At 63.1% G+C, this 55,260-nt stretch carries 54 protein-coding genes and 1 tRNA gene (2 of these 55 only partly in view); 31 read left to right on the top strand and 24 right to left on the bottom strand.

Annotated features, from left to right (window positions below; genetic code table 11):
- A protein-coding gene (locus tag FHW69_RS02580) for a response regulator transcription factor (protein WP_183421446.1) crosses the window boundary here: on the top strand, nt 1–440 show its 3' portion. The gene continues 253 nt to the left of window position 1, outside the view; the window shows 440 of its 693 coding nt (coding positions 254–693); its start codon lies beyond the left edge, outside the window; the stop codon is at nt 438–440.
- Nucleotides 441–526: 86 nt separating this feature from the next.
- Nucleotides 527–1,909 (top strand): ATP-binding protein, encoded by a 1,383-nt coding sequence (locus FHW69_RS02575; RefSeq protein ID WP_255494488.1) that lies wholly within the window; start codon nt 527–529, stop codon nt 1,907–1,909.
- 1 nt (nt 1,910) lies between these two features.
- On the opposite strand, the gene FHW69_RS02570 is transcribed toward FHW69_RS02575, so the two are convergent.
- Both FHW69_RS02570 and FHW69_RS02565 read right to left on the bottom strand, forming a co-directional pair.
- Nucleotides 1,911–2,666 carry a M90 family metallopeptidase gene (locus FHW69_RS02570; protein WP_343203951.1) on the bottom strand — a complete coding sequence of 252 codons (756 nt, stop codon included), beginning with the start codon at nt 2,664–2,666 and terminating at the stop codon, nt 1,911–1,913.
- A gap of 72 nt (nt 2,667–2,738) precedes the next feature.
- Nucleotides 2,739–3,104 carry a hypothetical protein gene (locus FHW69_RS02565; RefSeq protein ID WP_183421444.1) on the bottom strand — a complete coding sequence of 122 codons (366 nt, stop codon included), beginning with the start codon at nt 3,102–3,104 and terminating at the stop codon, nt 2,739–2,741.
- A 271-nt stretch (nt 3,105–3,375) separates the two neighbouring features.
- Here FHW69_RS02565 and FHW69_RS02560 point away from each other — a divergent pair, with 271 nt between their 5' ends.
- The 4 genes from FHW69_RS02560 to FHW69_RS02545 all read left to right on the top strand — a co-directional run bounded on the left by FHW69_RS02560 (nt 3,376) and on the right by FHW69_RS02545 (nt 6,048).
- Nucleotides 3,376–4,359 carry a biotin--[acetyl-CoA-carboxylase] ligase gene (locus FHW69_RS02560; RefSeq protein ID WP_183421443.1) on the top strand — a complete coding sequence of 328 codons (984 nt, stop codon included), beginning with the start codon at nt 3,376–3,378 and terminating at the stop codon, nt 4,357–4,359.
- A complete protein-coding gene (locus FHW69_RS02555) occupies nt 4,356–5,114 on the top strand; it encodes a type III pantothenate kinase (protein ID WP_183421442.1) in 759 nt (252 codons plus the stop codon). The genes FHW69_RS02560 and FHW69_RS02555 overlap by 4 nt, the downstream gene beginning before the upstream one ends.
- A gap of 52 nt (nt 5,115–5,166) precedes the next feature.
- Nucleotides 5,167–5,937, top strand: a complete 771-nt coding sequence (locus tag FHW69_RS02550; protein ID WP_183421441.1) for an SPOR domain-containing protein — start codon at nt 5,167–5,169, stop codon at nt 5,935–5,937.
- Between the two features lie 35 nt (nt 5,938–5,972).
- A tRNA-Thr gene (locus FHW69_RS02545) sits at nt 5,973–6,048 on the top strand.
- Between the two features lie 219 nt (nt 6,049–6,267).
- Here the strand turns inward: FHW69_RS02545 and FHW69_RS02540 are convergent.
- Nucleotides 6,268–7,257, bottom strand: a complete 990-nt coding sequence (locus FHW69_RS02540; protein ID WP_221195353.1) for a DUF1028 domain-containing protein — start codon at nt 7,255–7,257, stop codon at nt 6,268–6,270.
- Between the two features lie 183 nt (nt 7,258–7,440).
- Here FHW69_RS02540 and FHW69_RS02535 point away from each other — a divergent pair, with 183 nt between their 5' ends.
- The 5 genes from FHW69_RS02535 to FHW69_RS02515 all read left to right on the top strand — a co-directional run bounded on the left by FHW69_RS02535 (nt 7,441) and on the right by FHW69_RS02515 (nt 11,033).
- Nucleotides 7,441–7,842, top strand: a complete 402-nt coding sequence (locus FHW69_RS02535) for a DUF2809 domain-containing protein (protein ID WP_183421440.1) — start codon at nt 7,441–7,443, stop codon at nt 7,840–7,842.
- A gap of 58 nt (nt 7,843–7,900) precedes the next feature.
- Nucleotides 7,901–8,293: a rhodanese-like domain-containing protein gene (locus tag FHW69_RS02530; protein WP_183421439.1), complete on the top strand. Its 393-nt coding sequence runs from the start codon at nt 7,901–7,903 to the stop codon at nt 8,291–8,293.
- An 8-nt stretch (nt 8,294–8,301) separates the two neighbouring features.
- The gene (rocF, locus tag FHW69_RS02525; protein ID WP_183421438.1) at nt 8,302–9,222 is read left to right on the top strand and encodes an arginase; all 921 of its coding nucleotides are present in this window, start codon (nt 8,302–8,304) and stop codon (nt 9,220–9,222) included.
- 105 nt (nt 9,223–9,327) lie between these two features.
- Entirely contained in the window at nt 9,328–10,701 is a 1,374-nt protein-coding gene (locus FHW69_RS02520; RefSeq protein ID WP_183421437.1) for a tryptophan--tRNA ligase, read from the top strand.
- A 2-nt stretch (nt 10,702–10,703) separates the two neighbouring features.
- Complete coding sequence (locus FHW69_RS02515) at nt 10,704–11,033, top strand: hypothetical protein (protein ID WP_183421436.1); 330 nt, start codon at nt 10,704–10,706, stop codon at nt 11,031–11,033.
- Between the two features lie 44 nt (nt 11,034–11,077).
- Here the strand turns inward: FHW69_RS02515 and FHW69_RS02510 are convergent, their stop codons facing one another.
- The 5 genes from FHW69_RS02510 to pdhA form a co-directional block, all read right to left on the bottom strand.
- Nucleotides 11,078–11,539 carry a DUF1456 family protein gene (locus FHW69_RS02510; protein WP_183421435.1) on the bottom strand — a complete coding sequence of 154 codons (462 nt, stop codon included), beginning with the start codon at nt 11,537–11,539 and terminating at the stop codon, nt 11,078–11,080.
- A gap of 117 nt (nt 11,540–11,656) precedes the next feature.
- Nucleotides 11,657–12,271 carry a glutathione S-transferase gene (locus FHW69_RS02505; protein WP_183421434.1) on the bottom strand — a complete coding sequence of 205 codons (615 nt, stop codon included), beginning with the start codon at nt 12,269–12,271 and terminating at the stop codon, nt 11,657–11,659.
- A gap of 105 nt (nt 12,272–12,376) precedes the next feature.
- Nucleotides 12,377–13,762 (bottom strand): dihydrolipoamide acetyltransferase family protein, encoded by a 1,386-nt coding sequence (locus tag FHW69_RS02500; RefSeq protein WP_183421433.1) that lies wholly within the window; start codon nt 13,760–13,762, stop codon nt 12,377–12,379.
- Nucleotides 13,763–13,784: 22 nt separating this feature from the next.
- Nucleotides 13,785–14,765 (bottom strand): alpha-ketoacid dehydrogenase subunit beta, encoded by a 981-nt coding sequence (locus FHW69_RS02495; protein ID WP_183421432.1) that lies wholly within the window; start codon nt 14,763–14,765, stop codon nt 13,785–13,787.
- Between the two features lie 12 nt (nt 14,766–14,777).
- Nucleotides 14,778–15,857: a pyruvate dehydrogenase (acetyl-transferring) E1 component subunit alpha gene (gene pdhA / locus FHW69_RS02490; RefSeq protein ID WP_183421431.1), complete on the bottom strand. Its 1,080-nt coding sequence runs from the start codon at nt 15,855–15,857 to the stop codon at nt 14,778–14,780.
- Nucleotides 15,858–16,098: 241 nt separating this feature from the next.
- Here pdhA and FHW69_RS02485 point away from each other — a divergent pair, with 241 nt between their 5' ends.
- Nucleotides 16,099–16,947, top strand: a complete 849-nt coding sequence (locus tag FHW69_RS02485) for a tryptophan 2,3-dioxygenase family protein (RefSeq protein ID WP_183421430.1) — start codon at nt 16,099–16,101, stop codon at nt 16,945–16,947.
- A gap of 115 nt (nt 16,948–17,062) precedes the next feature.
- On the top strand, nt 17,063–18,574 hold the full coding sequence (locus tag FHW69_RS02480) for a peptide MFS transporter (RefSeq protein ID WP_183421429.1): 1,512 nt from the start codon (nt 17,063–17,065) through the stop codon (nt 18,572–18,574).
- A gap of 63 nt (nt 18,575–18,637) precedes the next feature.
- On the opposite strand, the gene FHW69_RS02475 is transcribed toward FHW69_RS02480, so the two are convergent.
- Complete coding sequence (locus FHW69_RS02475) at nt 18,638–19,087, bottom strand: MarR family transcriptional regulator (protein ID WP_183421428.1); 450 nt, start codon at nt 19,085–19,087, stop codon at nt 18,638–18,640.
- A gap of 87 nt (nt 19,088–19,174) precedes the next feature.
- Between FHW69_RS02475 and hppD the strand changes: the two genes are divergently transcribed.
- Genes hppD through FHW69_RS02460 form a run of 3 tightly spaced genes read left to right on the top strand, consistent with a single transcriptional unit; the run spans nt 19,175 to nt 22,556 of the window.
- Complete coding sequence (hppD, locus tag FHW69_RS02470; RefSeq protein WP_183421427.1) at nt 19,175–20,263, top strand: 4-hydroxyphenylpyruvate dioxygenase; 1,089 nt, start codon at nt 19,175–19,177, stop codon at nt 20,261–20,263.
- A 20-nt stretch (nt 20,264–20,283) separates the two neighbouring features.
- A complete protein-coding gene (gene hmgA / locus FHW69_RS02465; RefSeq protein ID WP_183421426.1) occupies nt 20,284–21,579 on the top strand; it encodes a homogentisate 1,2-dioxygenase in 1,296 nt (431 codons plus the stop codon).
- A complete protein-coding gene (locus tag FHW69_RS02460; RefSeq protein WP_183421425.1) occupies nt 21,576–22,556 on the top strand; it encodes a fumarylacetoacetate hydrolase family protein in 981 nt (326 codons plus the stop codon). The genes hmgA and FHW69_RS02460 overlap by 4 nt, the downstream gene beginning before the upstream one ends.
- A gap of 73 nt (nt 22,557–22,629) precedes the next feature.
- On the opposite strand, the gene gap is transcribed toward FHW69_RS02460, so the two are convergent.
- Complete coding sequence (gap, locus tag FHW69_RS02455; protein ID WP_183421424.1) at nt 22,630–23,646, bottom strand: type I glyceraldehyde-3-phosphate dehydrogenase; 1,017 nt, start codon at nt 23,644–23,646, stop codon at nt 22,630–22,632.
- A gap of 155 nt (nt 23,647–23,801) precedes the next feature.
- Here gap and FHW69_RS02450 point away from each other — a divergent pair, with 155 nt between their 5' ends.
- The 4 genes from FHW69_RS02450 (at nt 23,802) to FHW69_RS02435 (ending at nt 27,916) form a co-directional block, all read left to right on the top strand.
- Nucleotides 23,802–24,629, top strand: coding sequence for a S1/P1 nuclease (locus FHW69_RS02450; RefSeq protein WP_255494487.1), 828 nt, complete (start codon nt 23,802–23,804; stop codon nt 24,627–24,629).
- Between the two features lie 74 nt (nt 24,630–24,703).
- The gene (gene pyk / locus FHW69_RS02445; RefSeq protein WP_183421423.1) at nt 24,704–26,173 is read left to right on the top strand and encodes a pyruvate kinase; all 1,470 of its coding nucleotides are present in this window, start codon (nt 24,704–24,706) and stop codon (nt 26,171–26,173) included.
- Between the two features lie 153 nt (nt 26,174–26,326).
- Nucleotides 26,327–26,773 (top strand): energy transducer TonB, encoded by a 447-nt coding sequence (locus FHW69_RS02440; RefSeq protein ID WP_183421422.1) that lies wholly within the window; start codon nt 26,327–26,329, stop codon nt 26,771–26,773.
- A gap of 138 nt (nt 26,774–26,911) precedes the next feature.
- Complete coding sequence (locus FHW69_RS02435) at nt 26,912–27,916, top strand: class I fructose-bisphosphate aldolase (protein ID WP_183421421.1); 1,005 nt, start codon at nt 26,912–26,914, stop codon at nt 27,914–27,916.
- A gap of 125 nt (nt 27,917–28,041) precedes the next feature.
- Here FHW69_RS02435 and FHW69_RS02430 read toward each other — a convergent pair whose 3' ends face one another.
- Both FHW69_RS02430 and FHW69_RS02425 read right to left on the bottom strand, forming a co-directional pair.
- Nucleotides 28,042–28,638 carry a porin family protein gene (locus FHW69_RS02430; RefSeq protein WP_183421420.1) on the bottom strand — a complete coding sequence of 199 codons (597 nt, stop codon included), beginning with the start codon at nt 28,636–28,638 and terminating at the stop codon, nt 28,042–28,044.
- 202 nt (nt 28,639–28,840) lie between these two features.
- Nucleotides 28,841–29,569 (bottom strand): outer membrane beta-barrel protein, encoded by a 729-nt coding sequence (locus FHW69_RS02425; RefSeq protein WP_221195352.1) that lies wholly within the window; start codon nt 29,567–29,569, stop codon nt 28,841–28,843.
- Nucleotides 29,570–29,811: 242 nt separating this feature from the next.
- On the opposite strand from FHW69_RS02425, the gene tkt reads away from it, so the two are divergent.
- On the top strand, nt 29,812–31,824 hold the full coding sequence (gene tkt / locus FHW69_RS02420) for a transketolase (RefSeq protein ID WP_183421419.1): 2,013 nt from the start codon (nt 29,812–29,814) through the stop codon (nt 31,822–31,824).
- A 57-nt stretch (nt 31,825–31,881) separates the two neighbouring features.
- On the opposite strand, the gene FHW69_RS02415 is transcribed toward tkt, so the two are convergent.
- The 3 genes from FHW69_RS02415 to FHW69_RS02405 all read right to left on the bottom strand — a co-directional run bounded on the left by FHW69_RS02415 (nt 31,882) and on the right by FHW69_RS02405 (nt 34,994).
- Nucleotides 31,882–33,045 (bottom strand): hypothetical protein, encoded by a 1,164-nt coding sequence (locus FHW69_RS02415; RefSeq protein WP_183421418.1) that lies wholly within the window; start codon nt 33,043–33,045, stop codon nt 31,882–31,884.
- A gap of 135 nt (nt 33,046–33,180) precedes the next feature.
- A complete protein-coding gene (locus tag FHW69_RS02410) occupies nt 33,181–33,822 on the bottom strand; it encodes an HAD hydrolase-like protein (RefSeq protein ID WP_183421417.1) in 642 nt (213 codons plus the stop codon).
- A complete protein-coding gene (locus tag FHW69_RS02405; protein ID WP_183421416.1) occupies nt 33,819–34,994 on the bottom strand; it encodes a phosphoglycerate kinase in 1,176 nt (391 codons plus the stop codon). Before FHW69_RS02405 ends, FHW69_RS02410 begins: the two co-directional genes overlap by 4 nt.
- A gap of 121 nt (nt 34,995–35,115) precedes the next feature.
- On the opposite strand from FHW69_RS02405, the gene maiA reads away from it, so the two are divergent.
- A complete protein-coding gene (maiA, locus tag FHW69_RS02400; protein WP_183421415.1) occupies nt 35,116–35,775 on the top strand; it encodes a maleylacetoacetate isomerase in 660 nt (219 codons plus the stop codon).
- Nucleotides 35,776–35,817: 42 nt separating this feature from the next.
- On the opposite strand, the gene FHW69_RS02395 is transcribed toward maiA, so the two are convergent.
- Nucleotides 35,818–36,927 (bottom strand): PilT/PilU family type 4a pilus ATPase, encoded by a 1,110-nt coding sequence (locus FHW69_RS02395; RefSeq protein WP_183421414.1) that lies wholly within the window; start codon nt 36,925–36,927, stop codon nt 35,818–35,820.
- Between the two features lie 109 nt (nt 36,928–37,036).
- On the opposite strand from FHW69_RS02395, the gene FHW69_RS02390 reads away from it, so the two are divergent.
- The 5 genes from FHW69_RS02390 to glmS all read left to right on the top strand — a co-directional run bounded on the left by FHW69_RS02390 (nt 37,037) and on the right by glmS (nt 42,239).
- Nucleotides 37,037–37,567: a DUF4398 domain-containing protein gene (locus FHW69_RS02390; RefSeq protein ID WP_183421413.1), complete on the top strand. Its 531-nt coding sequence runs from the start codon at nt 37,037–37,039 to the stop codon at nt 37,565–37,567.
- Nucleotides 37,567–38,196: a hypothetical protein gene (locus FHW69_RS02385; RefSeq protein ID WP_183421412.1), complete on the top strand. Its 630-nt coding sequence runs from the start codon at nt 37,567–37,569 to the stop codon at nt 38,194–38,196. Before FHW69_RS02390 ends, FHW69_RS02385 begins: the two co-directional genes overlap by 1 nt.
- Nucleotides 38,197–38,487: 291 nt before the next feature.
- Nucleotides 38,488–38,835 (top strand): YdcH family protein, encoded by a 348-nt coding sequence (locus tag FHW69_RS19180; protein WP_343203950.1) that lies wholly within the window; start codon nt 38,488–38,490, stop codon nt 38,833–38,835.
- Nucleotides 38,836–39,022: 187 nt separating this feature from the next.
- Nucleotides 39,023–40,393 (top strand): pyridoxal-phosphate dependent enzyme, encoded by a 1,371-nt coding sequence (locus tag FHW69_RS02375; RefSeq protein ID WP_183421411.1) that lies wholly within the window; start codon nt 39,023–39,025, stop codon nt 40,391–40,393.
- A 16-nt stretch (nt 40,394–40,409) separates the two neighbouring features.
- Nucleotides 40,410–42,239, top strand: coding sequence for a glutamine--fructose-6-phosphate transaminase (isomerizing) (glmS, locus tag FHW69_RS02370; protein WP_183421410.1), 1,830 nt, complete (start codon nt 40,410–40,412; stop codon nt 42,237–42,239).
- 64 nt (nt 42,240–42,303) lie between these two features.
- Here glmS and FHW69_RS02365 read toward each other — a convergent pair whose 3' ends face one another.
- The 8 genes from FHW69_RS02365 to rfbB form a co-directional block, all read right to left on the bottom strand.
- Nucleotides 42,304–43,542 carry a histidine-type phosphatase gene (locus FHW69_RS02365; RefSeq protein ID WP_183421409.1) on the bottom strand — a complete coding sequence of 413 codons (1,239 nt, stop codon included), beginning with the start codon at nt 43,540–43,542 and terminating at the stop codon, nt 42,304–42,306.
- A gap of 11 nt (nt 43,543–43,553) precedes the next feature.
- Complete coding sequence (locus FHW69_RS02360; RefSeq protein ID WP_183421408.1) at nt 43,554–46,040, bottom strand: TonB-dependent receptor; 2,487 nt, start codon at nt 46,038–46,040, stop codon at nt 43,554–43,556.
- A gap of 72 nt (nt 46,041–46,112) precedes the next feature.
- Complete coding sequence (locus FHW69_RS02355) at nt 46,113–47,255, bottom strand: FecR domain-containing protein (protein ID WP_183421407.1); 1,143 nt, start codon at nt 47,253–47,255, stop codon at nt 46,113–46,115.
- Nucleotides 47,248–47,766 (bottom strand): sigma-70 family RNA polymerase sigma factor, encoded by a 519-nt coding sequence (locus FHW69_RS02350; protein ID WP_183421406.1) that lies wholly within the window; start codon nt 47,764–47,766, stop codon nt 47,248–47,250. Before FHW69_RS02350 ends, FHW69_RS02355 begins: the two co-directional genes overlap by 8 nt.
- A gap of 71 nt (nt 47,767–47,837) precedes the next feature.
- Nucleotides 47,838–48,752 (bottom strand): dTDP-4-dehydrorhamnose reductase, encoded by a 915-nt coding sequence (gene rfbD, locus FHW69_RS02345; protein ID WP_183421405.1) that lies wholly within the window; start codon nt 48,750–48,752, stop codon nt 47,838–47,840.
- Nucleotides 48,749–49,306, bottom strand: a complete 558-nt coding sequence (gene rfbC, locus FHW69_RS02340) for a dTDP-4-dehydrorhamnose 3,5-epimerase (RefSeq protein ID WP_183421404.1) — start codon at nt 49,304–49,306, stop codon at nt 48,749–48,751. Before rfbC ends, rfbD begins: the two co-directional genes overlap by 4 nt.
- The gene (gene rfbA / locus FHW69_RS02335) at nt 49,303–50,190 is read right to left on the bottom strand and encodes a glucose-1-phosphate thymidylyltransferase RfbA (protein ID WP_183421403.1); all 888 of its coding nucleotides are present in this window, start codon (nt 50,188–50,190) and stop codon (nt 49,303–49,305) included. Before rfbA ends, rfbC begins: the two co-directional genes overlap by 4 nt.
- Entirely contained in the window at nt 50,187–51,233 is a 1,047-nt protein-coding gene (gene rfbB / locus FHW69_RS02330; RefSeq protein ID WP_183421402.1) for a dTDP-glucose 4,6-dehydratase, read from the bottom strand. Before rfbB ends, rfbA begins: the two co-directional genes overlap by 4 nt.
- Nucleotides 51,234–51,457: 224 nt before the next feature.
- Between rfbB and FHW69_RS02325 the strand changes: the two genes are divergently transcribed.
- From FHW69_RS02325 to FHW69_RS02310, 4 genes are all read left to right on the top strand, one after another.
- The gene (locus FHW69_RS02325; protein WP_183421401.1) at nt 51,458–52,627 is read left to right on the top strand and encodes a PLP-dependent aspartate aminotransferase family protein; all 1,170 of its coding nucleotides are present in this window, start codon (nt 51,458–51,460) and stop codon (nt 52,625–52,627) included.
- A 131-nt stretch (nt 52,628–52,758) separates the two neighbouring features.
- Nucleotides 52,759–53,553: an ABC transporter permease gene (locus FHW69_RS02320; protein ID WP_183421400.1), complete on the top strand. Its 795-nt coding sequence runs from the start codon at nt 52,759–52,761 to the stop codon at nt 53,551–53,553.
- Nucleotides 53,550–54,776, top strand: a complete 1,227-nt coding sequence (locus FHW69_RS02315; RefSeq protein WP_183421399.1) for an ABC transporter ATP-binding protein — start codon at nt 53,550–53,552, stop codon at nt 54,774–54,776. The genes FHW69_RS02320 and FHW69_RS02315 overlap by 4 nt, the downstream gene beginning before the upstream one ends.
- Nucleotides 54,773–55,260, top strand: the 5' end (the start) of a protein-coding gene (locus FHW69_RS02310; RefSeq protein ID WP_183421398.1) for an FkbM family methyltransferase. 937 nt of this gene lie beyond the right edge of the window; the window shows 488 of its 1,425 coding nt (coding positions 1–488); it begins with the start codon at nt 54,773–54,775; the stop codon falls past the right edge of the window. Before FHW69_RS02315 ends, FHW69_RS02310 begins: the two co-directional genes overlap by 4 nt.

The raw sequence follows: 55,260 nt of genomic DNA, 5'->3' as shown, positions 1-55,260 counted from the left end.
AGGACAAGGTGGAAGGCCTCAAGCACGGTGCCGACGATTACCTGGTGAAGCCTTTCCACGTGGAAGAGCTGCTGGCGCGCATCAACGCGCTGGTACGCCGAGCCAGTGGCTGGTCCAAGCCGGTGCTTGCCTGTGGTCCCATCAAGCTGGACACCACGGCGCAGACGGTCACGGTGGAAGGTCGCCAGGTTGACCTCACCAGCTACGAGTACAAGGTGCTGGAATACCTGATGTTGCACGCGGGCGAACTGGTCTCCAAGGCCGACCTCACCGAGCACATCTATCAGCAGGACTTCGACCGCGATTCCAACGTGCTGGAGGTCTTCATCGGCCGCCTGCGCCGCAAGCTGGACCCGGAAAGCGCGCTCAAGCCCATCGAAACCGTGCGCGGTCGCGGTTACCGCTTTGCTATCCCGCGCAACGAGGCGGAAGAGGATTGATTCCTCCCGGCGCACACCGGCGTCAGCTGTGACGCCGGTCGCTGGTGTGCCGGCACAAAGCAATGCAAGCTAGCCCAAGCATGGACATGCCTACTCTTCCCAAGCGCCCCCGGCCGCTCTCTCTCGCGGCGCGCGCGGCGCTGGCCACGGGCTTTGCGCTGGCCGCCTTTCTGGGCCTGACGGGTCTTGCCCAGAACAAGGCGAACTACGCCAGTGAGTTGAGCGCCATGCACGACAGGCTGCACAACTACGTTATCGCCTACATCACGGGCACCGACATCACCCGTGCCGGCAAGGTCACCACACCAGACAGCCAGCCCAACCCGGACTTCTCGCGTCCGGGCTCGGGCCTCTACGCGATCATCGTGGGCAACGACGGGTTTCGCTGGGAGTCTGCGTCGGCGCTGGGGCGCGATTTTGATTTCGTGCGCATGCTGGAACCGGGCCAGACCTCGTTTGAGCCGGTGGAAACCCGCAGCGGGCGTCTTTACGTTTTCAGTTACGGTGTGTCGCTGGACAGCACCGAGAAGCGCTCTGTCCCGCTGACGTTCGCGGTTGCACAGACCGAAGACCAGTTCGAGAGGCAGGTGGCCACGTACCGGCGCACACAGTTTCTGTGGCTGGCGATGCTGGGCATGATGCTCATGCTGTTGCAGCTGTTCCTGCTGCGCTGGAGCCTGCTGCCGTTGCGTCGGGTTTCCAGCGATCTGGCGCATATCGAACGTGGCAGCCGCGATCACCTGGATGGGCCGTACCCGGTGGAACTCACTGTACTGACCCGTCGCCTCAATGCGTTCATCGACAGCGAGCGCGAGCAGCGCACGCGTTATCGAGACACGCTGGCCGATCTGGCGCACAGCTTGAAAACGCCGCTGGCGGTCATTCGTTCGCAACTCGAATCGTCGCCAGACGGCGCACAGTTGCGCGAAGACCTGGTGGACCAGGTGCGCCGCATGGATGAGCTGGTGGCCTATCAGTTGTCGCGTGCGGCGACGTCGGGACGCCAGACCTTTGCGTCGGCCGTTGCGCTTGCCGGCCACGCGGAGGACCTGGTGCAGAGCCTTGAGAAGGTCTATGCCGCGAAGAATGTGCTGTGCGAGTTTGAAATTGACGAAGGCGCCGCTTTCCCCGGCGAGCAGGGCGACTTGCTGGAGCTGATGGGCAACCTGGTGGAGAACGCCTTCAAGTGGGCCCAGCACCGCGTATTGCTCACCGCGCGAACGGTAGGGAAGGGCAATGGCCGTAGCGGCCTGCTGCTCATCGTGGAAGACGATGGCCCCGGCATTGCCGACGACAAGGTTCAGCGCGTGCTGCAACGTGGCGTACGCGGCGACGAACGCGTGCAGGGCCACGGTATCGGCCTGTCCATCGTGCAGGACATCGTCAAGGCTTATCAGGGCGAGATGCAGGTTGACCGCTCTGAAGAGCTGGGTGGTGCCCGCTTCACCGTGCGCATTCCGCCCGGCTGATTCAGGGCTTGTCGTAGTACAGCGAAAGCAGCCGCGCCACGGCCGGTTCGGCTTCGGCCAGTCGCTCCGGGTTCGAGAAATGCAGCTCGCTGGTCACCGCGAAGTATTCTTCCGGTGCTTCGGCGGCATACGGATCAATGTGCGTGTGATGGCCGCGCTGCACGTCGCGCGACAGCCGGTCGAATCCGCGCTGCATGGTTTCGATCCACTCGCGTCGGCGAATGGTCGGCGGTAACGGGGGCACGCCACTGGCGTGACCGGCCAGCATGTCCAGCTTGTGCGCCATCTCGTGCACGATGACGTTATAGCCATCGTGCGGCGCTTCGAGATCCAGCGCCACGTCGTTCAACGACAGCACCAGCGGACCACGTTCCCATGCCTCGCCGATGAGCGTGTCATCGTGCTCGTGCACCACGCCCGCGCGGTCGTGATGATTGCGCCGCACGCTGAATTGCCCGGGATACACGATGACATTGGTCCAGCCGTCCAGCGCCCTGGCGCTCTTGTTCAGAACGGTAAGGCACGCCTGCATCGCAATCACCAGCCGCCAGTAGTCATCGAGTTCAGCACCCGCTACCGGATGGAAGCGTTTGCGATGCAGGAACAGCGTGGCCAGTTCTCGCAGTTTCGCCTGCCTGGCTGGCGGGAGTTCGCGCGCCAGTGGCACGCGCGACAACGCGTGACGCCAGAGGGCGTCATCAATCGGTACGGGCGGTTTCTGAAAGCGCTGGAAGAAACGACGGAGACGTTCGATCACGCGAGGGAAGTCGAGATGCGCTTGCGCGCGATCATCCCGGTATCGGGCCGCGGCCGATCAAACCCAAGTGGGTCAGAGCATCGCGCCCGGAAGCAGGGACTGCCAGCTGGGGTTCTGCGAACGTGCCGTGGGTGCTGGTGCGCTGTCGCGCCCGTTGTCATCGCCATCAACGCCCGACGGTACAGAAGGGTTGCCGATGCGCTGGTTGGCGCTGGCGCGGCTGGACATCACGTCGCCGCTGTCGCGGCCGCGTCCACCCTGATTGCCACGGGTGTTGCCACCGTCGAAACGGTCGGACCCGTTGCCTTCAAAATGGGACGCCGCAGCGCTCCCGCTCAGCGAGAGCAGGTTGCCTGTCAGGTCGACGCCTTGTGCCGCAACGGTGCCCGTGGCACCGACGACGCACAGCAGCGCGAACACTTGGGTTCTGGCGTTCATCGGGAATACCCCTAAATAGTCCCGGGGGGACAACCGATCCTCCCAGAAACTTTCGGCCCTCGCCAGTGCCAGGAGCTGCGAAATGCGCATTTCGCATATTAATGTCGAAAGATCATGTGCTTAGGTGGTGCCCAAAGCCATATTCGGGGTTGCCGGGGGCGTATGGCTGGCATGGTTTATGGGCGCAGGCGGTCGCACTGGCCTAAAATCGGCCGATGCGCCTCATCCAAACCTACCTGATTGCCTGTCCCCACGCGGTTGGCCGTACCTGATGCTGGCCCGCGATCTTCTTGAAGCCCTCGCCGGGGGCGAGGCCGTGTCTGGCGCCGCGCTGGCGCGACAGGCTGGCGTGACCCGCGCTGCGGTATGGAAGCAGATCGAGTCGCTTCGTCTCAAAGGCGTGCCGGTGGAAGCGCGAGTGGGCGGCGGCTACCGTTTGCCATGGCGTACGGAGCTGCTGGAGGCCGCAAGCATCCGTGCCCAGCTTCCGCCGGAACTTGCGCACGATCTTGGGCTGCTGGAAGTGCATTGGGACATTGATTCCACTTCCAGCGAATTGCAGCGCCGCCAGCACACGCTGGACGACAACAGCATCGTCATCGGCGAGATGCAGTCGGCGGGACGGGGCAGGCGTGGTCGCCCGTGGTTGTCGCCGCCGGGCATGAATCTTTATCTGTCGATGCTTAAGCGCTTCGACAATGGTTTTGCTGCAATGAGTGGCCTGTCCCTGGCCGTGGGTGTCATCCTGATGCGCACGCTGGACGACCTGGGTGTGCGCACGGCGGGCCTCAAGTGGCCCAACGATGTGCTTGCAGGAAACGCCAAGCTCGCGGGCATTCTGGTGGAATTGAGCGGTGAATACCTTGGGCCGTGTTCGGCCATCATCGGCATCGGCGTCAACATCCGCCTGCCTGACTCACTGCACGAACTTGCCGAACAGCCCATTACCGATCTGGCCGCCTTGCGTGGTGGTGAACCACCCGGTCGCAACCTCGTGGCGGCCACGCTGATCCGCCATCTGGTGGATGGCCTGCGTGCATTCGAGCGCCACGGCTTCGCCGGTTTCGTTGACGACTACGCGCAGTACGACCTTCTGAAAGGCGAGCCGCTGCGCATCTTTGGTGCACAGAACGAGTTCACTGGCACAGGCGATGGCGTGGATGCGCGCGGTGCACTTCGTGTCATTCGTGATGACGGACAGGCCGTGGCCATTGATAGCGCGGACGTTTCCGTGCGCAAACAGGGACGGCCATGATCCTCCTGCTCGACCTCGGAAATACCCGCCTGAAATTTGCGCTGCTGGAAGGTGACACCTTCGTGCAGCGGGGCGCGCTGGCCTGGGATGCGGACATCGCACGCGAGCTTGCTGAGGTCTGGCATGCCTGGCCCACGCCTTCCCGTGTGGTCGGCGCATCGGTCGTAGATGCGGAGCGCGAAGCGCTGTTGTCCGATGCCGCACGCGATGCTTTTGCGTTGCCCGTGCAATGGGTACGTTCGCCGATGCAGGCTTGCGGTGTCACCAGTGCTTATGCCGAGCCGCAGCGGCTTGGTGTGGACCGCTTCCTCGCGATGGTGGATGCCAAAGCGAGTGGCCGTGTGCCCTGTGTGCTTGCGAGTATCGGCACGGCACTGACGCTGGATGCGCTGACGGCAGACGGGCAGCATCTGGGTGGATGGATTGCGCCAGGTCCGCTGCTGATGCAGCAATCCGTATTGGGTGCCACCGTGCAGGTGCGACCCTCGCAGCCTGGCCTGGTGCGTGATCTTGCCGACAACACGGCCGACGCGCTGGTCTCCGGTTGCTGGCAGGCAGCGGCCGCGCTGATTGATCGTTTTGTATCGCGTACTACCGAAGCGTTGGGTGGCTCGCCGACCGTGACGCTGGGTGGGGGAGATGCCGACGTGCTGGCGCCGCTGCTGGATCATGAGGTTACCCTCGTACCCGACACCGTGCTTCGCGGTCTGGCTGTGTGGGCAGCCACGCATTCCACGGGCGGCGATTCGCTCTAGAATTCACGCCGTTCGCGGGCCGTCGGCCCGACGTCGTCTGCAAAGGCCTTCGATGCTTCCTCGCCTGCTGTTTGTTTTGCTGATCGCGCTGAACATCGCTGTCGCCGCCTGGCTGTGGCTGGGCGACAGCGGCGTGCACGCGGTCGACCCCACGGACAAGGGTGTGCCGAAACTGCGCCTGCTCGCAGAAGTGCCGACGACAGCGCCGACGCCCGCAGAGGCTGTGTCGGTACGGGCGCCAGTGGCTCCGGTGGTGGTTCCCCCGCCTGCAAAACCTCCTGCGCCTGCACCTGTGGTTCCTGCCAAAGAGCCCCCGACGCCCGCCAGGCCTGCTTCGGTAGCAGACGCCAGCGAGAGCCCCAAGCGCACCTACCGCTGCCTCGCGCTGGGTCCGTTCGCCACCCAGGCCGACATGCACGCGGCGCGTACGGCGCTGGCGCCCCGTGCGGCCCGCATGCGTTCGCGGCAGGAACAGACCAGCCAGTCACGCGGCTGGCGCGTGTTTCTGCCGGCGTACTCCACGCGCGACCAGGCGCTGGCCATGGCGCGCAAGCTGGAAGCCCGTGGCGTGAAAGACTATTTCGTGGTCACCGCAGGGGACCAGCAGAACACCGTGGCGCTTGGTCTTTTCCATGACCCGGCCAACGCCCGCAAGCGCCGCGACGAAGTCGCCGCCCAGGGCTTTCCGGCCCTGATGGCCGAACGCACCGAAACCACGCCCGTCTGGTGGCTGGACATGGTCGTGCCCGAAGACGCGCCGTTCGACTGGAAGCGCACCGTCCGCACCCCCGGCGTGTCCTCCCGCAACACGGGCTGTTTCTGAGGCCGGCTGCATCCTGCTAGAATCGCCGCCCTGATGCCGGCATAGCTCAGTTGGTAGAGCAACCGCCTTGTAAGCGGTAGGTCCCCAGTTCGAATCCGGGTGCCGGCACCACGTGATGATCCAGCGACACCCAGACAGGCCGGGGTACCTTGCAATGGCAAGGGTTCCGGCCTTTTTTGTGTCCTGCCCGGGCGACAGGTGGCAGGGTGCCTGATCGGGTTTTCCCGGCTGCTCCGTATGCCAGGTCGATGGAAACCTCGTAATGCGCGAGGAGAACCACGTGCATCCGTGGTTGTGGCGGATTTAGTCGTTTGAATGACGCGGGATGGATCAGGGTTTTCTCCACGACTCAAACAGCGCGTCCCCGTGGAGGGGTGCGTAAAGGTCGTCTTTCAGCTCGATCTGGCCCCATACGGGGCTAAGGGATACGAAGACGGCGAGATAGTCGCGTGCGCGATCCTTGTCGCCCATGGTCATGGCCAGGCGCGCGGCGCGTCGCCAGATGCGGTCCCATCCGTGACTCAGGTGCAGGGCCTGTGCAACAGAGGCGCGGGCAAGATCGTTCGTACCTTTTTGGGCCTGATGTTCCGCGCGGATCATGGCGTCCAGCGCGTAGTGCTGGTCCAGGAGCTGCCGGAGATCCCTGACGGGCTCGGTGGCGGCATCGACGCGCAGGTCGATGTCTTGCCAGGCGCCGTCCGTGGTTCGCACCAGCAGTGCGGCCGACCGTTTTCCTATGGTCTGCCCGCCCGCGTCCTGACCGGCTTCCAGGCTCGCCATCAGGCGCTCTGCCAGTGTTCCGGTGGACGACAGGAAGGTCTGCTTCATGGCGGCGACGACCTGCTCTCCTGCCAGTCCGTTGCCTTGAATGGCATAGCCATCACCATGCAGGGCACCCGCCCAGGTGGAACTGAGCGCCTCTGTGCCCGAATACGTGGCTGACCGCCCCCTCGCATCGACGATGCCGACCTGTCGTTCCGCAATCGTGGAGCCATCGAAGTTGCCATCCCCGTCGAGGAGCAGCTGAAGGGTCGCGTCGGGCGACTTGCCCGACGACAGCAGCGCCAGCCCTTTGGGGCCATAGGTGGGATTGGTCTCAAATTGCGACACGAGCGCCCCCACGCGTGCCTGGGCATAGGGAACGCTGGCGCCGACGGCCAGATTGTTTGTCGCGACGGCCACTCCGCAATTGCCGTTGCGATCGCAGGCCACGATGGAGAACGTCGCGAATGCCATGGAAGGAATGATGGCCAGCAAGACGAGGCCGCAAAGTTGCAACACGCGGATGAGGGCGTTTCTGGCTGGACGTCTGTTGGGCATGGGTGTCCCCTTCGCGAGTGCCTCGCCGTGGCGGCTGTCGGCTGGCAGGTTCGATGCGTGAACCGCGCAAAGGGTTGCGGGCGGGGAGCGCCGTTTGCCTGGTGTCCCGGGTGCGTCGCCGTCGCGCCTCCCGTCTGCCCCAAAGTTCGTCCAGACTGCCCGGATACTTTCAAGCGGCTTTCCATGAGACATCCACGCCATCGCCTCGTCTGCGCAGCAGCCGTCCTCCTGACCATCGCTGCCGGTCTGGCTTCGCGCCGCTTTCCGGACGCGCTTCCTGCCGTGCTTGGCAAATATCCCGGCGACGCGCTGTGGGCGCTGATGGTGTATTTCGGATACGGCATGCTTTTCCCGTGCGCATCCGCGCTGCGTATCGCGGGTCTTGCGATGGCCACGTCCGTGGCCATCGAATGCCTGAAGCTGTGGCAGGAGCCGTGGATGGTCGCCGTGCGTCATTCCACGCTGGGCCATCTGGTGTTCGGGCACGCGTTCTCGTGGCAGAACCTTCTGGCATACGCCATCGGTGTCGGCATGGGGCTGCTGATCGAAGTGTGTGTTGCGGCCCGCCTTGCCGTGAAGGCATGACGGCATCCTCTTGCGCACTGCAACGTGGCTGTCCGACGCCCCGATGTACACTCGGGAAATGATTCGTCCACGTCATGTCCCCCTCATCCTCGCGTTGATCGTGCCTTTCGGGGCGTTTGCGCAGGATGTATCGCGTGCCGAACTGGCCGAACGGCAAAGTCATCATGAAGCCCCCTTGCTGCTGGATGTGCGCACGCCTGCGGAGTATCGGGACGGGCACATCGCCGGTGCCCTGAACGTACCTGTGGACGAAGTGGCCGCGCGACATGGCGTGCTTGGCATACCGCGGGATCGCGAACTGGTGGTGTACTGCAAGTCGGGCAAGCGCGCCGCGCGAGCGCGCGACACGCTTCAATCACTCGGATACACCCGTGTCCGCCTGCTGGAAGGCAGTGCGGATGCATGGCGCGCCGATGGCCGTCCCCTGGTCGTTGAACGTCCCTCACCCTGAGAACATCTATGAGTCCTGTAACCCGTTCGGTCGCCATCGTTGGCGCACCTACCGACATCGGCGCCGGTCATCGCGGCAGTTCCATGGGCCCTGAGGCCCTGCGCGTGGCGAACCTGGGCGCGCGTCTGGCAAAGCGCGGCATGCATGTGGTCGATCGCGGCAATCTTTCCGGCCCGCTGAATCCCTGGCTGCCGCCCACGGATGGCTACCGGCACCTGGAGGAAGTGGTCGCGTGGAACACCTCCGTATACGAGGCGGTTTACGCGGAACTGTGCGAAGGAAACCTGCCCATCATGCTTGGCGGCGATCATTGCCTTGCCATCGGTTCCATCGCTGCCGTGGCGCGGCATTGCCGCGAGAAGGGCACGAAGCTCAGGGTCATCTGGCTGGATGCCCACGCGGACTTCAACACAAGCCAGATCACTCCCTCAGGCAACATCCATGGCATGCCGGTGGCCTGTCTGTGCGGTTACGGTCCCGATGCCCTGACCTCGCTGGGGGGCACCACGCCGGCGACGTCGCCGGAGGTGTTCCGGCAGATTGGCATCCGTTCGGTAGACGAGGGCGAGAAGCGTCTGGTCCACGATGTGGGCGTGGATATCTACGACATGCGCTATATCGACGAAATCGGAATGAAAGCCGCGATGGAAGAAGCGCTGGCCGATATCGACGACAACACCCACGTGCATGTCAGCTTCGATGTCGATTTTCTGGACCCGTCGATTGCTCCCGGCGTCGGCACCACCGTGCGCGGTGGCCCGAACTACCGCGAAGCGCAGCTGTGCATGGAAATGATCGCGGACACCGGCCGCGTGGGCTCACTGGACATCGTCGAGCTGAATCCTGCATTCGACAAAAAGAACCAGACCGCCCGCCTGGCGGTGGATCTGGTGGAGTCGCTGTTCGGCAAATCGACCCTGATGCGCTGAACCGGCAACCAGGCGCGACCGTGACTTCCTGCCGCAGGGCAGATGCGGCGCGGTCGCGCCGGGCGAGCTAGACTGGAAGGGTTACCCGCCAGTCCAAGACCCGTCATGCAAACTCGTGTACTCACCGGCATTACCACCACCGGCACCCCGCACCTGGGCAACTACGTGGGCGCGATCCGCCCCGCGATCGAAGCCAGCCGCGACCCGACGGTCGATGCCTTTTACTTCATGGCCGACTACCACGCGCTGATCAAGAGCGACGATCCGGCGCGCATCGAGGCCTCGCGCCTGCAGATTGCGGCGACCTGGCTGGCGGGTGGCCTGGACCCGAATCACGCCACGTTCTACCGGCAGTCGGACATCCTGGAAGTGCCCGAGTTGATGTGGCTGCTGACCTGTGTGTCTTCCAAGGGCATGCTCAACCGTGCGCACGCATACAAGGCAGCGGTCGACAAGAACACGGAAGCGGGCGAAGACGCCGATGCGGGCGTGACCGCCGGCCTGTACATGTATCCGGTGCTGATGGCCGCAGACATCCTCGCGTTCAACGCGAACAAGGTACCGGTGGGCCGCGATCAGATTCAGCACATCGAAATGGCGCGCGACATCGCGCAGCGTTTCAATCATATCTATGGCCGCGAATTCTTCGTGCTGCCCGAAGCGCACATCGAAGAACAGGTGGCAACGCTGCCGGGCCTGGATGGCCGCAAGATGTCCAAGAGCTACGACAACACGGTGCCGCTGTTCGAGGGTGGGGCCAGGCGTTTGCGCGAAACGATCATGCGCATCGTCACGGACTCGCGTCTGCCCGGCGAGCCGAAGGACACCGACGATTCAGCGCTGTTCACCATCTTCAAGGCGTTTGCCACGCCCGCCGAGTCGGCCGCGTTCGCCGAGGCGCTGAAGGGTGGCCTTGGCTGGGGCGAAGCGAAGCAGGTCCTGTTCGAGCGCGTGGAAGCTGACGTTGCGCCGATGCGCGAACGTTACGACGCGCTGATGGCGCGTCCTGATGACATCGAAGACATCCTGCTGGCCGGTGCCGTGAAGGCTCGCGCCATCGCTGCGCCGCTGGTTTCCACACTGCGTGATGCCGTTGGTCTGCGCAGCGCGAAGCACCGTCCGGTGGTGCAGGCTCAGCCCAGGGTGGCTGCAACGGCGGCGTCGAAGGCACGTTCGCCGCGTTTTGCCAGCTTCCGCGAAGTCGATGGAAGCTTCCGCTTCCGTCTGTTTGCAGTGGATGGCGAAGAGCTGCTGTTGTCAGCGAATTTCGCTGATCCGAAGGCGGCAGGTGCCGTGCGTCAGCGCCTGGGGTCGATGGGTGGCGCGGCCGCTGTCGTGGAGTCGCAGGGCGATCACCTGGCGCTGTTGCTGGATGGCCAGGTGGTGGCTACCAGTCCTGCCCATCCGGATGAAGTGCTGCGTGCAGCGGCCGTGGTGCGCCTGCGCGAAGCGCTGGATGCGCTGGCGGCAGCCGAATAACCATGCGCTTCCTCGCCCTTCTTCTGCTGGCGCCCTGGCTGCTGATTCTGGCCTGGGCGTACTGGTCGTATCCGAAATCGTTGATCGTCAACGGCACCCGTCGCGCGTTCGACGTGCTGGCGCTGCTGGCCGCTGCCTTGTTGTCCGTGCAGTTGACGGTGCTGGCGTTCGATTCGGTGGAGATCAGGCAGGTGGGGCAGTTTGGCCCGGAGAGTGGCGGCATCTGGAAGCAGGTGATCCCGGCACTTTATGCGTACGGCGGCTTCGTGGCCGTACTGGCTGCGGCGTTGTTGATCCGCCATCTTGTATGGCGTCGCCGCAAGCCTGAATAACGACCTCTGGGGAGCGAGCTTGCTCGCTCCCACCGGCAGGCCGATCAGCCGCGCAGGCGCAGCGTCAGGCCCTTGAGGAAGTTGCGCAGGAACTGATCGCCGCAGAGGCGGAAGTTGGCGTGCTTGGGCTGGCGGAAGAGGGCATTCATTTCCTGCTTGGACACCGGGAAGCCGGCGGCCTGCATGATCTCGTGCAGATCGACGTCCTTCAGTTCAAACGCCACGCGCAGCTTCTTCAGCACAACGTTGTTGTTGATGCGCTTTTCCACAGGACGCGGAGGCTGGCTCTCGTCGCGGCCGCGGCGCTGGATGATAAGGCCATCCAGGAAGTGCGCCATCGTTTCGTCGGAGCAGGGCTTGAAACCTTCCTCGTCTTCTTTGCGCAGCCACGCATTCACGTCGGCAACCTCGACCGTCTTGCCGGTGAGGCCGATGATCTGGACCACGTGCTGGTCGGCAAGGTCGAGCATGTAGCGAATGCTACGGAGGGTGTCGTTGTTGAGCATGGTCGATCCGGGGAAGGGCGTAAGGGATGTCCACTGCGCGCGCGGCGGTGTCATGCCGCGCGGGTGGCCAGCCGCTCATGATACGCCGCGCCCGCCTCTGGCGCTGCGATGCCGGGATTACTCGGCCGGGGTGCTCTCGAATTCCGGTAGCGCCTCGGCCCGTGCGGAGAATGCCGCGAGGCGCGGATAGCGCTCGGCGTGCAGGTATTCGGACAGATAGTCCTTTGAAAAGCGCCAGGCGGTGACGGTGGTGATGTCCGCCAGCATCGGACGCTGGCCGAAAAGCCAGCCAGGCGCGTCGCCGAGTTCGTTTTCCAGTGCGGCGTAAACACCGTGCAACTGGCCTTCGGCGCGGTCCAGCCAGGGCTGATGACGCTTGTCGTCAGGGCGCTTGTTGAGTTCGTAGTAGATCTGGACGGCTTTCTCGGCCGCGATCTGAGCCAGGCCCACGATGCGAAGTGACCGGGCCACCTCCCCGATATCGGCAGGCGTGAGGCGGCGCTCGGGCAGCGCCAGGCGTTCCAGGTAGTCGAGGATCAGGCTGGAATCCATCAGCACCACGCCGTCGTCGGTCACGAAGCTCGGTGCTTTCACCGCCGGGTTGATGGCGGCAAACGCGTCGTAGTCGCGGAAGACCGAAAGCGCTTCATGCGTGAAAGGCAGTCCCATGAACTTGCAACTGACCGCTACGCGACGGACGAAGGGGGAGTCGAGCATGCCGATCAGACGCATGGGAACCTCTTGGGATGAGATGAACGAGCGGGCTTGCCCGCGATGGCAACAAAAAAGCCCCGGTCGCGCAAGCGCCGGGGCGTTTGGTTTCGCTTCGCGCAACGCTTAGTTCGGCAGGCCCAGATCGTCGATCATGGCCTTGAGGAAGCGTGCTGCTTCACCGCCGGTGGCTGCGCGGTGATCGAAGGTGAGCGACAGCGGCATGCGGCGGTGCACTTCGATGCCACCCATCACGGCGACCACGTCGTGGCTGAGCTTGCCTGCGCCGATGATGGCGACGGTCGGCGGTACGACAACCGGCGTCGCGTAGCGACCAGCAAACATGCCGAAGTTCGACAGGCTGATGGTGTAGCCGGACAGTTCCGAGGCCGGAATGCTGCGATCTTCCACCTGCGAGCGCAGACGCTTGATCGCGGCACGCACACCGGCGCCATCCAGCACGTCGGCATTGCGCAGGGCGGGCACGAACAGGCCGTCGTCGGTATCCACGGCGATGCCGATGTCCACGTGCGGGTGCAGCGTGCGGGTCAGGTTCTTGCCGTCAAACCACGCATTGAGAGCCGGTACGGTCTTGCAGGCGGCAACGATGGCGCGGATCAGGCGGGCCGTGATGTCCTGCTTGCCGATCCAGGCGTGCAGGTCAGCGTCGTCGACGATGGTGGTGGGCACGACGTTGGCATGAGCCTCGGCCATGACGCGCGCCATGTTGCGACGGACGCCCTTCAGCTGCTCCGGCTGGCCCATGGCCTGCGAACCCGGAGGCGACGTGCGCACCGGCTTGCCGGCGAGCGAGACGGGCGTGCGCGTCGGGGCGGGGCCCGGTTCCGGCAGCGTGGGTGCAAGGTGCTGGGCGGCAGCGGAGCGCACCGGGGCAGAGCCCGCGGCGGCCGAGCCGTTGGCAGCGGCGTCCTTCACATCCTTCAGCGTGATCACGCCGCCTGCGCCCGAGGGCGACACGCGGGTGATGTCGATCTTCAGCTTCTTCGCCAGTGCACGAACGGCCGGCACGGCCTTCACGCCACCGATGGTGCTGACCTGTTCGGTGTGCACGTGGTTGCCGCTGACCATGGCGCCAACCACGGTACCTTCGTCTTCGCGGTCGGGCTTGGTGCCGTTGGATTCGATTTCGCCGCCGTCGTCCGACGCGATGACCTTGCTGGCGTCGTCCGGAGCCTGGCTGCCGACGCTCTTCTTCGGGCCATGGTGATGGCCCGTGGATTCGGCTTCAGCGCGCTGCTTTGCGTTGGGGTCGATCTCGATGTCGACGACTTCCGAACCGGTGTCGATGATGTCGCCGGCAGCGCCGTACAGCTTCGTGACCTTGCCCGAGTACGGGGAGGGCACGTCGACGACGGCCTTGGCGGTTTCCATCGACACCAGCGGTGCGTCGAGCTTGATCGTGTCGCCTACCTTGACGTGCCACTCGACGATGGTTGCGTCGGGCAGGCCTTCGCCGAGGTCGGGCAGGTGAAAGGTTTTAATGTCGGCCATGGTGGTCGGTTCCGTAAGAAGGTTAGCTGGCGGCGAGCGTGCGCTGGGCGGCTTCGACAATGCGTTCGACGCTGGGCAGGTACTTCATTTCCAGGCGGAACAGCGGAATGTGGGTGTCGAAACCCGTGACCCGCTCAACCGGAGCGAGCAGGCTGTACAGGCATTCCTCGGCCAGGCGCGCGGCGATTTCCGCACCGTAGCCTGCGGTCTTCGGAGCTTCGTGCACGATCACGCAGCGGCCCGTCTTGGTGACGGACTCGGCGATGGTGTCGAAGTCCAGCGGCGTGAGCGTGGCCACGTCGATGACTTCCGCGCTGATGCCCTTCTGGGCCAGCTCGTCGGCAGCTTCGAGGCATTCCTTGACCTGGGCGCCCCAGGTCACCAGCGTGACGTCGGTGCCATCGCGCAGCACGAAGCAGACGTCCAGCGGCAGTGCTTCGCCGTCATCGGGCACTTCTTCCTTGTACTGGCGGTAGATGCGCTTCGGCTCGAAGAACATGACCGGGTCCGGATCACGGATCGCAGCCAGCAGCAGGCCGTAAGCACGTGCCGGCGACGACGGCATGACGACGCGCAGGCCCGGGATGTTGGTGAACAGATGCTCGTTGGCTTCGGAGTGATGCTCCGGAGCACGGATGCCACCGCCCCACGGAGCACGCCACACGGCGGGCACCGTCATGCGGCCGCGCGTGCGGTTGCGCAGGCGCGCAGCGTGGCAGGCGATCTGTTCCATCATCGGGTAGATGAAGCCTTCAAACTGGGCTTCCGCGACCGGCTTCATGCCCTGCACCGCCAGGCCGACGGTGACGCCTGCGATGGTGGTTTCGTCCAGCGGCGTGTCCAGCACGCGCAGTTCGCCAAACTTTTCCTGCAGACCCTGGGTGGCGCGGAACACGCCGCCGTTGACGCCAACGTCTTCGCCGAGCACCACGACGCTTTCGTCGTGGGTCATTTCATAGGCGAGAGCCTGGGTCACGGCTTCGATAAGAGTGATTTGTGCCATGGGAGTAGTTCCTTACGACTGGCGATCAAGGGAAGCGACGAAGTCGCGCTGCGCCTCAAGGTCGGCGGGGAGTTCGGCATAGAGGTAGTCGAACATCGCCGTGGCCGGCTGGGTCTTGGTTTCGAGGTAAGCGTTGACCTCGTTGTCCATCCAGTCGTCGCACTCGGCCTTCCAGGCTTCTTCCTTCGCGTCGTCCCACTTGCCTTTCGCTTCCAGCCACTTGCGCAGGCGAGGAACCGGATCGCGATCCCAGGCGTCTTTCACTTCCTGCTCGCCACGGTAGCGGCGGGCATCGTCGGCCGTGGTGTGGTCGCCGAGTCGGTAGGTCACCGCTTCGATCACCGTGCCACCGTTGCCGCTGCGTGCACGTTCCAGGGCGTCTTCCATCGCCTTGCGAACCGCGATGATGTCGTTGCCGTCCACCTGGATGCAGAACAGGCCAGCGGCCAGGCCCTTCTGGGCCAGCGTGCCGGAACCGGACTGGATGCGGCGGGGCACCGAGATGGCCCACTGGTTGTTCACGATCACGGCGACCAGCGGCAGCTGCTGAGCGCCGGCAATGTTGATGGCGCCGTAGAAGTCGCCCTTGGACGAACCGCCGTCACCGATGGTGCAGACAGCCACGCGCGGTTCGTTGCGGATCTTGAATGCCAGCGCAGAACCGGCGGCATGCAGGCACTGCGTGGCGATGGGCACGCACCAGGCGAAGTCGTGGCGCGGGGCGTCGGCAAAATCGTTGCCGCGCTCGTCGCCGCCCCAGTACATGTAGACCTCACGCGGCTTCACGCCGCGATACAGCTGTGCGCCGTATTCGCGGTAGCTGACAGCCAGCGAGTCTTCACGGCGCATGGCGCTGCCGATGCCCACGTGAGCGGCTTCGTGGCCCAGGCACGAAGCGTAGGTACCCAGCTTGCCGGTGCGCTGGAGCGCGATCGACTTGGCGTCGAACACGCGGGTGGACACCATGAGCTTGTAGAGCTCGACCATGTGGTCGAGGTCCTTGGCGAACTCGGGCAATTCCTTGCCTGTTTCCTTGCCGTCCTGGTCAAGGTACTGCAGGTATTCGATTTCAAACTTCGCGGCGATGGACACGACTCGCTCCCGGATTGAGAAAGTTGGTGGCGCTTACAGGGAGGCGGCAGCCCATCCAGCGGGACGTGCACACACTTCATACCTTTGCGGGGCGCACTAGATATCAGGGGTATTATGACGCGGCAAGGGACGGCGCAGCATACGGGGCCGTCTGGCGGGGGTGGTTAAAGCGTTGTGGAGACCCCACAGAAACCTCCGAATCATCCTAAGATGGCGGGCTTAACAGGGGTATGGCGGCTTCATGACCGATCGGCAGCGCAAGCTCGAACCAGGCATTCAGACGGACCTTGAAGGACGCCTCACCTATGGGTCGTACCTGCGCCTGGACCTGGTGCTCGGCGCCCAGCAACCGCTTTCCGACCCGCCCCAGCATGACGAAATGCTGTTCATCGTCCAGCATCAGACCTCCGAGCTATGGCTGAAGTTGCTGATTCACGAGCTGAAGGGCGCCATGGCCCATCTGCGCGCGGACGATATCGACCTCACCCTGAAAATGCTGGCGCGGGTAAAGCACATCCAGCGGCAGCTCTACGAGCAGTGGGGCGTGCTGGCCACGCTCACGCCCACCGAATACCTCGCTTTCCGTGAGGTGCTGGGCCCGTCGTCCGGGTTCCAGTCGCTCCAGTACCGGATGGTCGAGTTCATGCTGGGCAACAAGCTGGGCGACATGCTGCGGGTGTTCGAGCACGATCCGGTGGCACATGCCGCGCTGGTCGAGGTCTACGAGGCGCCTGGCCTGTACGACGAATTCCTGCGTTATCTCGCACGCAAGGGTCACGCCGTACCGGCCGCCCTGCTGGAGCGCGATGTCACCCAGCCCTATCGAAGCGATCCGGATCTTTATCCGGCGCTTCGCGGCATCTACGAAAACGCCCAGGCGCACTGGCCGGAGTACCACTTGTGCGAGCAACTGGTGGATGTGGAAGAAAGCTTCCAGCTCTGGCGATTCCGTCACATGAAGACGGTGGAGCGCATCATCGGGTATCGCCCCGGCACCGGCGGCTCTTCCGGCGTGGCCTTTTTGCGCCGCGCGCTGGAGCAGACCTTTTTCCCCGAATTGCTTGAAGTGCGTACGGTTCTGGGGACCTGACATGCCGCAATTTGTTGCGTCCGCATTTGACTGGCCGCATCCCGGCGGGTAAACGTGCACGTCGCTTTCACGTCCAGCGGACGGACGCACCCATCATTTTTCCCAAGGGAAGCCCATGACGCCAGTTGCAACCGACGCCACCCGTCCCGTACCCGAATTCCCGCAAACGCTGGGTCACCCCCGTCCGTTGTGGATGCTGTTCATGACCGAGTTCTGGGAGCGCTTCGCGTTCTACGGCATGCGCTGGGCGCTGACGCTGTACATCGTGGCGCAGTTCTTCAACCACGATCAGGCCGGCCAGGGCTACGCCAGCCGCACGTATGGCGCGTATCTGGCGCTGGTCTACGCTTCGGCGATCTTCGGCGGCTATGTGGCCGACCGCATTCTCGGCTACCAGCGCTCGATCCTTCTGGGCGCGGCCGTGATGGGCTCTGGACTGTTCATGGTGATGGTGCCCAACCAGCAGGTTTTCCTTGCCGGTCTTGCCACCGTCATCGTTGGTAACGGGCTGTTCAAGCCGAACATTTCGTCGCTGGTGGGACAAATCTACAAGCAGGGCGATGCTCGCCGCGACCGTGGGTTCACCATCTTCTACATGGGCATCAACGGCGGTGGCCTGCTGGCGCCTCTGGTAACCGGCTGGCTGGCATCCGTGCTCAGCGACACGCCGATGGAGCAGAACTACAAAGTCGTGTTCGCCGCTTCCGGCGTGGGCATGATCATCAGCCTGATCTGGTTCTTCATCGGCAAGAGCCAGCTGAAAGGCATTGGCGTGCCGCCGCCGGAGCGCAACGGCACCCGGAGCATGCTGATGGTGATCGTGGGCATCCTGGTCGCCATTCCGCTGGTTTACCTGCTGATGGCGCAGGCTGGCGCCATCGTGATCGCGTGGCTGCTGGGCGTGCTGTTCATCGGCGTGGGCGTGATGCTGGTGGTGGAAGCGCTTCGCCATGGCCGCGTGCAGATTCAGCGCGTGATCGCGATGCTGCTGCTGTTTGCCTTCAACGTAACGTTCTGGATGTTCTTCGAGCAGGCGGGCAGTTCGTTCAACTTCCTGGCTGAAAACATCGTTGACCGGAACATGTTCAACGGCGCATTCATCTTCCCGACCGGCTGGTTCCAGTCGGTGAACTCCGCCGCCATCATTGCACTGGCGCCGTTCGTGGCCTGGGCATGGGCCTGGTCGGCTGGCATCGGCAAGGAGCCGTCCATCCCGCGCAAGTTCGGTCTTGGCCTGCTCTTCAACGCACTGGCGTTCCTGGTGCTGATGTATGCCCTGTCCAGCACCGTGGACGGCACGGGCCATATCCCGTTCTGGCCGCTGGCGCTGTGCTACGTGATGCAGACCGTGGGTGAGCTGTGCCTGTCGCCCATCGGCCTTTCGATGGTGACCAAGCTCGCACCCAGCAAGGTCGTGGGGCTGGCGATGGGTGGCTGGTTCCTTTCCACCGCCATCGGCAACAACCTGTCGGGCCTGCTGGCCGGCCACATCAGCGGCGAGAACGGCATGACCGTGGCCTCGGCATTGAGCGGCTTCACCTTCAGCTTCTGGCTGCTGATGGGCGCTGGCGTGTTGTTGTTCCTGATTGCGCCGCTGATCAACCGGTTGATGCACGGCGTCAAATGACGGGTGCGCCGGGGTGTGATGGCCCCGGCGTCCTGCCTCGACAGATTTGCAAACGATGGCGCCTCAGGGCGCCATCAGTTTGTCCAGAATCCGCGCCAGCCACGCTTTTTCTTCGTCGTTGAGCTTTTCCAGGAGCTCGCGTTCGTGCTCCCGGGCCAGCGGCGCCACTTCGTCGTGGATCGCCCAGCCGGCAGCGCTCAGTTGCAGCACCGAACGACGCTTGTCGCCATCGTGGGTGGCCCGGTCCACACGGCCGGCATCCACCAGCCGGGCCAGCGCGCGGCTGACGGCCACCTTGTCCATCGCCGTGCGCTCGGCGACTTCCCGGGCAGACAGCCCCTCGAACCGACCCAGAACGGCCATCACGCGCCATTCGGTCATACTCAGCTCGTACCGTTGCTGGTAATCGGCGGCGATGGCCTGACTGACCGTGTTGGACAGGATCGACAGGCGGTAGGGCAGAAAGTGTTCCAGCTCCAGCGGCGCATGCGCCACGGTCGGTCTGGCGGACATGTTGCGCCGCTCCTTGCAAATGGTTTCAACTGAAACTATAAGTTCTCGATACCCAGCGCAAGCTGCCTTGCATGCCAGGAGATCCCCATGAGCGCCCAGCCTAACATCGGTATGGAAGTGACAACCTTCGAGAACCCGCAGGGTGTCGATGGTTTTGAATTTGTCGAGTTCGCGGCACCCGATGCCGCACTGCTGCACGACCTCTTCCCGCGCCTCGGTTTCACCGCGGTGGCAAAGCACCGCACGAAGAACATCACGCTGTACCGTCAGGGCGCGTGCAACTTCCTGGTCAACGAAGAGCCGGGCTCGTTCGCTGCGGACTTCGCTGCCCAGCACGGCCCCTGCGCCTGCGGCTTCGCCATCCGTTTCAATCGTCCGGCCACCGACGTGCTTGCCACGGCGCTGGGCAACGGCGCATCCAAAGTCACTCACAAGCCTGAAACGCTGGCGCTCCAGGTGCCGGTCATCGAAGGCATTGGCGGTGCGGCGCTTTATCTGATCGACACCTATGGCCCGAAGGGCGAGGTGTACGAGTCGGAATTTGAATGGCTGCCCGGCGTGGACCGTCATCCGAAGGGTTTCGGTCTGACCTTCATCGACCACCTGACCCATAACCTGCACTTCGGCAACATGACGAAGTGGTCGGATTACTACGAGCGCCTCTTCAACTTCCGCGAAATCCGCTACTTCGACATCAAGGGTGCGAAGACGGGCCTGGTATCCAAGGCGATGACCGCGCCGGACGGCATGGTGCGCATTCCGTTGAACGAGTCGTCGGACGAGAAATCGCAGATCAACGAATACCTCAACGAGTACAAGGGTGAGGGCATTCAGCACATCGCCATGTTCACGGACAACGTGTACGAGACCGTGGAAGCGATGCGTGCGCAGCACGTGGAGTTCCTCGACACGCCCGATACGTACTTTGAAGTGATCGACATGCGCATGCCGGGCCACGGCGAAGACGTGCCGCGCCTGCAGAAGAACAAGATCCTGATCGACGCCGACGACGAGACCAAGAAGAAGTTGCTGTTGCAGATTTTCACGCAGAACAACATCGGCCCCATCTTCTTCGAGATCATCCAGCGCAAGGGCAACGAAGGTTTCGGCAACGGCAACTTCACCGCGCTGTTCGAGTCGATCGAGCGCGACCAGATCCGCCGCGGCGTTCTGTAATCACATTAAGGCCAGCTGCCATGACGACGTCGGGATACCAGTCGGGCTTTGGCAACCAGTTCGCCACCGAAGCGGTGGCGGGCGCGTTGCCCGTGGGACAAAACTCGCCGCAGCGCGCCGCGCACGGCCTTTACGCCGAGCAGCTTTCCGGTTCGGCGTTCACGGCACCACGTCATCGCAACCTGCGTACGTGGCTGTATCGCATCCGGCCGGCGGCGCAGCATTCGCCGTTTGCCGAAGTGGCAACGAAGCACTTCCACAACCGTTTCGATGAAGCGCCCGCCACGCCGAACCAGCTTCGCTGGGACCCGTTGCCGATGCCCACCGACGCCGTCGATTTCATTGATGGTCTGGTGACGATGGCCGGCAATGGCGGTCCTGCCGAGCAGGCTGGCGTGGGCATTCACCTGTATGCCGCCAACCGTTCGATGGAAGGCCGTTTCTTCTACAACGCCGATGGCGAAATGCTCATCGTGCCGCAGCAGGGTGCTCTGCACATCTTCACCGAGCTGGGCGTTCTTGACGTTGCGCCGCTGGAGATTGCCGTCATTCCCCGCGGCATCCGTTTCCGTGTCGAACTTACCGATGGCACCGCGCGCGGGTACGTTGCCGAGAACTTCGGTGCACCGATGCATCTGCCGGACCTCGGTCCCATCGGTGCCAATGGCCTGGCGCATCCGCGTGATTTCCTTGCGCCGGTTGCCGCCTTCGAAGAAGTGGATGGGCAGTTCGAGCTGCTGGCCAAGTTCCAGGGTGGACTGTGGTCGGCACGTATCGACCATTCGCCGCTGGATGTGGTTGCATGGCACGGCAACTACACGCCGTACAAATACGACCTGCGCCTGTTCAACACCATCGGTTCGATTGCGGTGGATCATCCCGACCCGTCGATCTTCACCGTACTGACCTCGGTCAGTGACACGCCCGGTACCGCGAATCTGGACTTCGTGATCTTCCCGCCGCGCTGGCTGGTGGCAGAGCACACGTTCCGTCCGCCGTATTTCCATCGCAATGTGGCCAGCGAGTTCATGGGCCTGATTGATGGCGCTTACGACGCGAAAGCCGGTGGCTTCGTGCCCGGTGGCTCCAGTCTGCATAATTGCATGAGCGGGCACGGTCCCGATGCGGCCAGTTTCGAGAAGGCCAGTGCGGCCGACACATCGAAGCCGGACCACATCACCGGTACCATGGCCTTCATGTTCGAGACGCGCAAAGTCATTCGCCCCACGCAGCAGGCGTTGTCCTCGCCGCAGTTGCAGGGCAATTACTACGAATGCTGGCGCGATCTTAAAAAGCACTACAAAGGGAACGCATGAAACTCGGTTCATTGAAGGAAGGCGGCCGCGACGGCACGCTGGTGGTGGTCAGCCGCGATCTGACCCAGGCCGTGAAGGCCACGGGTATCGCCGCCACCTTGCAGGCTGCGCTGGACGACTGGCATGTAGCCGCACCGCGACTCAATGCGCTGTCCGAGCAATTGAATGCTGGTGAAGCGGCGGGTGCGTTTGCGCTGGATGTCGCCGCGCTGGCGGCGCCGCTGCCGCGTGCCTATGAGTTCGTGGATGGCAGCGCGTATCTGCCGCACGTGGAACGCGTGCGCAAGGCGCGCGGCGCGGAAGTGCCCGAGTCGTTCTACACCGATCCCCTGATGTACCAGGCGACCAGTGCGGGTTTTCTGGGTCCGCGCGATCCGGTCATGGTGCCGAGCGAAGATTTCGGCATCGACCTCGAAGCTGAAGTGCTGGTAGTGACCGACGACGTGCCGATGGGCGTCACGCCCGCGCAGGCCGCCGAGCACATTCAGCTGGTGGGCCTGGTCAATGACGTGTCGCTGCGCGGCCTCATTCCGGGCGAGCTGGCGAAGGGCTTTGGTTTCGTGCAGTCCAAGCCGCGCTCGGCGCTGTCGCCGGTGCTGGTGACGCCCGATGAGCTGGGTGATGCGTGGCAGTCGGAGAAACTGCACCGCCCGATGCTGACGTGGATCAACGGCGAATGGTTCGGCGAAGCGGAATGCGGCGTCGACATGCAGTTCGATTTCGCGCAGCTGGTTGCCCACGTGGCGAAAACCCGCCCGCTGACCGCCGGCACGCTGGTGGGTTCGGGCACCATCGCCAATCAGGACGTGAGCAAGGGTGCATCGTGCCTTGCCGAGCAGCGCACGGTGGAAACGCTGCGCGATGGCAAGGCCAGCACGCCGTTCCTCTCGTTTGGCGACACGGTACGCATTGAAGTGAAGGACGCGCAGGGCGCGTCGATCTTCGGCGCCATCGAGCAGGTCATCGCCAAGGCCTGACGGCCCCTGGCAAGTGCATAAACGAAAAAGGTCCGCAAAAATGCGGACCTTTTTTTCTGCCTGACGCTGCGAATTACTTCGCGGCCATCAGTGCCTTGGTGATGTCGAGCATGCGGTTGGAGAAACCCCACTCGTTGTCGTACCAGGACAGAACCTTCACCAGCGTGCCGCCCATGACGCGGGTCTGTGTCGAGTCGTAGATCGACGAGTGCGGGTTGTGGTTGAAGTCGATGGAGACCAGCGGCTTCGTGTTCACGTCCAGGATGCCCTTCATCGCGCCGTTGGCGGCTTCGGTGAGGGCAGCGTCGATTTCTTCCTTCGTCGTGGCGCGAGCCGCGGTGAAAACCAGATCGACGACAGACACGTTGATCGTCGGCACGCGCATGGCGAAGCCGTCGAGCTTGCCATTGAGTTCCGGCAGCACGAGGCCAACCGCGGCGGCAGCGCCGGTCTTGGTCGGGATCTGGCTGTGCGTGGCGCTGCGGGCGCGGCGCAGGTCGGAGTGATAGACGTCCGTCAGCACCTGGTCGTTCGTGTAGGCGTGGATGGTGGTCATCAGGCCGTTGACGATGCCGATCTTCTCGTTCAGCACCTTGGCGAGCGGCGCGAGGCAGTTCGTGGTGCACGATGCGTTGGAGATGACCTGGTGACCCGAGGTCAGCTTGTCGTGGTTCACGCCGAACACGAACGTGCCGTCCACGTCCTTGTCGCCGGGCGCGGAGATGATGACCTTCTTCGCACCAGCGGCGATGTGCGCGCCGGCCTTGGCCTTGGAGGTGAAGAAGCCGGTGGATTCCAGCACCACGTCCACACCGAGGTCAGCCCACGGCAGCTTGGACGGATCGCGCTCGGCGCACACCTTGATGCGGTCGCCGTTGACGATCAGGTCGCCGCCGTCGACAGAAACCTGACCCGGGAAACGGCCGTGCGCCGTGTCGTACTGGGTGAGGTGCGCGTTGGTTTCGGCATCGCCAAGATCGTTGACTGCAACGATCTGGATGTCCTTGCCGTTAAGACCTGCTTCGTACAGCGAACGCAGGATGTTGCGACCGATGCGTCCGTAACCGTTGATGGCGACCTTGATGGTCATGGGCAGCGTCCTCTTCTGAAGGGGTGCGGGTGGGTAAAACCGTCATGTTAGCGGAAAGCCCCCATGACCGGCTTGCTGCGGCGCGGCGATCTGTCATCCCAGAGTGGGGTGCGTATGGCAGACTTGATGGACAGTCCCTACCCATGATGCGATCCATGACCTCTTTCGTTATGCGCGGCTCGCTGGCCGCTCTTGTTGCCCTGGCCCTTACCGCCGTGGCTCCTTCCGCTCACGCCTGGGGTGCCAATGGCCACCGCATCGTGGCGGATCTGGCCAGCCGCCAGCTCACTCCGCAGACCCGCGCCGTTGTTGAGCGCCTGCTCCACGCCGAAGGCGCACAGTCCATGTCCGACATCGCCAGCTGGGCTGACGAGCTGCGCGACAACCCGGAAACGCGTGATCTGGGCAAGGCCACGGGCCCGCTGCACTACATCAATTTTGCCGATGACACCTGCACTTACGTGCCGCCGCGCGACTGCGCTGACGGCCGCTGCGTCGTGGGTGGACTGGAGAAATACGTCGCGATCCTCGGAGACGCCAGGGCGTCGGACACGGATCGCGCGCAGGCGCTCAACTTCGTGGTGCATTTCGTGGGCGACGCCCACCAGCCGCTGCACGGCGGTTACCGCGACGACAAGGGCGGCAACGACTATCAGGTGCAGATGGACGGAAAGGGCTCCAACCTGCATCGCGTATGGGATTCCGGGATGATCAACACCCGCAACCTCAAGTGGCAGCAGTACGCGCAGAACCTGGCCGACGACGGCCCGGTGACCCTGCCGCCGCCCATCGCTCCGCTGGATAACCCCTACGCGCAGTGGGCCGAGGAGTCCTGCCGGATCACCCGCGATGGCGGCGTCTACCCGAAGGGTCACGTGATTGACGACGCCTACGTGGCGGCCGAGCTGCCCATTGCCGACCGCCGCCTGCGTGAGGCGGGCAAGCGTCTGGCAGACCTGCTCAACCGCACCCTCAAGAACTGACCGGCGCGTCGGCGCGCAATTTCATAAGCATGCCGACGTATTCCCTCGATCTAAGCCTGTGTTAACTTCGTGAAATGACCGACATACAAGTACGCCGCACCAAGATCGTTGCCACCCTCGGCCCCGCCACCGATGCTCCGGGCATGCTCGAACGCATCCTGGAGGAGGGCGTCGACGTGGTCCGCCTCAACCTTTCGCACGGCACGCCGGACGACCATCGCGCCCGCGCCGCCGCTGTGCGCGCTGCCGCCGAAGCGGTTGGCCGGGAAGTCGGCATTCTGGCTGACCTTCAGGGTCCGAAGATCCGCATCGAGAAGTTCGCCGGTGGCCCCGTCGACCTGATGGCCGGTGACAGCTTCGTGCTGGACTGCCGTCCGGATGCACCCGCAGGCAATGCGTCGCGCATTGGCGTCAGCTACTACGGCCTGCCCAACGACGTGGTCGCGGGCGACGTGCTGCTGCTGGACGACGGCCTGGTTGCCATGACCGTGGTCGAAGTGGTGGGTTCGGAAGTTCGCTGCCGCGTTGCCATTGGTGGCCGCCTCTCCGACCGCAAGGGCCTCAACCGCCAGGGCGGTGGCCTCAGCGTGGCCGCGCTTTCGGACAAGGATCGCGCCGACATCAAGCTGGCTGCCGAGATGGGCGCCGACTTCCTTGCCGTGTCGTTCGTGCGTTGCGCGGAAGACCTGCACGAAGCACGCCGCCTTCTTCGCGAAGCCGGCGGCGACGCAGCCATCGTCTCGAAGATCGAGCGCGCTGACGCCATCCCCGTGCTCGGCGAGATCATCGACGCCTCCGACGTCGTGATGGTTGCCCGTGGCGACCTTGGCGTGGAAATCGGCGACGCCGAGCTTCCGGGCCTGCAGAAGAAGATCATCCGCGAGTCCGTGCTGCGCAACCGCTCGGTCATCACGGCCACGCAGATGCTGCAGTCGATGGTCACCGCGCCGATTCCCACCCGCGCCGAAGTGCTGGACGTGGCCAACGCGGTCATCGACGGCACCGACGCCGTGATGCTGTCGCAGGAAAGCGCCGCTGGCGCGCATCCGGACAAGGCCGTGGCAGCCATGCGCCGCATCTGCCTCGGCGCAGAGCGTCAGTTCGAGCCGCGCGACGACCTGCGTCCGGGCATCCACCAGCTGGATCGCAGCGACCAGGCCATCGCGCTTGCCGCGATGCTGCTGGCCGCCCAGGTGGGCGTCCGCGCCATCGTGGCCCTGACCGAGTCCGGCGCCACGGCACAATGGCTGTCGCGTTACCGCTTCGCCGTGCCCATCTACGCGCTGTCGCCCTCGGATGTGGCCCGTCGTCGCATGCTGGTGTTGCGTGACGTGCAGCCGGTGGACTTCGAGCAGAGCAACCTGGACCCGGCGCACACCGCACGTGCAGCGCTCCAGCACCTGTTCCAGCTGGGCAAGCTGGCCGAAGGCGACCGCGTGATCCTGACCCACGGCGACCACATCGGCCGTGGCGGTGGTACCAACACGCTGAAGCTGCTGGTCATCGGCAACGATGGCATTCCGGACAGCCTGCGCGACCTGTAACGGCTTGATCAAAAAGCCACGGCGGTGACTTCGCTGTCGCCGTCGTGGCTTTTTTGCCTGAGGCTTCGCCAAACCAGCACAGCTTTTCGCAACACGCTCACACCCTCACGGCGTTAAACTCCATTCACGAGTTTCTCAACGCAAGAGGGCGCCATGATCAGCCGACTCACCCGTCTTTCCCTTGTCGTGGCGCTCAGCGCTGCTGCCGTACCCGCTTTCGCCCAGTACGGCTCCGCCATGAAGGTGGCTCCGGATCGCGTTCCGTCGTATTTCGTGCTGACCAACAGCCACGTGGATGTCGACGTGCCCAACACGGGCAAGAACCTCGACCAGCCCGGTTGCGCCGCGGTTACCTACAACATCGGCTCCAACGGCCAGACCAGCAACGTGGTGGCCGCCAAAGTGTTTCCCGAAGGCGACCTCGGCATTCCGGCCGTCAGCGCCGTGAAGAACTTCCATTACGCGCCATCGTCCGCCAACCGCAGCGGCCGCGAGATCGCCACGTATTACGTGGTCGAGTTCAACATGCCTGAAGACCAGGCCCGTCGCGCTGAAATCCTGAAGAAGTGCGTCCTGCCGGGCTACACCAGCGCCCAGTAACGGATCATGCTGCGGCGCCCCGTGGGCGCCCCGGCCTTGTGCCCTATACTTCGCCGGCTTTCTTCCGAGCCCCGACCCTCCCGTTGGGGCAAGCCCGTCCTTTGCGGTACACGCACCGCCCCGATCCACGGAGTTGTCATGAGCATCGAAGATCTCGAAACCATCGCGCAGGCCATGGTTGCCCCCGGTAAGGGCATCATTGCCATCGACGAATCGACCACCACCATCGCCAAGCGCTTCGAGGCCGTGGGTATCGAGAACACCGAGGAAAACCGCCGCGCTTACCGCGAACTGTTGCTGACGACCCCGGGTCTGTCCGAGCACGTTTCCGGCGCCATCCTGTTCGATGAAACCATCCGTCAGTCCACGAAGGACGGCGTCCCCTTCACGGAAGTGATGAAGAAGAACGGCATCATTCCGGGCATCAAGGTCGACAAGGGCCCCGTCGCTCTGGCTGGCTTCCCCGGCGATGTGGTCACCGAAGGCCTCGATGGCCTGCGTGATCGCCTGAAGGAATACGCGAAGCTGGGCGCTCAGTTCGCCAAGTGGCGCGCCGTGATCAACATCTCGGAAGACAACCCGAGCTCCACGGCCATCGAAGCCAACGCCCACGCGCTGGCCCGCTACGCAGCCCTGTGCCAGGAAGCCGGCATCGTTCCGATGGTTGAGCCGGAAGTCATCATGGATGGCAACCACAGCATCGAAGTGAGCTACGACGTGCACGAGGCCGTGCTGCGCAGCCTGTTCAACGCGCTGTACGAGCAGAACGTGATGCTGGAAGGCACCATTCTGAAAGCCAGCATGGTCATCGCCGGCACCCATGCCGAAGAGCAGTCCACCGCTGAGGAAGTGGCTGAGGCCACGGTTCTCGTGCTGAAGAACACCGTGCCGGCCACGCTGCCGGGCATCGTGTTCCTGTCGGGTGGCCAGAAGGATGAGCAGGCCACGGCCAACCTCAACCAGATCAACAAGATCGGCCCGCACCCGTGGCCGCTGAGCTTCTCGTACGGTCGCGCCATGCAGCAGGCCGCCCTGGCTCTGTGGGCGAAGGACATCAAGGGCAATGTCGCCGAGGCGCAGAAGATTGTCGCGGCTCGTGCGAAGGAAAATGGTCTGGCTGCGCTGGGCCAGTGGAAGGGTTGATTACCTTCTGCTTCTGCCGCTGAAGAAAAAGACGCCGGGAAAAACGGCGTCTTTTTTTTGCTTTTTCCAAGGCACGAAACAAAGGGCGCCGGAGCGCCCTTTGTTTCACACGATGTTGCGAACGATCAGAAGCGGTATTCAGCGCTGACCGAGACCATGTCGGTGCTCAGGTCGACGTTGTTCTTCTTCGCGTCGTAATGATCGTAGTTGAGGCCCAGGCTCACGCGGTTGCTGAAGTCGTAACCGACACCTGCACCGGCGTACCAGCTGGTCTTGTCGATGCCGTGGCGAACGAAGTCATTGTCGTTGCCGCTCTCCATGCCGTGACCCTTCCAGCTGTAGATGCCGCCGCGGGCGCTGATGTACCACTTCGGATCAATGTTGAAGTGGCCATTCACGCCAGCTGTCCAGCCGTGCAGCTGCGACTTGCCGCGATCAACGACGCGGTCGCCGTTGAAGAGATTCTTGGCGTTGACGTTGCCCAGATCGTTGTAACCGGCTTCCACGCCCAGGGCGACCGACGGATTCACCGTCCAGCGGTAACCGCCGTTGATGCCGTAACCGGTGTCGTGGCCGTCATACGGGCCCTTGTCGATGGAGGTGCGGCCAACGTTGCCGTTGACGAACCAGCTGCCGTTGCCATAAGCGCTCTGCGCGAAGGCGGCGGGAACCACGGCCAGGCCGGCGGTGGCGATAGCGAGGGCAATAAGTGTCTTCTTCATGGAGATTCTCCTGTTATGACTTTCGCGGCCGGCGCTGGGGAAGGCGTGATCCGGCACACGTTGCGCATGCGTTTTTCGTAGCGCTGACCCATACATGTGGTCGGGTCGGAAGCATTCAATACTTGTGAGTTCAGCATTAAGAAACGATTAAGCCGCGGCGCTTGCGCGCCGCGGCTTAAGGTCTTGCGCGAGCCAATGCTTCTTAGAAGCGGTATTCGCCAGCGATCGACACGATACCGGTCGAGCGCTTCAGGTCCGGGGAGACCGTGCCGTCGTTGTTGACGACCTTGCCTGCATTGGCGTGGTAGTAGTCGTAGTTCACGCCTACACCCCAATGCTGGTTGATGTCCCAACCGGTACCCACGCCGGCGTACCAGCTGCCGCGATTCGGGCGGCCGCCGCTGGACAGGCCGAGATCCTGGCCAAGGCTGTTGTTGTAGTTGGTGTTGTTGTCGTTGGCGCGGAAGTAACCGCCACGTGCGCTGATGTACCACTGCGGCACGAGGTTGAGCTTGCCGTTCACACCGACCGTCCAGCCACGCAGTGCGTTTTCGGTGCTGCGCTGATTGACGTCGCCGGAGTTGAAGACGTTCTTCACGCGGTAGTTACCAAGATCAACATAACCGGCTTCGAGACCGAGGCCGAGATCGTTGCCGACCTTCCAGCGATAACCGCCAGTCACGCCGTAACCGGTGCGACGGCCCTGATCGCCCTTCAGGAAGTTGAAACCGCTTGCGTTGCTGCCGAAGCCGCCGGTATCGCTACCGTTGGTGCGACCGACGCTTGCGCCGAGGGTCCAGTTGCCGGTGCCGACAGCCTGGTCCGGCTGATAATTGCCACCCGAAGTTGCGGTGGAATCCTGAGCCATGGCGGGGAGGGCGACGAAACCTGCGGCGCCGAGGCCGAGGGCGAGTAGCGTTTTCTTGATCATGGGGTTCTCCAAATCTTATTGGCCTGCGTGCCGCCGGGGGTTCGGCGATGCCCGAAGGAGCGGGTGTCATGGATGCACCCGCCTGACCATTAGAAGGGGGCGAACCTGAAGGAGTTCATTACGTGACCGTTAAACATTAAGCCGCGGTTAACCGTTGCAGCGCAGCACGGCTTAACACCACAAGTATTGCGGGATCGGCGACAATTGACGTTTTCCGCCCCCCGACTACCTGGAGAACGCCGATGACGACACGCCGCGAACGCGCCAATGCGATCCGCGCCCTTGCCATGGATGGTGTCGAAGCCGCCAATTCCGGCCATCCCGGGATGCCCATGGGCATGGCGGATATCGCCGAAGTCCTGTGGGGCGATTTCCTCCAGCACAATCCGGCCAATCCACATTGGTTCAACCGTGATCGCTTCATTCTCTCCAATGGTCACGGCTCGATGCTGCAGTACGCACTGCTGCATCTGACCGGATATGACCTGCCGATTCAGGAGCTGAAAAACTTCCGTCAGCTTGGCTCGAAGACGGCTGGCCATCCGGAGTATCACCACACGCCGGGTGTTGAAACGACCACCGGCCCGCTGGGCCAGGGCCTTGCCAACGCGGTGGGCTTTGCCATCGCCGAGCGCGTGCTGGCAGATCGCTTCAACCGCGAAGGTCACCAGATCGTTGGTCATCACACCTATGTATTCGTGGGTGACGGTTGCCTGATGGAAGGCATTTCGCACGAAGCCGCATCGCTCGCCGGCACGCTGAAGCTGGGCAAGCTGGTTGTGGTGTACGACGACAACGGTATTTCCATCGACGGTGAAGTGCACGACTGGTTCACCGACAACACTGCCGAGCGCTTCAAGGCGTACGGCTGGAACGTGGTGCAGGGCGCCGATGGCCGTCCGGTGGATGGCCACGATGGCGAAGCCATCAAGAAGGCTCTTTCGCAGGCGACCTCGCAGGACGACAAGCCGTCGCTGATCATCTGCAAGACGATCATCGGTTTTGGTTCCCCTAACAAGGAAGGCAAGGAATCCTCGCATGGCTCCGCGCTGGGCAAGGACGAAGTGGCAGCCGCGCGCGTGGCGCTGGGCTGGAACTACGGCCCCTTTGAAATCCCGCAGTCCATGTATGACTCGTGGAATGCGAAGGAAACCGGTGCGAAGCTCGAAGCTGAGTGGAACGCCAGGTTCGATGCTTACGCGAAGGCTTTCCCGGAACTGGCTGCCGAACTGAAGCGCCGTTACGAAGGCGAACTGCCGGCTGACTGGAACGACGTGGCCAACGCCTATGTGCGCAAGCTTCAGGTTGAAGGTCCGGAAGTGGCATCGCGCAAGGCATCGCAGATGACGCTCGACGCGTTTGGTCCGCACCTGCCGGAACTGATTGGTGGCTCTGCCGATCTGGCGCCGTCGAACCTCACCATCTGGAAGGGTTCGAAGAGTGTCGGCGTGCGTGCGGGTGATGCCAACTACATTCACTATGGCGTGCGTGAGTTCGGCATGTCGGCCATCTCCAACGGTATCGCACTGCACGGCGGTTTCGTGCCGTACGACGCCACGTTCCTGGTGTTCTCCGATTACGCGCGCAATGCGGTGCGCATGTCGGCGTTGATTCCGGCACACGCCATTCACGTCTACACGCATGACTCCATTGGTCTGGGCGAAGACGGTCCCACCCATCAGCCGGTGGAGCACCTGGGTTCGCTGCGCCTGATTCCCAACAATCGCGTATGGCGTCCGTGCGATGCCGTGGAATCGGCGGTGTCCTGGAAGAAGGCCATCGAGCGCAAGGGCAACCCGTCCTGCCTGATCTTCTCGCGTCAGAACCTCAAGCATCAGCAGCGCAGCGATCAGCAGCTGGCTGATATCGAGAAGGGCGGCTACGTGCTGTTCGAGCCGTCCGAGAAGTTCAAGGCGATTGTCATCGCCACGGGCTCGGAAGTGGAGCTGGCCATGGAAGCCGCGCAGACGCTCGGTCAGCAGGGCATCCCGGTTCGCGTGGTGTCGATGCCGTGCACGGAAGAGTTCGACGCGCAACCGGTGGAATACCGTGAAGGCGTGCTGCCGGGCTGGTGCCGTGCGCGCGTCGCGGTGGAAGCGGCAAGTGTCGATTATTGGGCGAAGTACGTTGGTCTGGATGGCTCGACGGTCGGCATGACCACCTTTGGTGCTTCGGCCCCGGCCAACAAGCTGTACCAGCACTTCGGCATCACCACGGTTGCTGTGGTCGAAGCGCTGAAGCGCGCCATCGGCTGATAGCCCGTTACAGCAACACACAAGAAGGCGCCCGGGTTTCCGGGCGCCTTTTTCGTTCTACATGTGCTGTTCTGCATCCTCCGGCATGTCGATGGCGGTATGAGGCCGCGAGCGCGGCGCGCGAACGCTTGCGATAGCTGGCAATGATGCGTGCGACGGCCGCGAGCGATATCCGGTGAGGCTTCCCGGCCGCACCAGCTCAGTGGCGTCCTCGTTGTCCAGGCTGTAGCGATTGGCCTGGCGCACCAGCTGGCCAAACAGGATCGTGTAACCGGCCAGCACGATCACATTGCCCAGGATGTTTCCCAGCGACATGCGTAATTCGGGCGACATGACGGCGTTCTGCAACTGCATCGCGGTGGATCTCGCGCCAAGTACCGCGGTGGTGAGCAGCATCGCCCGCGCAGGTGCGATGCCGACGGCAGCGCGGCCAAGCGATGCGGGCGTGGGCATCGCGGCATTCAGCCGGATGCGCAGCCCCTCGGGGTCCAGGCCGTTGCTTTCGTGCCGTTCAATGGCGCGTTCGGTGCTGCGGAACATCAGGTCGTCCAGCGCTTCCAGGCCGATGTTGAGCGCGGCGCCGGCAAGTGCGCCCTCCCAGTTCCAGGCCGTGCTGTCCGGCGGGCTCGATGGAAAGAAGCGATTGCTGATTTCCCCACCTGCCGTCTGCTGAAGCCCATACACCACACCAGACGCGGCAATGGCCGCAGGACGGAGCGCGGCGTTGTTGTCCGGCGCTTGCAGCGCTACCTGGAAAAGATCGCGAAGCACGCAGTAAAGCAGGTTGCCAATGAGCGACGGTGCAGCACCTTCCGCAGCATCCGATTCCACGGCCCATCCCAAGGCGGCGACGCCGCCCAGTAGCGCGATGCTGCGCGACAGGCGCGCTGCGCGGGTGGTGCCACCATCGCGCCAGTTGAGCGCCAGCGCACCTGCGGTCCAGGTGATGGGCACCAGGGCGGTGGATGTGGTGGCGACGAGTTGTTCGGTGCTGGATTGCTCTGCGAAGCACTGCGTCAGCAGGTGCGTGATGCGATGACGGATCACGGAGGTGAGCCCTACGGATACCGTGAGGCGCACGCCCAGCGAAAGCACGTTGCGACTCCATCGACCCGCCGTGGTCGTGGCACGGTTGGACACAAGCTCGTGGCTGAACGTCCACAGCCAGCGATTGATTTCCTGGGTTTGTTCGAATGTGAGTGCGGGAACGGACGGCTGCATCAGGAATGTCCTGCCTTCGGGAAAAGGGCAGGCTAGAGAGCAGCGCGAGCTTCGCCTAGGGCGATTATTCGGAAAAAAGCCAGATAATTTGCGGGAGCGGACGCCTGGGCGCCGCTCCCGCACGAGTGCGTTGGACTAGCCGCCAATCAGCGCAATCAGTTCGGCGGGCGTCGATGCGATGGACGCGGCACCGGCGTCGTTCAACTCTTCCCGGCTGCCGAATCCCCACAACACGCCGATACCGCGCACGTTGTTTTCAACCGCACCCTCGATATCGAAGCGACGGTCGCCCACCATGACGGCGTCGGTGGGCACGCTGCCAAAATCTGCAAGCGCCTGCGCAATCATGTCGGCTTTCTCGCTGCGCGTCGTTTCCGGGCCTGGCGCATACAGGCGCGTGAAAAGGTGGCCGAACGGCAGATGCTTCGCGATGACTTCCGCGTGCGGACGCACCTTGCTGGTCACGATGGCCAGTGTGTGTCCCGCAGCGACCAGTTCGGCCATCGTTTCGGGAATGCCGTCATACACCCTGTGTTCGGACCAGCCGATCTGCTGGAAGCGCTGGCTGTACGCGTCGATGGCCAGTTCGATGCGTTCCGCGTCGTTGTCCAGCACCTGTGCGAAGCTGTAACGAAGCGGCGGACCCACCCACGCACGCAGCGATTCGTTGTCGATGGCAGGGCCACCCACCACCGACAACGAATGACGAACGCCCGCGAAGATGCCTTCTTCGGAATCAATCAGCGTACCGTCCAGATCAAAAAGACAAAGCGTCACCGGGCGCGCTCTTTCAGGGCGGCAACGGCGGGAAGTTCCTTGCCTTCGAGGAATTCAAGAAAGGCACCACCACCGGTCGAGATGTACGAAACGTCGTTCTCGATGCCGTACTTGTCGACCGCCGCCAGCGTGTCACCGCCGCCAGCAATGGAAAACGCCTTCGATGCAGCAATGGCGCGCGCCAGCGTTTCGGTGCCCTTGCCGAAAGCGTCGAACTCGAACACGCCGACCGGCCCGTTCCACACCACGGTGCCTGCGCTGGCGATCATGTCGGCATAGCGCTTTGCCGTATCCGGGCCGATATCGAGAATGAGGTCGTCATCCCCCACCTGGTCCACTGCCTTCACGGTGGCTTGGGCATCGGCGGCAAACGCCTTGGCGACCACGACGTCGGTCGGCACCGGCACATCAGCGCCACGTGCCTTCGCATCGGCCATCACTTTCTTCGCAGCGTCCAGCAGGTCGGCTTCGTACAGCGACTTGCCCACCTTGTGTCCTGCCGCAGCAATGAACGTGTTGGCGATGCCGCCACCCACGATCAGCTGATCAATGCGACTGGCGAGGTTTTCCAGCAGCGTGAGCTTCGTGGAAACCTTGGAGCCTGCAACGATGGCGAGCAGCGGCCGGGCCGGATTTTCCAGTGCCTTGCCCAGTGCATCCAGTTCGGCCGACAGCAGCGGGCCCGCCGCAGCGATGGGTGCGAAACGGATCACGCCATGCGTGGAAGCCTGCGCGCGGTGCGCGGTACCAAAGGCATCCATGACGAAGATGTCGCACAGGGCGGCATATCTCTTCGACAGATCATCGCTGTCCTTGCCCTCACCGACGTTCATGCGGCAGTTTTCCAGCACGACCACTTCACCTTCGGCAACATCCACGCCGTCGAGGTAGTCGCGCACCAGACGTACGTTGTTGCCCAGCTGCTTGCCCAGCCACTCGGCCACGGGCTTCAGCGACGCTTCTTCATCGAACTGTCCTTCCGTCGGACGGCCAAGGTGCGAGAGCACCATCACCTTCGCACCCGCATCGCGTGCAGCGCGGATGGTGGGCAGCGCAGCGTCCAGCCGCTGGGTCGACGTGATGTTGCCGTTGTTCACGGGCACGTTCAGGTCTTCACGGATCAGTACGCGCTTGCCGCGCAGATCGAGGTCACTCATGCGGATGACGGACACGTTCGACTCCAGGGTGAAAGGGGAAAGACGCCTATTGTCCCGGTCCACCACGTCGGGGCGCAATGCGCGCGCTAGAATCAGCCTTCCTCCCGCGCCCGGTGGCGCATTGACGGGTGCTTCGATGACTGCTTCTTCGCTTGTCCTGTACAGCTACTGGCGTTCCAGTGCGGCATTCCGGGTGCGCATTGCGCTGAATCTGAAGGGTTTGCCATATCAGGTTCATCCCGTGCACCTGATCAGCGACGGCGGCCAGCAGCATTCAGCCAGCTACCGCGAACTGTCCCCGCAGGAGCAGATTCCCACGCTGGTGGATGGTGACTTCGTCGTACGCCAATCCATGACCATCATGGAATATCTGGACGAGCGGTTCCCGGAAACTCCGCTGCTGCCGCGCAACGACGTGCGGGGCAGGGCACGGGTGCGTGAACTGATGCAGGTTGTGGCATGCGATATCCACCCGCTGGGCAATCTGCGTGTTCTGCAACATCTGGAGGCGACGTATGGCGCCGGGCAGGAGCAGAAGGCGGATTGGTCACGTCACTGGATTGCGCTCGGGCTGAACGCCTTCGAGGCGTTGCTGGCACGGGGAGACACCGGCACCTTCTGTCACGGCGACACGCCCACGCTGGCGGATGCCTGTCTGATTCCGCAGGTCTACAACGCCAACCGGTGGGGCGTGGACCTGAGCGGCATGCCGAACATCTGCCGGGTAGCGGCTGCTGCACAGGCGTTGCCCGCGTTTGCTGATGCGGCGCCGGAAGCGCAGCTCGACGCCGTCTGACAACGTATGGCCCGGCCGTCACGCGGCCGGGCCATTGGCATGTCAGACACCAATGCCGTACGGGTCGGCGTTGGCAAACTCGCTGCCGGCGGAGCCTTCCGAAAGACGGATCTTAAGCGCCAGACCGTCGCGTGAATCGGCCTTGTTGAGCGTTTCTTCCAGCGTGATCAGTCCGTCGCGATACAGGCGGTACAGGGACTGGTCGAAGGTCTGCATGCCTTCCTGCAGGCTGCGGTCCATCGCTTCCTTCACCTCGTGAATCTGGCCACGGCGGATCATGTCGCGGATCAGCGGCGTGTTCAGAAGCACTTCGGTTGCCGGCATGCGGTGGCCGTCCTTGCCCAGCACAAGGCGCTGGCTGATCACCGCACGCAGATTCAGCGCGAGGTTCATCAGCACGTTCTTGTGGTTGGCTTCCGGGAAGAAGTTGAGGATGCGTTCCAGCGTCTGGTCGGCATTGTTGGAGTGCAGCGTGGCCAGGCACAGGTGACCGGTTTCAGAGAATGCGATGGCCGCTTCCATGGTTTCGGTATCGCGGATTTCGCCGATCATGATGACGTCCGGCGCTTCACGCATGGCGTTCTTCAGCGCTTCGGCGTAGCTGTGGGTATCCAGACCCACTTCACGCTGATTGACGATGGAGCGCTTGTGGCGGTGCAGGTATTCAATCGGGTCTTCAACGGTCAGGATGTGACCGGAGCTGTTCTGATTGCGATGGTCCAGCATGGCCGCCAGCGTGGTCGACTTGCCCGAGCCGGTAGCGCCCACGACCAGAATGAGGCCGCGTGGCTCCATGATGAGGTCGCGGAAGATGGAGGGCAGCTTCAGCTCCTCCAGCGTCGGGATTTCGCTCTTGATGGCACGGATGACCATGCCGATCTCGCCGCGCTGCTTGAACACGTTGATGCGGAAGCGGCCAGCCTCCTTTACCGCCAGGGCCATGTTGAGCTCAAGATCGCGCTCAAACTGGGGAACCTGGCCTTCATCCATGAGGGAATAGGCGATTTTCTTGACCATGCCGCTGGGCAGGCCGGTATTGCCCAGCGGGTAGAGCTTGCCCTCGACCTTGATGTTCACCGGGGCGCCGGTCGTCAGGAACATATCCGACGCGCCCTTGTCGACCATCAACTTGAGGAAATAACCGATATCCACCTAACCCCCCAGAGATTCGCATTACAATCGAGACAGAAGGCCCGTGCCTTTGCTCAGGCTTCTGCCTGTATATCGACAATATCTCGCAAATCTGTACGAGGAACGAGTGATGGTGCACAACTTGCCGTCGACACCCCATTCTAAGGCTTTGCGGCTGTGCGCCGTAGCTGCCCTGGGGTTCGTCATTGCCACGCTGGCAGGGTGCGCCAGCACCCCGCCGCCCGACGGCGCCCTGAACCAGGCTCAGGCCCAGCTCCAGGCCGCCCGTGACGCTGGTGCCGCTGATTACGCCCCGGTAGACCTGGACTACGCCCAGGCCCGGTTCCAGCAAGCGCAGGCCGCCATGGCCTCGCGTAAGTACGAAGTGGCTGCTTCGCTGGCGGAGGAATCCCGTGCCGACAGCGAACTGGCCCGGGCCAAGGCCCGTCTGGGAGCTGCCCGCGCCCAGAACCAGGCCAAGAGTCAGGAAAACGCGCGCATGCGCGTTGAAATGATCGACAACCACGCCAACGACACCGTGCCCATTCCGGGCAACGTGCAGGAAACCGAGTCGGTTCTTCCCGAACCCACCTCCCAGGGCATTCCGCCCGCGGGTGGTCAGACCCAGCCGCTGCGTGACGACAATCAGGGAGGCCAGTGATGAAGCGCTATACCATCGTTCTGTCGGCATTGACCCTGGCGTTCGCTGCCGGCAATGCCTTTGCGGCGAAAGACGACCTCGACGTCCGTCGCCTCAACTCCAGCCTGGATCAGCTTTCCAGTGATCCGGCCCTGGGCGGATTTGCCCAGGCGGAGCAGGCCCGGGCCCGTGAGTCCATCAACCAGCTGTCCACCGTTCCCTCCAAGGAGCGGGCGCATGCGCTGTACATCGCGGAACGTCGCGTGGACATCGCCCGTGCCATGGCTCAGCTTCAGGAGGCTCAGAACAAGTCTGCGCAGCTGGATCGTGAGCACGACTCCATCCTGCTTGAGGCCAGCCGTCTCGATGCGGAGATGGCTCGTCGCCAGCTCGAACAGCAGCGCATGCAGAACCAGATGATCTCCGAGGAAGCCGCGCGTCTGCAGCAGCAGGGCGTGGAATATTCGCAGGCACTGGAACAGGCCAAGGCGGAAGGCGACAAGGCCCGCAAGCTGGCCGAGGCGCAGGCCCGCGTGGCCAATGCGGCCAAGAAGCAGGCGGCACTGGCGGAACAGGCAGCCCGCGCGATGCGTGATGCCAGCTCGCCGGATACCTCTGATCCGACGCCGACGAAGAAGCCGAAAAAATAAAACGCCTTCGCAGGCGTTCTGGCGTGATACCCAAAGCCGCGTCCGGGCCTCCCGGGCGCGGCTTTTTTCGCATCAGGGCGGGCTTTGCGGGGAACGGCGGTTGCCGTTTATGCATACCGCGACACAGTCTGATAAATTTTTAACTCATTGAGTTAACAAAATTTTATGACGATGGCGGCAAATCGTCACAAGTCCGGTCATGCCCTTGCACCCCCCTCCCAAGCGGAGTAGCTTCGATTCCCCGGACACGCGAAAACCGCGTGACGGCCTGCCGGAGCGAAGCGTACGTTGATGAGTCCACCGCGCCGCCTCACCCCCTCCCGCCATCCCGGCCAGGGACTCGCGCGTGCCTCACTCCTGAACGAAAGGATGGCGGCTCCCGCCGCGATCCTGTCCTACCGCGAGGAGATCGAAATGTTCGAAAACCAGCAGCGTGACGACGTCGAAGCATATATGAGCCATAACCCCGACTTTCGTCGCCTCTACCATCGCCACAGGGATCTTGACAGCATTGTGCACAACGCCGACATCGGTGTGCTGCCCGTCGATGATTCACGCCTCAAAGCGATGAAAACGGAGAAGCTGCGGGTCAAGACGCTTCTTGAGCGAATGTGGCGGGACAGACAGCCCGTCCATTGATGCACGCCCGGACGTAAACGGATTTCACGAGCGGCGGATACGACAACGTATCCGCCGCTTTTTTTTGAACGGCCGCCCTTGGAGCCTTCCTTCGGCGCAACCATTATCATGGGCGCCCGCGTCCGGAGCTTTTCCCGACGCAACCTTAAGGCCAGCGACCGTTGGCACGACACACGATGGAGTTCAGATGAGCGTTTACGACAGCATTCTCGAGTTGATCGGTCGCACCCCGATGGTGCGGGCCCAGCACCTTGATACCGGCTGTTGCGAATTGTTCCTGAAGCTGGAGAGCACCAACCCGGGCGGCTCCATCAAGGATCGCATCGGCATGTCCATGATCGAAGGCGCCGAGCGCGCGGGCAAAATTCGTCCGGGCGACACTTTGGTGGAAGGTACGGCGGGCAATACTGGTTTGGGGCTGGCTCTGGTCGCCCAGCAGAAGGGCTATCGCCTGATCCTCGTGGTGCCGGACAAGATGAGTCGCGAAAAGATCTTCAACCTCAAGGCGATGGGCGCAGAAGTGGTGCTCACCCGCTCCGACGTCGCCAAGGGTCATCCGGAGTACTACCAGGACATGGCCGAGCGCATTGCCCGCGAAACCGCAGGCGCGTACTTCATCAACCAGTTCGGCAACCCGGACAACCCGCTGGCCCACGTGCAGACCACCGGCCCGGAAATCCTTGAGCAGCTGGATGGAAAGGTCGATGCGATCGTGGTGGGCTGCGGCTCGTCGGGCACCATGAGCGGCCTCACCGCGTATCTCAACGAGCATTCGCCCGACACGGAAATCGTGCTGGCCGATCCGGTGGGCTCGATTCTCGCGCAGTACATCAACGAGGGCGTGCTCTCGGAGAAGTCTGGCAGCTGGATGGTCGAGGGCATCGGTGAAGACTTCCTGCCGTCGATCAGCGATTTCTCCCGCGTGAAAACCGCTTATGCGATCTCGGACAAGGAAAGCTTCCTGGCCGCGCGCGAGTTGCTGGCGAAGGAGGGCGTGCTGGGTGGTTCGTCCACGGGCACCCTGCTGGCCGCCGCGCTCAAGTACTGCCGCGAGCAGACCACGCCCAAGCGCGTGGTGACGCTTGTATGCGATACCGGCAACAAGTACCTGTCCAAGATGTACAACGACTACTGGATGCTTGATAACGGATTTATCGAGCGCGAGCGCTTCGGCGACCTGCGCGACCTGATCCTGCGCCCGTATGCGCAGCGGGACACGGTCGTCATCAAGCCGGATGACCTGCTCATCACCGCTTACAACCGCATGAAGCTCTACGACGTGTCGCAGCTGCCGGTGATGGACGGCGACCGCATCGTCGGCATCCTGGACGAATCGGATGTGTTGCTGCATGTGCACGCGGATGAAACCAAGTTCCGTGATCTGGTGTCTACCGCCATGATCGCGTCGCCCGAAATGCTCCAGGTGACCTCGTCCATCGAGGCATTGATGTCGGTATTCGAGAAGGGTCACGTGGCCATCGTCGTGGACGGCGACCAGTTCCTTGGCCTCATCACCCGTATCGACCTGCTCAACTATCTGCGTCGCAAAGTTAACTGAATCAAAGGACCTGCCCATGTGTGGAATTGTTGCCGCCGCTGCCCAGCGTGATGTCGCGCCTATCCTGATTGCCGGCCTCAAGGCGCTGGAGTACCGCGGTTACGATTCGGCAGGCATTGCTGTGTCGGACGGTGACGACATCCGTCGCGTGCGCGCCAAGGGCAAGGTTCGTGAGATGGAAGCGTTGTACGACGCCGATCCGCTTCCCGGCGGCACCGGCATCGCTCACACGCGCTGGGCGACGCATGGCGTTCCCAACGAAAGCAACGCACACCCGCACGTGCAGGGGCGCGTTGCCATCGTTCACAACGGCATCATCGAGAACTACGTTGCCCTGCGTGAAGAGTTGAAGTCGCGCGGGCGTGTGTTCACTTCGGAAACCGATACCGAAGTGATGGGCGCGCTCATCGACGACCTGCTGAGCGATGGCCGCAGCCTGCGCGAAGCGGTGCTGGCTGCCGTGCGTCAGCTGGAAGGCGCCTATGCCATCGCGGTACTCAGCCTGGACGAGCCGGGTCGCATCGTGGGCGCGCGTCGCGGCTGCCCCTTGCTGGTCGGCATCGGCATCGGCGAGCATTTCCTGGGTTCGGATGCTCAGGCGCTCATCAAAGTCACCAACCGCATGATGTATCTGGAAGAAGACGACGTCGTGGAGATCACGCGCGAGAGTGCGCAGGTCTTCACGCTGGATGGTCAGCCGGTGGATCGCGCGGCACATGAAAGCGAACTGTCCGCCGACGCTGTCGAGCGCGGTGAATATCGCCACTACATGCAGAAAGAAATCTTCGAGCAGCCGCGTGCGGTGGCCGACACGCTGGAGGGTCGCATTGGTCCGCATGGCGTGCTTCCCAACATCTTCGGCATTGATGCCGATCCCGTGCTTGATCGCACCAGGCAGATCCACATCGTGGCATGCGGCACCAGCTATCACGCAGGCATGGTCGCCAAGTACTGGATTGAAGAGCTGGCGCGCATCCCTGTCGTGGTCGAAGTGGCCAGCGAGTATCGCTATCGCGATGTCGTGGTGCCTGCCGACACGCTGTTTGTCGCGGTGTCCCAGTCGGGTGAAACGGCAGACACGCTGGCTGCCATGCGTGAATCGCGTCGTCGCGGTTATCTGGGCACGTTTGCGATCTGCAATGTGCCTGAGTCGTCGGTGGTGCGTGAGTCCGATCTGAAACTGATGACGCGTGCGGGTCCGGAGATCGGCGTGGCGTCCACGAAGGCATTCACCACGCAGCTGGCCGCATTCGCGTTGCTGGCGCTGGACCTAGGCCGTCGTCGTGGTCTGGATCATGCGAAGTATCGGGCGCTGTGCGAAGAGCTTCGTCACTTGCCCGCTGCCATCGAGCAGGCGTTGAAGATCGAACCGGAAGTAGTCGCGCTGGCGGAACTCTTCATTTCCCGTCACCACGCATTGTTCCTCGGACGTGGTGCGCACTATCCGGTGGCGCTGGAAGGCTCGCTGAAGCTCAAGGAAATTTCCTATATCCACGCCGAAGCGTATCCGGCGGGTGAGCTCAAGCATGGTCCGCTGGCGCTGGTGGACGACAGCATGCCCATCGTTGCTGTGGCGCCCAACGGCCCGTTGCTGGACAAGCTGAAGTCCAATCTTCAGGAAGTGCGCGCACGTGGCGGCCAGCTGGTGGTGTTTGCCGATTCCAATGCGGAGATGGACGATGGCATCGAGCAGGGCGCCATGGTGCGTCTGGATTCGGGCGGCGATTTCATTTCGCCCGCCGTGTTCACCATCCCGCTTCAGCTGCTGTCCTATCACGTGGCCGTGATGCGCGGCACCGACGTGGATCAGCCGCGCAACCTTGCCAAGTCGGTAACGGTGGAATAACCCGGCTTGTCCGGGAGCGATCGGGGCATCACCCAATCGCTCCCGGGCCTGCGAAGCGCGACCTTCAGGGTAGCGACTGATGTTGCACTGACAACGCGGGCATCCCCTTGTCTACACGCTGCGGATCGCTGCCGCGCTGCACCAGTGCTTTGAACTCATCAAGTGTGCACGCCGTGCGCTTCGCGCAGGACAACGCTACCGGTCTTTCGACAAGTGTCATCGCCTTCCCCGCTTGCGCTGTGCGAAGTGCGTTGAGTGACGGCATCACCGTGCGCACGCGCACTTCATAACCGCCTTTCACCTCATACAGGCCGATAACGACCGCCCCGCCGGGTGGATAGTCGTCAGGCCGCGTCGCGTCATGCCAGTCGAGCCCAAGCACGCCGGCGATATTGGCCAGGTTGGTGTCGTGTCCCATCAGAACAACAGCTCGCGTGCCCGCTGGTGCCAGCGGTTCGGCGTCGGCAGGTTGCCCCGCGGCGGCATTCAGCGATGCCAGCATGTGAGCGGCCAGATTGGAGCCTGCCTGCGCGGCAGCTGGCTGGCTCTTCTTCGTGACTGCAAACTGCGCGTTGTGCAGCATCACAATCTTGCCGACATCGGCTTCGGTGGCACGTCCCCAGCCCACATCCTGCATGGGCATGCCTTGCACGTACGACAGCATGAGGTTTTCGCTGAGTGTTCCGGCCATCTTCATGGATGCCGCGATGGCTTTCGGCGTATCTGTCGCAAGACGCGTTTTTCCTGCGACGTCCGCGCATTTGCCCGCGTCGCAATTGAGCATCACGCGTTCCAGATCGGCCAGCTCCGCAGGCGCGTCCGGCGGCGTGGACGTAATGGCCGCATCCTTGTCATCGCCAGCACCGTAATGAAACAGCGGATTGTTTGTGTCGCCGTCGAGGCCGAGAAAGCCGCCATCACATGTCGGCGCCAATCCTGTGACAAAGGCGGCTGAACTCTGCCGGTTCCTCGGTGTGCTGTCACTGATGATGACTACGCGGGCATCCGCAGGGCACGCACCATTCCACAGACCCGCTTTCGCGAAGGACGCACGGTAAGTACGGCCAATCGCGGTCATGCCTTCTGCGCCGTGGGTGGTCAGCATGCCCGGTGCAACGGGCCACGCAGGCCACGCGTCAACCGCATAGGCGGCGTATGTCTCCGGCGGCTTCGTCGGCGAGCGCACGCCGTGGCGCATGAGTACGATTTCCAGGCGTGCAGCATCTTTTGCGGCGAGTGCGGGCTCGGCAGCAACGAGCCCGCACAGTAAGGCAAAGGCGAGTTTCATTGTGGAACGTGCCATGTCGGCCATCCTCACAGCTTGACGGACAGGTCGAGGAACACCCCGCGACCTGGCAGGCCAAAATAGAGCGGAGTACCACTGACCGATTGCGTGCCCGCATATCCGGTGAACTTGCGCACATCAAAAAGGTTGTTCACGTCGACGCTGATCGAGTAGCCCTTGGTGCCGGCTGGCCCCTTGTCGGTGCGATAGCCCGCTGCGGCATCCACGCTCATGAAACCGGCGATGCGCTGTGCGTTGTGAAAGACGCTGGCGCCCGAGGCGTCCGTGGTGTTGTCCAGCCCGTACTGATGACCGAGGAACTTGCCCATGACCGATCCGAAGAAGCCGTTCTGCGCACTATAAAGAAGGCCGAGTGCAGCCGTCACCTTGGGCGTTCCTGCGACCTGGGTGTTGCTGTTTTTGTACGTGGCCTTGTTGTAGCTGGCGTTCGCATACACGCTGAGGTCGTGCGTGAGCGCGTAGGTTCCTTCGACTTCCGCGCCCTTGTAGATCGCGCCGCCGGCATTCACGTAAGCGTTCTCGTTGCCGTTCGGCGTCGCCACTTCGGTCTCGGTGATGAAGTTGGCAAAGTTGATGTAGTACAGGCTGGCACCGAACGTGAGCTGGCGTGACGCATAGGCGGTGCCGAGCTGATAGTTGGTCGTAAGCTCTGGCTTCAGGCCTGCTGAGCCGTTGACCTGGATCACGTCGATGGGGGGCGCAAGAAAGCCTTTGGCCGCCTGTGCGTATGCGCTCCAGTTGTCCGAGAGGCGGTCGTGCACGCTCAGCGACGGCAGCGTGGCGTGGTAGGTGGCCTGTGCTTGCGACGGAACAGGCGGCGACACCTTGTTGAGCGTGGCATCAAGCGAGCGCGTGACCTGGGAGTAGCGGACACCGGGACTGACGGTGATGGCATCGGTCACTTTCCAGTCGTATTGCACGTACGGCTGGAAAGTGTCGGTGCGGTCATCCAGAAGATAGTTGTAGACCTGACCGTACTTGGTGCCGGTCTTGGTGTCCGTGGTCATGTCCAGCGGGTACTGGTAGCGTGCGTCGATGCTGCGCTCCAGCCATACACCCGTCAGCAGCTGTCCGGGGCCGAGGTCGCGACCCAGACGCAGTACATCACCGAACGAGTGAAAGCCCGAATCAGACAGCTTGCCCGGTACGTCGGTCTTGTTGGTGCTGACTTTCTTGCCGGCGGCGTTGTAGAACGTTACCCCGTTGTGCGCCGGATTGTCGTCCGATGCGTCGGCCGTCTTGCGCGCCCAATGGTCGAAGGTATTCAGGTACACCTTGTTGTCCACATCCCAGTCGCCGAGGCGGCTGGAGAGGTCCACGTAGGTGAAGCTGGAGTAGTACGCGGCGTTGTTGTAGCCGCTGTAAGACTGCAGCGCGGGATCGCTGCTCAGGCCGTAACGCCAGCCGTAGCGCGCGATCTCGTCCTTCGTGGCGCCCTGCACGGTGTTCTGATGTTCGCGGTTGTAGCTGGTGACGAAGGTCAGCGTGGTATCCGTACCGAGGTCGGTGACCGTCTTGATGAACACGTGCTCGCGGCGGTCGTCGGTGCCCTTGAGGAACGTGTCGCTGGATTCTTTTGAAATATCCGCAAACAGCTTTGTGTGACCACCCAGGCTCTCATCGACCGACACACCACCGGCCCGCGTGTTCCAGCTGCCGATGGTCAGATACGGCGTGATGCCGGTTTCGCCGGAGGGTTCGCGCGAGCGAAGGGCAACCGTGCCGCCGAACGTCGCGTTGCCAATGGTGCTGCCACCACCCGGGCCGCGGTCGATCTCGGCCTGGCCAAGCACGTGATTGTTGAAGTACGCCGATGTGGTGTGATGCAGATCGCTGGCGTCACCAAACGGGATGCCGTCAAAGGTGACGTTGAACTGGCCATCCTGGAAGCCTCGGATGCTGATGCCTTCGTTCTTGCCCAGGCCCGGGCCTTCGGGTGACGTGACGGTGACGCTGGGTGCGTACTTGATGATGTCGTCAAAGTTTGCATTGAAGCGCAGGCCATCGCGGATGAAGCGCTCGTCGATCACGGAGGTGGGCTGGATGGCATCCAGCGGTGCGGCGCTGGGCGCCAGAGTGTCCACGGCATTGGCATGCACGCTTACGGGAGCGAGATTAAGTGCCGGATCGTTGCGGGTATCGATGGGCGGGAGGTCGTGGTCCGCGTTGGGAGTGCGGGTGGGCGCGTTTCCCCGCACGATGCTCACGGTGGTCGGCGTAACGAACTGGAAGGTGAGCCCGGTGCCGCGCAGCAGCTGTTCCAGTTGCACCTGCGCGCTGACGCCGCCCGGAGAGCCCTGGCTGCGGATGCTTTCGGCAACATCGGATGCGTAGATGACCTGCATGCCCGTGTCGTGGGCGAACCGGTCCAGCGCCTGCGTGAGTGGCATGGCGGCGATCCCTGCCGTCGTCGTGCTGGCCGCCATGGCCAGGTTCGGAAGAGTCATCGCACTGGCGATGGCGAGGGCGATATGGACGGCCAGACGGTGGCGCATGGAGAGGAAGCCTTCAGAGGGAGTGGTATCGACTACCCATCTAAGAGTCCCGTGCAGAGGATTCGGGTACCGCTATTTTCGTGAATCTTTTCTTACAGTGCTCCCTTGTCGGGCCACCGGGTGCTCTGACGCGCGAATGCGGATTTCATTCGATTCCCGTTCCACGTGCACGCCCGGCTGCGTGGCAAGCCAGGCGACGAAAGCATCCGCGTCGTCGGCGTGGAACACGCCGCTGATTTCCCGTTTGCCGATCTGCCTGTCTTCGATGACCAGCGGCAGGGTAGTGTGCCGGTTGAACTGACGTGCGACCTCGCTTATCTGCGCGTGCTGGAAGCGGATGTCCGATGGCATCCAGGCGAGCGTAGATGCAGTGCTTGATTCGCGCATGCGCGACACGCCGCCATCGGCATCCAGATTCACGCGCTCGCCCGCGCTGAGGTTGGCGACGACGTTCCCGGTAATGAGCGTGCCGGTCATGCGCCGATTCAGCGCGTCGATCCAGGGATGTTGCTGGGTCCACACAGTGACCTGACCATTGATGACGGTCACGCTGTCGCGACCGGGTACGCGATGCACGTCGAACACGGTGCCGATATCCTGGATGATGTGCGAGCCCATCGTCACCAGCAGCGGGCGGACAGGGTCTTTGCCCACGTCGATGAGTGCACCGCCACGCTGGATGTCCACTCTGCGAAGGCGTGCGTCGAAGTTCACGGCGACGCGGCTTGCCTTGTCGAGTTGGATCACCGTGCCGTCAGGCAGAGTGATTTCGCGGACAGATGCGGTGTTGTTGGTATAGATCTGTCCGTCCTGCGATGTGCCCAAGCCTGAGAGCAGCGCTGCGCCTGCCACTGCGAGACACGCGCACGCCGCCAATGCGCCACGCCACATGCGTCGGCGCGGCCGGGCGGTTGAGGATGTGCGGGGCGGCACAGGGGGACGAATCGGAACCACGGCCGGCTCCGCAGCCGCCGAGGCGACCAGGTCACGGGTGGGCACGCCCTGCGTGCGCGAGATGGCTTTCAGGTCGCCGTGCAACTGGGCGATGGCCAGATATTCGGCCACGTGCTCAGGCGCTTCAGCAAGCCACGCCATGAAGCGTGCCTCCATCGCTGCATCATTGTCGTCGCCAAGTTCCACGTACCATTCGGCCGCCTGTTCCACCACGCTTCGTACGCGCGCATTACCGAAGCGCGGGCGCGCAGGACTATTCATAACGCGACATCCCCTCGCGGCACGCAGCAAGTCCCTTCACCACATACTTCTTCACCATGTTGGTGGAGATGGACAGGCGCTCGGCGATATCGCGATAGGGCAGTTCGTCGCGGTAATGCATGATGAGTACGGCGCGGCACTTAGGAGACAGCCTCGACAGCAGGGTGGCCAGGCGCTCGCGGCGCAGGTCGCGGTCGATGGATGCTTCGGCATCGCAGGGTGTGGCGAGCCGGTCCAGGATGTCGTCCAGCGACTCTTCGCCCGTGCTCATCCGGCTGGCGGAGAGGCTGCGTTCCTTGATGAGGTTCGCGGCGATGGTGAAAAGATAGGCTTTCGGGTGACGGATATCTGTGTCAGTCCCGTTCTGTGCGCGAAGGATGCGCAGATAGACCTCCTGGATGAGGTCCTGGGTGTCCCAGCGGTGGGCAACGCGTCGCGCGATGAAACGACGCAACAGGTCGCCGTTGTCAGCGATGAGGGCGGGCCAGGTGCCCTGTTTGTCGACGGTCACAACTGTCTGGCCACCTTCCGGGCGCCGCAGGAGAGTGCGGGCGCTTTGCGTGGCGGGAAGCTAGCAGTGCTTTATGACGGGTCAGTGACGGTAGCCAGCACGTCGTGCAATCCGCGCTGCCACGTGGGCGCCTGGATATCGAATGTGGCCGCGAGCTTGCTTGTGTCCAGCACCGAATACGCCGGTCGTGTGGCGGGGGTCGGATATTGCGCGGTGGTAATGGCGTCGACCGGAGGTGCCAGCGACAGCAGGCCGGCCGCATGAGCCTGCGCGACAATCGCCTCGGCGAAGCCATGCCACGATGTGCTGCCCTGTGCGGTCAGGTGATAAACGCCCGACAGCGCGCCACGTTCCTGCAAGGAGCCGCTCATCCAGCGCGCTGCGATCTGTGCCGTGATTTGCGCGATGTCTGGCGCGCTGGTGGGCGAGCCGATCTGGTCGGCCACTACCCGCAGGCGCGGCATGGTGCTGGCCAGACGCAGCATCGTGGTGAGGAAGTTGCGGCCAGTCCGGCTGTAGACCCAGGCTGTGCGCAGTATGAGATGGTCGGCGGCGGAGCGCGCAAGCGCCACTTCACCGGCGAGTTTGCTGGCGCCGTACGCGTTTGCCGGTGTCGGCGTGTCCGATTCCCGGTACGGGCGTGTGGCCGTGCCGTCGAATACGTAGTCGGTCGAATAGTGGATCACGGCCGATCCTGCCGTGGCCGCCCATTCGCCGATGACGCGTACCACGTCTGCATTGAGCAACGCGGCGAGGCCGGGCTCGGCCTCCGCCTTGTCCACCGCCGTATAGGCGGCTGCATTGACGATGAGCGCCGGCGCCACATCGGTGAGTACACGTGTGAGTGCCGGCAGATCGGTGAGGTCGCAGGCAAGGTCACCATCACGACCCTGGCGCGTGCAGCAGGTCAGCTCGCCACGGCCTGCAAGTGCTTGCCTGAGATAACGTCCCAGTTGCCCGTCGGCCCCGATCAGCAGCGTTTTCACGGGACGAAATCGGGAAGCCGGTGGCGAGGGACGTCTACCAGCCACGGTGCGCGCGCGTCCTTGTCGGACAGATCGGGCTCAGCGATGGGCCAGTCAATCGCAAAGGCATCGTCGTTCCACGCGATGGCGGCGTCGCCTTCGCGGTCGTAAAGCGAGGTGCATTGATAGGAGAACGTGGCAAACGGCGACAGCACGCAGAAGCCATGCGCAAAGCCTTCCGGTATCCACAGGTGTCGCGCGTTCTCAGCCGACAGTACGGCGGCGAACCATTGGCGATACGTGGGGGAGTCCGGGCGGATGTCGACAGCCACATCCCAGACTTCGCCTTCCAGCACGCTGACCAGCTTGCCCTGCGGGTTGGGCCATTGGTAGTGCAGCCCGCGCAGCACGCCGCGGCGTGAGCGCGAGACATTGGTCTGCACGAACGAGGTGTCTATGCCGGCTTGTTCGAAGGTGGCCTTGTTGAAGCTCTCAAAAAAGTAACCGCGCGCATCGCCGTGGACCCGGGGCTCAATGATCTGTACGCCCGGAAGCGATGTGTCGATGAACTTCACGATGAGGCTTCCTGACTGGCGAGGCGCAGAAGATACTGACCGTAGCCGACTTTGGACAGCGGAGCCGCCAACGCAAGCAGTTGCTCGCGGTTGATCCAGCCCTGCTCGAAGGCGATTTCCTCAGGGCAGCAGATTTTCAGGCCCTGGCGATTCTCGATGGTCTGCACGTAGCTTCCGGCTTCCATCAGCGATTCGTGGGTGCCGGTATCCAGCCACGCATGTCCGCGCCCGAGCTGTTCAAGATGCAGCTTGCCTTCGCGCAGGTAGCGGCGGTTGAGGTCGGTGATTTCCAGCTCGCCGCGGGACGAAGGTTTCAGCTCGCGTGCATAGCGCGATGCGTCGCCGTCATAGAAATACAGACCCGTCACTGCGTAATGGGAGCGGGGATGCGCCGGCTTTTCTTCGATGTCGATGACCCGGCCGTCGCTATCGAAACTGGCTACGCCGTAGCGTTCGGGATCACGGACCCAATAACCGAAAATCGACGCGCCGCAGGTTCGCTGGTCGGCGCGGATCAGGCGGTCGGTGAAACTTTCGCCGTAGAAGATGTTGTCGCCCAGTACCAGGCAGCTCGGGCCGCCATCCAGAAAGCGCTCGCCGATGAGGAACGCCTGGGCAAGGCCATCGGGTGAGGGCTGTACCGCGTACTGGATGTTGAGGCCCCATTGCGAACCATCGCCCAGAAGGCGCTGGAACATGGGCTGCTCGTGCGGCGTGTTGATGACCAGGATGTCGCGAATGCCCGCCAGCATCAGGGTGCCCAGCGGGTAATAGATCATCGGCTTGTCGTACACCGGCAGCAGCTGCTTGCTGACGCCCTGGGTGATCGGATAAAGCCGTGTGCCGGAGCCGCCGGCCAGAATGATGCCCTTGCGTGCGGTCATGCGCCCAGCCTTTCCATGCGGTAACTACCATCCAGAATACTGGTAACCCACGGGCCGTTGGCCAGATACCAGTCCACCGTTCGCGCCATGCCGGCGGCAAAGTCGTGGCTCGGGCGCCATCCGGTGGCTTCGCGCAGGCGGGTGGCATCAATCGCGTAGCGGCGGTCGTGGCCCGGACGGTCGCGCACGAACGTGATGAGGCGTTCATGCGGGCCGGCAGCCTGAGGACGACGCTCGTCCAGCAAGCGGCAGACCGTGCGCACGACGTCGATGTTGGTGTGCTCTTCCTCGCCGCCCACGTTGTAAACGGCGCCGGGCACGCCGCGCGACAGCACCGCGGCAATCGCATCGCAGTGATCTTCCACGAACAGCCAGTCGCGCACATTCAGGCCGTCGCCGTACACAGGAAGCGGTTCGCCGGCCAGCGCCTTCTGGATGACCAGCGGGATCAGCTTCTCGGGAAACTGGAACGGCCCGTAGTTGTTCGAGCAGTTGGTAGTGAGCGTGGGCAAGCCGTAGGTATGGTGAAACGCGCGCACGAGGTGATCGGACGCCGCCTTCGAGGCGGAGTAGGGCGAGTTGGGTGCGTAGGGCGTGCTTTCCGTAAAGCGGCCCTCGCTGCCCAGCGATCCATAGACCTCGTCGGTGGAGACGTGCAGGAAGCGGAAGCGGCTGGCTTCGTCGGCCGCGAGGTCACGCCAGTAATCCCGCGCGCACTCCAGCAGGGCCAGAGTCCCGACGACGTTGGTTTCCACAAACGCGGCCGGGCCGTCGATGGAGCGGTCTACATGTGATTCGGCGGCGAAATGGACAATGGCGTCAGGACGATGGGTCGCGAGCAGCGAAGCCACCAGGGCCCGGTCGCCGATGTCGCCATGAACGAAAGTGTGTGCGGACGATTGGCGCACGCTGTCCAGCGTGGCAACGTTGCCCGCATAGGTCAGCTTGTCCAGCGTGATGACGTGGTGGCCAGCCGCCACGGCGCGAAGGACAAAGTTGCCGCCGATGAAGCCGGCACCACCGGTAACGAGAAGGACAGGCATGGGTAGTCTCATGAGCCACTGGGACGACCGCGGCGGTCAGGTCGAAACGATCCCGCAGATAATGCCTTGGCCGTCGCTGTATTGCCAAAATTCGGGGCTGGCGGCGGGTTCCGAGGTGAACGGCGCTTCAGACTTGGCTCGGTACGGGCGCCCAAGGGCGTTAAGATGTGCTCCTTTGACCTTGGTTCCGGCCCCGTGCCGCCCCGACAGTTTTGGATAAGACATTGAAAAACAAAACTAAAGAAGCCTCGCTCGGTCTCGGCACGCGCGCGATCCACGCAGGCCAGCAGCCTGATCCGTCTACCGGCGCCATCATGACGCCGATCTACGCGACCTCGACCTATGTCCAGGAAAGCCCGGGCAAGCACAAGGGCTACGAGTATTCGCGTACGCAGAACCCCACCCGCATGGCCTACGAGCGCTGCGTGGCCGATCTGGAAGGCGGCGTGGCCGGCTTCGCGTTCGGTTCGGGCCTGGCGGGCGCGGCCACCGTGCTGGACATGCTGGACACCGGCAGCCACGTCATCGCAATGGACGATCTGTACGGCGGCACGTACCGCCTGTTCGAGCGGGTCCGTCGCCGCTCGGCCGGTCTGGACTTCAGCTTCGTTGATCTGAACGACATGTCCGCCCTCAAGGCGGCGCTGAAGCCCAACACGCGCATGATCTGGGCCGAAACGCCGACCAACCCGATGCTCAAGCTGGTTGACCTGGCCAAAATCGCCGCGTTTGCCAAGAAGCACGGCCTGATCCTCGTCGTCGACAACACCTTCTGCTCGCCGATGCTCCAGCGCCCCATCGAGTTCGGCGCGGACCTGGTGCTGCATTCGGCCACCAAGTACCTCAACGGCCACTCGGACATGGTCGGCGGCATCGTCGTCGCGGCCAATGCGGAAATGGCCGAACAGATGGCCTTCCTGCAGAACTCGGTAGGCGCGGTTTCCGGTCCCTTCGATTCGTTCCTGGCCATGCGTGGCCTGAAGACCCTGCACCTGCGCATGAAGGCGCATTGCGAGTCGGCCCAGCACCTGGCGGCATGGCTGGAGAAGCACCCGGCCATCGAGCGGGTGATCTACCCGGGCCTGAAATCCCATCCGCAGCATTCGCTGGCGAAGAAACAGATGGACGGCTTCGGCGGCATCATTTCGGCCGAAGTGAAGGGTGGCGTCCGCGCTGCCCGCCGCATGCTGGAGCGCTGCGAACTGTTCGCGCTGGCCGAGTCGCTGGGCGGTGTGGAAAGCCTGATCGAGCATCCGGCGATCATGACCCACGCCTCCATCCCGCCGGCCAACCGCAAGCGCCTGGGCATCAGCGACGGGCTGATCCGCCTGTCGGTGGGTGTGGAGGATGTGGCTGATTTGCGCAACGAGCTGGCCTTCGCACTCTCCAAGTGAGGGAGTGAAGAGGTCCGGACACAGCGTCGCCGGGTGTCGTTCTGCCCGGCGACGTCGCACGTTATCCACCCGTGTCATGCACGCGGCTGCACGATTGTGTTTTTTCACCGAACTTATGGATTAATCCGCACATGAGCGAAATGGCCCGTTCGGTCTGGCGATACCGGCATTTCATCCTGTCGTCCGTCAAAAATGACCTGAAGGCGCGCTTCGCGCGCAGCCGTCTGGGCGGACTTTGGATGGTGCTGCAGCCTCTGGCGCAGGTGGCGATCTATTCGCTCGTGCTTTCGCGCGTGATGGCTGCGAAACTTCCGGGCGTCACCAACCAGTATGCCTATTCCATCTATCTGATGGCCGGCATGCTTGCCTGGTCGTTGTTTGTCGAGATCATCCAGCGCTCGTTGAATCTGTTTGTCGATAACGGCAACCTGATGAAGAAGATCTTCTTCCCCCGGGTCTGTCTTCCGTTCATCGGCGTAGGCACCGCCCTGGTCGGCAACGCGTTTCTTTTCGCGGCCACCGTTTTCATTTTTGCCATTGTCGGCCATCCGCCCACCTGGGCGCTGCTCTGGCTGCCCCTGCTTGTGGCCGTGAACGTCGCCTTCTCGCTGGGGCTGGGCCTCCTGCTCGGCGTACTGAACGTGTTTGTTCGTGACGTGGGCCAGATCATGGCCGTGGTTCTGCAGCTGTGGTTCTGGGTCACGCCCATCGTCTACACGGCGGGCATTCTCGGCAACGGGTTCCGCAGCATCATCGCGTTGAATCCGATGTACTACATCGTGACCGGCTTTCAGGACGTGATGCTCTACGGCAAGGCGCCGCAACTCATGCCGCTGCTGTGGACCGCATTGGGTTCGGTGGTGTTGCTCGGACTTTCTTTCATCGTGTTTCGCCGGGCCGCCCCGGAAATGGTGGACGTGCTATGAGCGACGCTGTACTGAAGGTCACAGGTCTGTCCAAAGCGTTCCGCGACTACGGCAGCGAGCTGAAGCGTTTCGCCAGCTGGTTCGGCGTCAAGGTCACGCCGCGCGAAGAGCACTGGGTCATCCGCGACATGACCTTCGCGGTCGGGCGCGGTGAAGCCATCGGCATCGTGGGTCAGAACGGCGCGGGTAAAAGCACGTTGCTGAAGCTCGTCACCCGCACACTCATGCCCTCGTCGGGCAGTGTTGAGGTGAATGGCCGTATCGCTGCCATTCTGGAACTGGGCATGGGATTCAGTCCGGACCTGACGGGTCGCCAGAACGTGTATCACGCGGCGGGCCTCATGGGCTTCACCCGCGAACAGATCGACAAGGCAATGCCGGACATCGAAAGCTTCTCCGAAATCGGCGATTACTTCGACGAGCACGTTCGCACGTACTCCAGCGGCATGCAGATGCGCGTGGCTTTCAGCGTTGCCACAGCTTTTCGCCCCGATATCCTCATTGTTGATGAAGCGCTGTCGGTTGGTGATGCGTATTTTCAGCACAAGTGCTTCAAGCGCATCAAGGAATTCCGCGAGCTCGGCACCAGCCTGATGATCGTGTCACATGACAGCTCTGCGATTCAGAGCCTTTGCGATCGCGCCATCCTGTTGCAGGGTGGCCGCATTCTTCAAGATGGCGACCCGGTAGAAGTCATGGACGCCTATAACGCGCTGATTGCCGAGCGCGAAAACAGCTCCATGAAAACCGAGCGTCTTGAGGGTGGGCAGCTGCAAACGATTTCCGGCACGTTCGAGGCCGTGGTGGAAGACATCCACATGTATGCGGACGACGGTCGGGCCGTGGAATTCGTGGATGTGGGGCAGTCAGTCGAGCTGCGCATCACCGTGCATGCGAAATCCGCCATCCCGCGTCTGGTTCTCGGCTACGTCATCAAGGACCGCCTGGGCCAGTCGATGTTCGGCACCAATACGCACCACACCAGGCAGGTGCTGGAGGATGTCCAGGCGGGTCAGCGCGTCGTTTATCGTGCGCGCTTCCCGGTCAATCTCGGACAAGGGACCTATTCTATATCCACCGCTCTGGTCAGCACGGATACTCATCTGGTTGATAACTACGAGTGGCGCGATCTGGCCATGATTTTCACCGTGGCGAATCACTCGCACCCGCACTTTGTGGGCAGTGCCTGGATTCCCCCTCACATTGATGTAGAGCCAGTATGACGTTCGTCAGTTTTGCGCAGAATTACGAGGACGTGATCCTCAATCGTGTTCTCAAGAACGTGAGGCACGGCTTTTACGTGGACGTTGGCGCGCAGCATCCGGTGACCGAATCGGTGACCAAGGCCTTCTCTCTGAAGGGCTGGCGTGGCATCAACGTGGAGCCGGTTTCCACCTGGTTCGAGATGCTTCAGCAGGACCGTCCTTACGACATCAATGAGAACGTCGCCATCGGTTCCGAAGACGGCGAGCTGCGGCTGTTCGAGGTTGTCGGTACAGGTCTTTCCACAACGGATGAAACTTTCGCAGCGCGCGCGCGGGCGGAGGGGCGTACCGTTACCGAGCGTCGTGTTCCGACGCGCCGCCTGGACGATATCCTTGCAAGAAACAACGTCAAGGAAGTCCATTTCCTCAAGATCGACTGCGAGGGCGCCGAGAAGGCAGCGCTGCAGTCGATCTCGCTGGACACCGTACGTCCCTGGATCAT

The sequence above is a fragment of the Luteibacter sp. Sphag1AF genome (assembly GCF_014192715.1).
In the GTDB taxonomy this organism is placed as follows: Bacteria; Pseudomonadota; Gammaproteobacteria; order Xanthomonadales; family Rhodanobacteraceae; genus Luteibacter.
This window is presented reverse-complemented; position numbering and strand designations above follow the sequence as displayed.

What these genes read in the sequence shown, in the direction of transcription:
- FHW69_RS02575 (WP_255494488.1), top strand. Translation starts at nt 527, where the DNA reads ATGCCTACTCTTCCCAAGCGCCCCCGGCCGCTCTCTCTCGCGGCGCGC.
- FHW69_RS02565 (WP_183421444.1), bottom strand. Translation starts at nt 3,104, where the DNA reads ATGAACGCCAGAACCCAAGTGTTCGCGCTGCTGTGCGTCGTCGGTGCC.
- FHW69_RS02560 (WP_183421443.1), top strand. Translation starts at nt 3,376, where the DNA reads ATGCTGGCCCGCGATCTTCTTGAAGCCCTCGCCGGGGGCGAGGCCGTG.
- FHW69_RS02555 (WP_183421442.1), top strand. Translation starts at nt 4,356, where the DNA reads ATGATCCTCCTGCTCGACCTCGGAAATACCCGCCTGAAATTTGCGCTG.
- FHW69_RS02550 (WP_183421441.1), top strand. Translation starts at nt 5,167, where the DNA reads ATGCTTCCTCGCCTGCTGTTTGTTTTGCTGATCGCGCTGAACATCGCT.
- FHW69_RS02540 (WP_221195353.1), bottom strand. Translation starts at nt 7,257, where the DNA reads ATGCCCAACAGACGTCCAGCCAGAAACGCCCTCATCCGCGTGTTGCAA.
- FHW69_RS02535 (WP_183421440.1), top strand. Translation starts at nt 7,441, where the DNA reads ATGAGACATCCACGCCATCGCCTCGTCTGCGCAGCAGCCGTCCTCCTG.
- FHW69_RS02530 (WP_183421439.1), top strand. Translation starts at nt 7,901, where the DNA reads ATGATTCGTCCACGTCATGTCCCCCTCATCCTCGCGTTGATCGTGCCT.
- rocF (WP_183421438.1), top strand. Translation starts at nt 8,302, where the DNA reads ATGAGTCCTGTAACCCGTTCGGTCGCCATCGTTGGCGCACCTACCGAC.
- FHW69_RS02520 (WP_183421437.1), top strand. Translation starts at nt 9,328, where the DNA reads ATGCAAACTCGTGTACTCACCGGCATTACCACCACCGGCACCCCGCAC.
- FHW69_RS02515 (WP_183421436.1), top strand. Translation starts at nt 10,704, where the DNA reads ATGCGCTTCCTCGCCCTTCTTCTGCTGGCGCCCTGGCTGCTGATTCTG.
- FHW69_RS02510 (WP_183421435.1), bottom strand. Translation starts at nt 11,539, where the DNA reads ATGCTCAACAACGACACCCTCCGTAGCATTCGCTACATGCTCGACCTT.
- FHW69_RS02505 (WP_183421434.1), bottom strand. Translation starts at nt 12,271, where the DNA reads ATGCGTCTGATCGGCATGCTCGACTCCCCCTTCGTCCGTCGCGTAGCG.
- FHW69_RS02500 (WP_183421433.1), bottom strand. Translation starts at nt 13,762, where the DNA reads ATGGCCGACATTAAAACCTTTCACCTGCCCGACCTCGGCGAAGGCCTG.
- FHW69_RS02495 (WP_183421432.1), bottom strand. Translation starts at nt 14,765, where the DNA reads ATGGCACAAATCACTCTTATCGAAGCCGTGACCCAGGCTCTCGCCTAT.
- FHW69_RS02485 (WP_183421430.1), top strand. Translation starts at nt 16,099, where the DNA reads ATGACCGATCGGCAGCGCAAGCTCGAACCAGGCATTCAGACGGACCTT.
- FHW69_RS02480 (WP_183421429.1), top strand. Translation starts at nt 17,063, where the DNA reads ATGACGCCAGTTGCAACCGACGCCACCCGTCCCGTACCCGAATTCCCG.
- FHW69_RS02475 (WP_183421428.1), bottom strand. Translation starts at nt 19,087, where the DNA reads ATGTCCGCCAGACCGACCGTGGCGCATGCGCCGCTGGAGCTGGAACAC.
- hppD (WP_183421427.1), top strand. Translation starts at nt 19,175, where the DNA reads ATGAGCGCCCAGCCTAACATCGGTATGGAAGTGACAACCTTCGAGAAC.
- hmgA (WP_183421426.1), top strand. Translation starts at nt 20,284, where the DNA reads ATGACGACGTCGGGATACCAGTCGGGCTTTGGCAACCAGTTCGCCACC.
- FHW69_RS02460 (WP_183421425.1), top strand. Translation starts at nt 21,576, where the DNA reads ATGAAACTCGGTTCATTGAAGGAAGGCGGCCGCGACGGCACGCTGGTG.
- gap (WP_183421424.1), bottom strand. Translation starts at nt 23,646, where the DNA reads ATGACCATCAAGGTCGCCATCAACGGTTACGGACGCATCGGTCGCAAC.
- FHW69_RS02450 (WP_255494487.1), top strand. Translation starts at nt 23,802, where the DNA reads ATGACCTCTTTCGTTATGCGCGGCTCGCTGGCCGCTCTTGTTGCCCTG.
- pyk (WP_183421423.1), top strand. Translation starts at nt 24,704, where the DNA reads ATGACCGACATACAAGTACGCCGCACCAAGATCGTTGCCACCCTCGGC.
- FHW69_RS02440 (WP_183421422.1), top strand. Translation starts at nt 26,327, where the DNA reads ATGATCAGCCGACTCACCCGTCTTTCCCTTGTCGTGGCGCTCAGCGCT.
- FHW69_RS02435 (WP_183421421.1), top strand. Translation starts at nt 26,912, where the DNA reads ATGAGCATCGAAGATCTCGAAACCATCGCGCAGGCCATGGTTGCCCCC.
- FHW69_RS02430 (WP_183421420.1), bottom strand. Translation starts at nt 28,638, where the DNA reads ATGAAGAAGACACTTATTGCCCTCGCTATCGCCACCGCCGGCCTGGCC.
- FHW69_RS02425 (WP_221195352.1), bottom strand. Translation starts at nt 29,569, where the DNA reads ATGATCAAGAAAACGCTACTCGCCCTCGGCCTCGGCGCCGCAGGTTTC.
- tkt (WP_183421419.1), top strand. Translation starts at nt 29,812, where the DNA reads ATGACGACACGCCGCGAACGCGCCAATGCGATCCGCGCCCTTGCCATG.
- FHW69_RS02415 (WP_183421418.1), bottom strand. Translation starts at nt 33,045, where the DNA reads ATGCAGCCGTCCGTTCCCGCACTCACATTCGAACAAACCCAGGAAATC.
- maiA (WP_183421415.1), top strand. Translation starts at nt 35,116, where the DNA reads ATGACTGCTTCTTCGCTTGTCCTGTACAGCTACTGGCGTTCCAGTGCG.
- FHW69_RS02390 (WP_183421413.1), top strand. Translation starts at nt 37,037, where the DNA reads ATGGTGCACAACTTGCCGTCGACACCCCATTCTAAGGCTTTGCGGCTG.
- FHW69_RS02385 (WP_183421412.1), top strand. Translation starts at nt 37,567, where the DNA reads ATGAAGCGCTATACCATCGTTCTGTCGGCATTGACCCTGGCGTTCGCT.
- FHW69_RS19180 (WP_343203950.1), top strand. Translation starts at nt 38,488, where the DNA reads ATGAGTCCACCGCGCCGCCTCACCCCCTCCCGCCATCCCGGCCAGGGA.
- FHW69_RS02375 (WP_183421411.1), top strand. Translation starts at nt 39,023, where the DNA reads ATGAGCGTTTACGACAGCATTCTCGAGTTGATCGGTCGCACCCCGATG.
- glmS (WP_183421410.1), top strand. Translation starts at nt 40,410, where the DNA reads ATGTGTGGAATTGTTGCCGCCGCTGCCCAGCGTGATGTCGCGCCTATC.
- FHW69_RS02365 (WP_183421409.1), bottom strand. Translation starts at nt 43,542, where the DNA reads ATGGCACGTTCCACAATGAAACTCGCCTTTGCCTTACTGTGCGGGCTC.
- FHW69_RS02360 (WP_183421408.1), bottom strand. Translation starts at nt 46,040, where the DNA reads ATGCGCCACCGTCTGGCCGTCCATATCGCCCTCGCCATCGCCAGTGCG.
- FHW69_RS02355 (WP_183421407.1), bottom strand. Translation starts at nt 47,255, where the DNA reads ATGAATAGTCCTGCGCGCCCGCGCTTCGGTAATGCGCGCGTACGAAGC.
- rfbA (WP_183421403.1), bottom strand. Translation starts at nt 50,190, where the DNA reads ATGACCGCACGCAAGGGCATCATTCTGGCCGGCGGCTCCGGCACACGG.
- rfbB (WP_183421402.1), bottom strand. Translation starts at nt 51,233, where the DNA reads ATGCCTGTCCTTCTCGTTACCGGTGGTGCCGGCTTCATCGGCGGCAAC.
- FHW69_RS02320 (WP_183421400.1), top strand. Translation starts at nt 52,759, where the DNA reads ATGAGCGAAATGGCCCGTTCGGTCTGGCGATACCGGCATTTCATCCTG.
- FHW69_RS02315 (WP_183421399.1), top strand. Translation starts at nt 53,550, where the DNA reads ATGAGCGACGCTGTACTGAAGGTCACAGGTCTGTCCAAAGCGTTCCGC.